64 protein-coding genes and 1 pseudogene (2 of these 65 running past the window's edge) are annotated in these 54,195 nt (G+C 62.9%); 29 read left to right on the forward strand and 36 right to left on the reverse strand.

Annotated elements, in window-relative coordinates:
- Window positions 1-663, forward strand: the 3' portion of a protein-coding gene (locus tag NR193_RS11095) for an inositol monophosphatase family protein (protein ID WP_256750885.1). The gene continues 165 nt to the left of window position 1, outside the view; only the last 663 of its 828 coding nucleotides appear in the window; its start codon lies beyond the left edge, outside the window; it ends in the stop codon at window positions 661-663.
- Between the two features lie 55 nt (window positions 664-718).
- Here NR193_RS11095 and NR193_RS11100 read toward each other — a convergent pair whose 3' ends face one another.
- The 6 genes from NR193_RS11100 to NR193_RS11125 all read right to left on the reverse strand — a co-directional run bounded on the left by NR193_RS11100 (window position 719) and on the right by NR193_RS11125 (window position 7,327).
- Window positions 719-1,987: a multidrug effflux MFS transporter gene (locus NR193_RS11100; protein ID WP_375162698.1), complete on the reverse strand. Its 1,269-nt coding sequence runs from the start codon at window positions 1,985-1,987 to the stop codon at window positions 719-721.
- A gap of 144 nt (window positions 1,988-2,131) precedes the next feature.
- The gene (grxD, locus tag NR193_RS11105; protein WP_013532137.1) at window positions 2,132-2,467 is read right to left on the reverse strand and encodes a Grx4 family monothiol glutaredoxin; all 336 of its coding nucleotides are present in this window, start codon (window positions 2,465-2,467) and stop codon (window positions 2,132-2,134) included.
- Window positions 2,468-2,646: 179 nt separating this feature from the next.
- Window positions 2,647-2,880, reverse strand: a complete 234-nt coding sequence (locus NR193_RS11110; protein WP_010909092.1) for a BolA/IbaG family iron-sulfur metabolism protein — start codon at window positions 2,878-2,880, stop codon at window positions 2,647-2,649.
- A gap of 125 nt (window positions 2,881-3,005) precedes the next feature.
- Window positions 3,006-3,518: a hypothetical protein gene (locus tag NR193_RS11115; RefSeq protein ID WP_256750886.1), complete on the reverse strand. Its 513-nt coding sequence runs from the start codon at window positions 3,516-3,518 to the stop codon at window positions 3,006-3,008.
- Complete coding sequence (purL, locus tag NR193_RS11120) at window positions 3,515-5,746, reverse strand: phosphoribosylformylglycinamidine synthase subunit PurL (protein WP_256750887.1); 2,232 nt, start codon at window positions 5,744-5,746, stop codon at window positions 3,515-3,517. Before purL ends, NR193_RS11115 begins: the two co-directional genes overlap by 4 nt.
- Window positions 5,747-5,908: 162 nt before the next feature.
- The gene (locus NR193_RS11125; protein ID WP_256750888.1) at window positions 5,909-7,327 is read right to left on the reverse strand and encodes a PLP-dependent aminotransferase family protein; all 1,419 of its coding nucleotides are present in this window, start codon (window positions 7,325-7,327) and stop codon (window positions 5,909-5,911) included.
- 92 nt (window positions 7,328-7,419) lie between these two features.
- Here NR193_RS11125 and NR193_RS11130 point away from each other — a divergent pair, with 92 nt between their 5' ends.
- Window positions 7,420-7,671 carry a DUF1127 domain-containing protein gene (locus NR193_RS11130; RefSeq protein ID WP_256750889.1) on the forward strand — a complete coding sequence of 84 codons (252 nt, stop codon included), beginning with the start codon at window positions 7,420-7,422 and terminating at the stop codon, window positions 7,669-7,671.
- A gap of 41 nt (window positions 7,672-7,712) precedes the next feature.
- Here NR193_RS11130 and NR193_RS11135 read toward each other — a convergent pair whose 3' ends face one another.
- The 6 genes from NR193_RS11135 to purC all read right to left on the reverse strand — a co-directional run bounded on the left by NR193_RS11135 (window position 7,713) and on the right by purC (window position 11,268).
- A complete protein-coding gene (locus tag NR193_RS11135) occupies window positions 7,713-8,357 on the reverse strand; it encodes a Pr6Pr family membrane protein (protein ID WP_256750890.1) in 645 nt (214 codons plus the stop codon).
- Window positions 8,358-8,360: 3 nt separating this feature from the next.
- A complete protein-coding gene (locus tag NR193_RS11140; RefSeq protein WP_256750891.1) occupies window positions 8,361-8,768 on the reverse strand; it encodes a hypothetical protein in 408 nt (135 codons plus the stop codon).
- Entirely contained in the window at window positions 8,765-9,430 is a 666-nt protein-coding gene (locus NR193_RS11145) for a glutathione S-transferase family protein (protein ID WP_256750892.1), read from the reverse strand. The genes NR193_RS11140 and NR193_RS11145 overlap by 4 nt, the downstream gene beginning before the upstream one ends.
- Window positions 9,431-9,517: 87 nt before the next feature.
- The gene (gene purQ / locus NR193_RS11150) at window positions 9,518-10,186 is read right to left on the reverse strand and encodes a phosphoribosylformylglycinamidine synthase subunit PurQ (RefSeq protein ID WP_256750893.1); all 669 of its coding nucleotides are present in this window, start codon (window positions 10,184-10,186) and stop codon (window positions 9,518-9,520) included.
- A 1-nt stretch (window position 10,187) separates the two neighbouring features.
- A complete protein-coding gene (gene purS / locus NR193_RS11155; protein ID WP_023810342.1) occupies window positions 10,188-10,430 on the reverse strand; it encodes a phosphoribosylformylglycinamidine synthase subunit PurS in 243 nt (80 codons plus the stop codon).
- A 43-nt stretch (window positions 10,431-10,473) separates the two neighbouring features.
- Complete coding sequence (gene purC / locus NR193_RS11160) at window positions 10,474-11,268, reverse strand: phosphoribosylaminoimidazolesuccinocarboxamide synthase (RefSeq protein ID WP_256750894.1); 795 nt, start codon at window positions 11,266-11,268, stop codon at window positions 10,474-10,476.
- A gap of 274 nt (window positions 11,269-11,542) precedes the next feature.
- Here purC and NR193_RS11165 point away from each other — a divergent pair, with 274 nt between their 5' ends.
- Together NR193_RS11165 and NR193_RS11170 are read left to right on the forward strand one after the other, a co-directional pair.
- Window positions 11,543-11,863 carry a DUF1476 domain-containing protein gene (locus NR193_RS11165; protein WP_027028128.1) on the forward strand — a complete coding sequence of 107 codons (321 nt, stop codon included), beginning with the start codon at window positions 11,543-11,545 and terminating at the stop codon, window positions 11,861-11,863.
- A 109-nt stretch (window positions 11,864-11,972) separates the two neighbouring features.
- A complete protein-coding gene (locus NR193_RS11170; protein WP_256750895.1) occupies window positions 11,973-12,746 on the forward strand; it encodes an HpcH/HpaI aldolase/citrate lyase family protein in 774 nt (257 codons plus the stop codon).
- A gap of 24 nt (window positions 12,747-12,770) precedes the next feature.
- On the opposite strand, the gene NR193_RS11175 is transcribed toward NR193_RS11170, so the two are convergent.
- Entirely contained in the window at window positions 12,771-13,325 is a 555-nt protein-coding gene (locus tag NR193_RS11175; RefSeq protein WP_256751025.1) for an alpha/beta hydrolase, read from the reverse strand.
- A gap of 250 nt (window positions 13,326-13,575) precedes the next feature.
- Here NR193_RS11175 and NR193_RS11180 point away from each other — a divergent pair, with 250 nt between their 5' ends.
- Entirely contained in the window at window positions 13,576-14,388 is an 813-nt protein-coding gene (locus NR193_RS11180; RefSeq protein WP_256750896.1) for a VOC family protein, read from the forward strand.
- 78 nt (window positions 14,389-14,466) lie between these two features.
- Here NR193_RS11180 and purB read toward each other — a convergent pair whose 3' ends face one another.
- Genes purB through NR193_RS11195 form a run of 3 tightly spaced genes read right to left on the reverse strand, consistent with a single transcriptional unit; the run spans window position 14,467 to window position 17,068 of the window.
- A complete protein-coding gene (purB, locus tag NR193_RS11185; RefSeq protein WP_256750897.1) occupies window positions 14,467-15,774 on the reverse strand; it encodes an adenylosuccinate lyase in 1,308 nt (435 codons plus the stop codon).
- A gap of 59 nt (window positions 15,775-15,833) precedes the next feature.
- A complete protein-coding gene (locus NR193_RS11190) occupies window positions 15,834-16,346 on the reverse strand; it encodes a hypothetical protein (protein WP_256750898.1) in 513 nt (170 codons plus the stop codon).
- Entirely contained in the window at window positions 16,343-17,068 is a 726-nt protein-coding gene (locus NR193_RS11195; RefSeq protein WP_256750899.1) for a DUF2259 domain-containing protein, read from the reverse strand. The genes NR193_RS11190 and NR193_RS11195 overlap by 4 nt, the downstream gene beginning before the upstream one ends.
- Window positions 17,069-17,205: 137 nt before the next feature.
- On the opposite strand from NR193_RS11195, the gene NR193_RS11200 reads away from it, so the two are divergent.
- Entirely contained in the window at window positions 17,206-17,460 is a 255-nt protein-coding gene (locus tag NR193_RS11200) for a DUF2171 domain-containing protein (protein ID WP_256750900.1), read from the forward strand.
- A 9-nt stretch (window positions 17,461-17,469) separates the two neighbouring features.
- Here NR193_RS11200 and NR193_RS11205 read toward each other — a convergent pair whose 3' ends face one another.
- Both NR193_RS11205 and NR193_RS11210 read right to left on the reverse strand, forming a co-directional pair.
- Window positions 17,470-18,495, reverse strand: a complete 1,026-nt coding sequence (locus NR193_RS11205) for a P1 family peptidase (RefSeq protein ID WP_256750901.1) — start codon at window positions 18,493-18,495, stop codon at window positions 17,470-17,472.
- A complete protein-coding gene (locus NR193_RS11210; RefSeq protein WP_256750902.1) occupies window positions 18,495-19,568 on the reverse strand; it encodes a branched-chain amino acid ABC transporter substrate-binding protein in 1,074 nt (357 codons plus the stop codon). Before NR193_RS11210 ends, NR193_RS11205 begins: the two co-directional genes overlap by 1 nt.
- A 180-nt stretch (window positions 19,569-19,748) precedes the next feature.
- Here NR193_RS11210 and NR193_RS11215 point away from each other — a divergent pair, with 180 nt between their 5' ends.
- The 7 genes from NR193_RS11215 to NR193_RS11245 are packed head-to-tail and all read left to right on the forward strand — an operon-like array spanning window position 19,749 to window position 26,085.
- Window positions 19,749-20,276 carry a flavin reductase gene (locus tag NR193_RS11215; RefSeq protein ID WP_256750903.1) on the forward strand — a complete coding sequence of 176 codons (528 nt, stop codon included), beginning with the start codon at window positions 19,749-19,751 and terminating at the stop codon, window positions 20,274-20,276.
- A complete protein-coding gene (locus NR193_RS11220; protein ID WP_091578306.1) occupies window positions 20,273-21,202 on the forward strand; it encodes a MoxR family ATPase in 930 nt (309 codons plus the stop codon). The genes NR193_RS11215 and NR193_RS11220 overlap by 4 nt, the downstream gene beginning before the upstream one ends.
- A gap of 9 nt (window positions 21,203-21,211) precedes the next feature.
- Window positions 21,212-22,462, forward strand: a complete 1,251-nt coding sequence (locus NR193_RS11225) for a VWA domain-containing protein (RefSeq protein ID WP_256750904.1) — start codon at window positions 21,212-21,214, stop codon at window positions 22,460-22,462.
- A 45-nt stretch (window positions 22,463-22,507) separates the two neighbouring features.
- Complete coding sequence (locus NR193_RS11230) at window positions 22,508-22,846, forward strand: XdhC family protein (protein WP_091578308.1); 339 nt, start codon at window positions 22,508-22,510, stop codon at window positions 22,844-22,846.
- A gap of 6 nt (window positions 22,847-22,852) precedes the next feature.
- A complete protein-coding gene (locus tag NR193_RS11235) occupies window positions 22,853-23,557 on the forward strand; it encodes an XdhC family protein (protein ID WP_256750905.1) in 705 nt (234 codons plus the stop codon).
- Window positions 23,554-25,164, forward strand: a complete 1,611-nt coding sequence (locus tag NR193_RS11240; RefSeq protein WP_256750906.1) for a molybdopterin-binding/glycosyltransferase family 2 protein — start codon at window positions 23,554-23,556, stop codon at window positions 25,162-25,164. The genes NR193_RS11235 and NR193_RS11240 overlap by 4 nt, the downstream gene beginning before the upstream one ends.
- Window positions 25,165-25,197: 33 nt before the next feature.
- On the forward strand, window positions 25,198-26,085 hold the full coding sequence (locus NR193_RS11245; RefSeq protein ID WP_256750907.1) for a S9 family peptidase: 888 nt from the start codon (window positions 25,198-25,200) through the stop codon (window positions 26,083-26,085).
- Window positions 26,086-26,114: 29 nt separating this feature from the next.
- Here the strand turns inward: NR193_RS11245 and NR193_RS11250 are convergent, their stop codons facing one another.
- Window positions 26,115-27,167 carry a DUF1176 domain-containing protein gene (locus NR193_RS11250; protein ID WP_256750908.1) on the reverse strand — a complete coding sequence of 351 codons (1,053 nt, stop codon included), beginning with the start codon at window positions 27,165-27,167 and terminating at the stop codon, window positions 26,115-26,117.
- Window positions 27,168-27,306: 139 nt separating this feature from the next.
- Between NR193_RS11250 and NR193_RS11255 the strand changes: the two genes are divergently transcribed.
- Window positions 27,307-27,813 (forward strand): DUF1993 family protein, encoded by a 507-nt coding sequence (locus NR193_RS11255; protein ID WP_256750909.1) that lies wholly within the window; start codon window positions 27,307-27,309, stop codon window positions 27,811-27,813.
- A 53-nt stretch (window positions 27,814-27,866) separates the two neighbouring features.
- On the opposite strand, the gene NR193_RS11260 is transcribed toward NR193_RS11255, so the two are convergent.
- Window positions 27,867-28,031 carry a hypothetical protein gene (locus NR193_RS11260; protein ID WP_081294723.1) on the reverse strand — a complete coding sequence of 55 codons (165 nt, stop codon included), beginning with the start codon at window positions 28,029-28,031 and terminating at the stop codon, window positions 27,867-27,869.
- A gap of 398 nt (window positions 28,032-28,429) precedes the next feature.
- Here NR193_RS11260 and NR193_RS11265 point away from each other — a divergent pair, with 398 nt between their 5' ends.
- From NR193_RS11265 to NR193_RS11275, 3 genes are all read left to right on the forward strand, one after another.
- Window positions 28,430-28,903, forward strand: coding sequence for a hypothetical protein (locus NR193_RS11265; protein WP_256750910.1), 474 nt, complete (start codon window positions 28,430-28,432; stop codon window positions 28,901-28,903).
- 118 nt (window positions 28,904-29,021) lie between these two features.
- Window positions 29,022-30,089 (forward strand): aldo/keto reductase, encoded by a 1,068-nt coding sequence (locus NR193_RS11270; RefSeq protein ID WP_256750911.1) that lies wholly within the window; start codon window positions 29,022-29,024, stop codon window positions 30,087-30,089.
- Window positions 30,090-30,136: 47 nt separating this feature from the next.
- Window positions 30,137-31,405: a cysteine desulfurase-like protein gene (locus NR193_RS11275; protein WP_256750912.1), complete on the forward strand. Its 1,269-nt coding sequence runs from the start codon at window positions 30,137-30,139 to the stop codon at window positions 31,403-31,405.
- A gap of 15 nt (window positions 31,406-31,420) precedes the next feature.
- On the opposite strand, the gene NR193_RS11280 is transcribed toward NR193_RS11275, so the two are convergent.
- From NR193_RS11280 to NR193_RS11320, 9 genes are all read right to left on the reverse strand, one after another.
- Entirely contained in the window at window positions 31,421-32,449 is a 1,029-nt protein-coding gene (locus tag NR193_RS11280) for a histone deacetylase family protein (protein WP_256750913.1), read from the reverse strand.
- A complete protein-coding gene (locus tag NR193_RS11285; RefSeq protein WP_256751026.1) occupies window positions 32,446-32,961 on the reverse strand; it encodes a GNAT family N-acetyltransferase in 516 nt (171 codons plus the stop codon). Before NR193_RS11285 ends, NR193_RS11280 begins: the two co-directional genes overlap by 4 nt.
- A 12-nt stretch (window positions 32,962-32,973) precedes the next feature.
- Window positions 32,974-33,903, reverse strand: a complete 930-nt coding sequence (locus NR193_RS11290) for a 3-keto-5-aminohexanoate cleavage protein (RefSeq protein ID WP_256750914.1) — start codon at window positions 33,901-33,903, stop codon at window positions 32,974-32,976.
- A 3-nt stretch (window positions 33,904-33,906) separates the two neighbouring features.
- A complete protein-coding gene (locus NR193_RS11295) occupies window positions 33,907-35,298 on the reverse strand; it encodes an aspartate aminotransferase family protein (protein WP_256750915.1) in 1,392 nt (463 codons plus the stop codon).
- 1 nt (window position 35,299) lies between these two features.
- Window positions 35,300-36,943, reverse strand: a complete 1,644-nt coding sequence (locus NR193_RS11300) for a N,N-dimethylformamidase beta subunit family domain-containing protein (protein ID WP_256750916.1) — start codon at window positions 36,941-36,943, stop codon at window positions 35,300-35,302.
- An 8-nt stretch (window positions 36,944-36,951) separates the two neighbouring features.
- Window positions 36,952-37,716 (reverse strand): amino acid ABC transporter ATP-binding protein, encoded by a 765-nt coding sequence (locus NR193_RS11305; protein ID WP_306280031.1) that lies wholly within the window; start codon window positions 37,714-37,716, stop codon window positions 36,952-36,954.
- Window positions 37,713-38,372: an amino acid ABC transporter permease gene (locus NR193_RS11310; RefSeq protein ID WP_256750917.1), complete on the reverse strand. Its 660-nt coding sequence runs from the start codon at window positions 38,370-38,372 to the stop codon at window positions 37,713-37,715. The genes NR193_RS11305 and NR193_RS11310 overlap by 4 nt, the downstream gene beginning before the upstream one ends.
- 12 nt (window positions 38,373-38,384) lie before the next feature.
- Window positions 38,385-39,032: an amino acid ABC transporter permease gene (locus tag NR193_RS11315; RefSeq protein WP_256751028.1), complete on the reverse strand. Its 648-nt coding sequence runs from the start codon at window positions 39,030-39,032 to the stop codon at window positions 38,385-38,387.
- 61 nt (window positions 39,033-39,093) lie between these two features.
- Window positions 39,094-39,876, reverse strand: a complete 783-nt coding sequence (locus tag NR193_RS11320) for an ABC transporter substrate-binding protein (protein ID WP_091578332.1) — start codon at window positions 39,874-39,876, stop codon at window positions 39,094-39,096.
- Between the two features lie 137 nt (window positions 39,877-40,013).
- On the opposite strand from NR193_RS11320, the gene NR193_RS11325 reads away from it, so the two are divergent.
- A complete protein-coding gene (locus NR193_RS11325) occupies window positions 40,014-40,973 on the forward strand; it encodes a LysR family transcriptional regulator (RefSeq protein ID WP_256750918.1) in 960 nt (319 codons plus the stop codon).
- Here the strand turns inward: NR193_RS11325 and NR193_RS11330 are convergent.
- Window positions 40,961-41,407: a thioesterase family protein gene (locus tag NR193_RS11330; protein ID WP_256750919.1), complete on the reverse strand. Its 447-nt coding sequence runs from the start codon at window positions 41,405-41,407 to the stop codon at window positions 40,961-40,963. The genes NR193_RS11325 and NR193_RS11330 overlap by 13 nt on opposite strands.
- A gap of 178 nt (window positions 41,408-41,585) precedes the next feature.
- On the opposite strand from NR193_RS11330, the gene NR193_RS11335 reads away from it, so the two are divergent.
- Window positions 41,586-41,834 carry a ParB N-terminal domain-containing protein gene (locus tag NR193_RS11335; RefSeq protein WP_008875526.1) on the forward strand — a complete coding sequence of 83 codons (249 nt, stop codon included), beginning with the start codon at window positions 41,586-41,588 and terminating at the stop codon, window positions 41,832-41,834.
- A gap of 4 nt (window positions 41,835-41,838) precedes the next feature.
- A pseudogene (locus NR193_RS11340) lies at window positions 41,839-41,928 on the forward strand (polyketide cyclase); the annotation flags it as partial.
- 33 nt (window positions 41,929-41,961) lie between these two features.
- Here NR193_RS11340 and NR193_RS11345 read toward each other — a convergent pair.
- Window positions 41,962-42,990 (reverse strand): isopenicillin N synthase family oxygenase, encoded by a 1,029-nt coding sequence (locus tag NR193_RS11345; RefSeq protein WP_256750920.1) that lies wholly within the window; start codon window positions 42,988-42,990, stop codon window positions 41,962-41,964.
- 115 nt (window positions 42,991-43,105) lie between these two features.
- Between NR193_RS11345 and NR193_RS11350 the strand changes: the two genes are divergently transcribed.
- The 4 genes from NR193_RS11350 (at window position 43,106) to NR193_RS11365 (ending at window position 45,779) form a co-directional block, all read left to right on the forward strand.
- Complete coding sequence (locus NR193_RS11350; RefSeq protein WP_256750921.1) at window positions 43,106-43,504, forward strand: GFA family protein; 399 nt, start codon at window positions 43,106-43,108, stop codon at window positions 43,502-43,504.
- Between the two features lie 154 nt (window positions 43,505-43,658).
- Window positions 43,659-43,856 (forward strand): hypothetical protein, encoded by a 198-nt coding sequence (locus NR193_RS11355; RefSeq protein WP_256750922.1) that lies wholly within the window; start codon window positions 43,659-43,661, stop codon window positions 43,854-43,856.
- 192 nt (window positions 43,857-44,048) lie between these two features.
- Window positions 44,049-44,921: an undecaprenyl-diphosphatase UppP gene (gene uppP / locus NR193_RS11360; protein ID WP_256750923.1), complete on the forward strand. Its 873-nt coding sequence runs from the start codon at window positions 44,049-44,051 to the stop codon at window positions 44,919-44,921.
- Window positions 44,922-44,990: 69 nt separating this feature from the next.
- A complete protein-coding gene (locus tag NR193_RS11365; protein WP_256750924.1) occupies window positions 44,991-45,779 on the forward strand; it encodes a phosphodiester glycosidase family protein in 789 nt (262 codons plus the stop codon).
- Here the strand turns inward: NR193_RS11365 and NR193_RS11370 are convergent.
- Complete coding sequence (locus tag NR193_RS11370) at window positions 45,776-46,405, reverse strand: DedA family protein (protein WP_256750925.1); 630 nt, start codon at window positions 46,403-46,405, stop codon at window positions 45,776-45,778. The two genes, NR193_RS11365 and NR193_RS11370, sit on opposite strands and share 4 nt — an antisense overlap.
- 346 nt (window positions 46,406-46,751) lie before the next feature.
- Between NR193_RS11370 and NR193_RS11375 the strand changes: the two genes are divergently transcribed.
- Window positions 46,752-47,816, forward strand: coding sequence for a GH25 family lysozyme (locus tag NR193_RS11375; protein WP_256750926.1), 1,065 nt, complete (start codon window positions 46,752-46,754; stop codon window positions 47,814-47,816).
- A 322-nt stretch (window positions 47,817-48,138) separates the two neighbouring features.
- The gene (locus NR193_RS11380) at window positions 48,139-49,113 is read left to right on the forward strand and encodes a DUF3592 domain-containing protein (RefSeq protein ID WP_256750927.1); all 975 of its coding nucleotides are present in this window, start codon (window positions 48,139-48,141) and stop codon (window positions 49,111-49,113) included.
- Window positions 49,114-49,125: 12 nt separating this feature from the next.
- Here the strand turns inward: NR193_RS11380 and NR193_RS11385 are convergent, their stop codons facing one another.
- Entirely contained in the window at window positions 49,126-49,485 is a 360-nt protein-coding gene (locus tag NR193_RS11385) for a hypothetical protein (protein ID WP_256750928.1), read from the reverse strand.
- A gap of 113 nt (window positions 49,486-49,598) precedes the next feature.
- Between NR193_RS11385 and NR193_RS11390 the strand changes: the two genes are divergently transcribed.
- The 3 genes from NR193_RS11390 (at window position 49,599) to NR193_RS11400 (ending at window position 51,130) form a co-directional block, all read left to right on the forward strand.
- A complete protein-coding gene (locus NR193_RS11390) occupies window positions 49,599-49,862 on the forward strand; it encodes a TfoX/Sxy family protein (RefSeq protein WP_256750929.1) in 264 nt (87 codons plus the stop codon).
- 127 nt (window positions 49,863-49,989) lie between these two features.
- A complete protein-coding gene (locus NR193_RS11395) occupies window positions 49,990-50,511 on the forward strand; it encodes a hypothetical protein (RefSeq protein ID WP_256750930.1) in 522 nt (173 codons plus the stop codon).
- Complete coding sequence (locus NR193_RS11400) at window positions 50,504-51,130, forward strand: hypothetical protein (protein WP_256750931.1); 627 nt, start codon at window positions 50,504-50,506, stop codon at window positions 51,128-51,130. The genes NR193_RS11395 and NR193_RS11400 overlap by 8 nt, the downstream gene beginning before the upstream one ends.
- A gap of 83 nt (window positions 51,131-51,213) precedes the next feature.
- Here NR193_RS11400 and NR193_RS11405 read toward each other — a convergent pair whose 3' ends face one another.
- From NR193_RS11405 to NR193_RS11415, 3 genes are all read right to left on the reverse strand, one after another.
- Window positions 51,214-51,651, reverse strand: a complete 438-nt coding sequence (locus NR193_RS11405; protein ID WP_256750932.1) for a hypothetical protein — start codon at window positions 51,649-51,651, stop codon at window positions 51,214-51,216.
- A 60-nt stretch (window positions 51,652-51,711) separates the two neighbouring features.
- Entirely contained in the window at window positions 51,712-51,945 is a 234-nt protein-coding gene (locus tag NR193_RS11410; RefSeq protein WP_256750933.1) for a hypothetical protein, read from the reverse strand.
- A 303-nt stretch (window positions 51,946-52,248) separates the two neighbouring features.
- Window positions 52,249-54,195, reverse strand: partial view of a vitamin B12-dependent ribonucleotide reductase gene (locus tag NR193_RS11415; RefSeq protein WP_256750934.1) — the 3' portion only. 1,848 nt of this gene lie beyond the right edge of the window; 1,947 of the gene's 3,795 nt are visible here — the last part of the coding sequence; its start codon lies beyond the right edge, outside the window; the stop codon is at window positions 52,249-52,251.

Genomic DNA, 54,195 nt, shown 5'->3' on the forward strand with positions numbered 1-54,195 from the left:
ATCACCGCCAGGCTGCGCGAGCGCTATCCCTCGGCGATGGTCGTCGGTGAGGAAGCCTGTTCCGACAATCCGGCGCTGCTCGACGGCCTGGGCGATGCCGATCTGGCTTTCGTCGTTGATCCGGTGGATGGCACCTTCAACTTCGCTTCGGGCGTGCCGCTTTTCGGTGTCATGCTGGCCGTCGTGGTCAAGGGCGAGACCGTTGCCGGCATCATCCATGATCCGGTCGGCAAGGACTGGCTGATCGGTGCCAGGGGCGCCGGCAGCCATATCAGGCATGCGCATGGCAGCCTGGAGAAAGTCCATGTCGCGGCACCCGCACCGATCTATGAAATGACCGGCTCCGTCTCCTGGCAGTACATGCCGGAGCCGGAGCGATCGCGGCTGGCGCGCAACCAGACAAAAATCCTGTCGCAATTCGCCTACCGCTGCGCGGCGCACGAATATCGTTTGCTGGCCAGCGGCCATGCCCACTTCGTCGTCTACAACAAGCTGATGCCGTGGGATCATCTGGCCGGCGTGCTGATCCATGCCGAGGCCGGCGGCTACGCGGCGCGCTTCGACGGCAGCGCCTATCTGCCGTCGCATGTGGGCGGTGGTCTGCTGGTCGCACCCGACAGGCAAAGCTGGCAAGACCTGCGCCGCGAACTCTGGGCGCAGTAGAATCAGTTCCTGCGCCGGCGCTTACATCGCCGGCCGTATGCCGAAAAACAATAATCTAGTGCAGGTCGGTGATGTGCCCTGAAACGGGTGCGTTCTGCGGCTGGAACATCTTGCCCCGCTCGGCGATGAGAATCATCAGCAGTGCCGCGACAGAGACGCTGCAGAAGCCGGCGGCCAGCGGTGTCACCGTGCCGTTGAAGGCCTGGCCGATCAGCGTGCCGAGAATGCCGCCGAGAAAAGTCTGCATGAAACCCAGGATGGACGACGCCGTGCCGGCCAGTTGGCCGAGCGGCTCCATCGCCAGCGCGTTGAAGTTGGCGCCGAGCGCGCCGAACGGAAGCATGGCGCAGGCGAAAAAGGTGACGAAAAGCCAGAGCGGCATCCTCATTTCCAGCGAAACAACCAGCCAGACAAGGCTGATGACCAGAAACAGCAGCAGTGCGCTTTGCGACAGGCGACGCATGCCGATACGGCCGACAAGGCGTGAGTTCAGAAAATTGGAGAAGGCGAGCACGCCGGCGACCCCGGCGAAGATGACCGGAAACATCTCGCCGACATTGAATATGTCGACATAAATCTGCTGCGCCGAGGCGATGAAGCCGAACATGGCGGCGAAAATGAATGTGCTGGCGAAGGCATAGCAGATCGCGATGCGGTTGGTGAGCACGATGCGGAAACCACCGACGATGGCGTTGACAGTCAGCGGCCGGCGATATTCCGGATGCAGCGTTTCCGGCAGGCGCAGCAGCGACCACGCCGAGACGATCAGGGCGCCGACGGCCATGGTGACGAAGATCCAGTGCCAGGTCGCGAACAGCATAATGAACTGGCCAATGCCGGGAGCAATGACCGGGATGGCCATGAACACCATGAAGATCAGCGACATCACCTCGGCCATGCGCCGGCCGTCGAACGTATCGCGCACGATCGAGACGGCGATGACGCGGGTCGCGGCCGCACCCAAGCCTTGCACGGCACGGCACAACAGAAGTGTTTCAAAGCTTGGTGCAATGGCGGCCGCGGCCGCCGCCGCCACGTAGATGATCAGACCGGCGACCAGCGGCGCGCGACGGCCGAAACGGTCCGACACCGGCCCAAAGAACAGCTGGCCGCCGCCGAAACCGAGAATATAGGCGGTGACCACATACTGCCGATGGTTTTCATTCTCGACGCCGAGCGAGGCGCCGATCTGCTGCAGGGCCGGCAGCATGATGTCGATGGCCAGCGAGTTCAGCGCCATCAGCGCCGCGCACAGCGCAATGAACTCCCAGCGCGGAATGGGCAATTTGCTTGCCGACTGCGACGCTGTTGATTGCTGGTCCACGGCAAGTCCGATCTCTAAAAACGAAAACGCGCCGGCGGGCCGGCGCATTGGCTCGTCTTGGTCCCGACGTCAGGGACATAAAATTGCCGGGGTGGGGCTGCCCCGGTGTTCAGTGCATGTCGATAAGGGCATGCACAACCGAAATCAGGCGGCGCCTTTGACGCTGACGCCCTTTTCGACCAGGAATGTCTGCAACTCGCCGGCCTGGAACATTTCGCGGACGATATCGCAGCCGCCGACGAATTCACCCTTGACGTAGAGCTGCGGGATCGTCGGCCAGTTGGAATATTCCTTGATGCCCTGGCGCAGTTCGGCGGAGTCCAGGACGTTCACGCCCTTATAGTCGGCGCCGATATAGTCGAGAATCTGCACGACCTGGCCGGAAAATCCGCACTGCGGGAAACCGGGTGTGCCCTTCATGAAAAGGACGACGTCGTTGCCCTTCACTTCATTGTCGATGTAGTCGTTGATACCGCTCATGGACGATCCTTTCACGCCTGTGGGAGTCAGGCTCGAAGCATGTCCTTCAAATAAACCCATCGATTGCCCGAAACAAGACGTTAGCCGTACCGTGGCTGAAATGGCGCAAAGGATGGGCCGTCTTGGGCCAAGCGGCTTGAGGCGCTTCCTGGCCGCCTCTGCGTGCCGGCTGGAATGCCTTAATCGGGAACGCTGGTCTGGAGCGCCAGTGCGTGCAGCACGCCGCCCATATTGCCCTTCAAAGCGTCATAGACCATCTGGTGCTGCTGGACGCGGCTCTTGCCGCGAAAGCTCTCGGCCACCACCTCGGCAGCGTAGTGGTCGCCGTCACCGGCCAGATCGCGGATCGTCACCTTGGCGTCCGGAATGCCGTCCTTGATCAGTTTTTCGATGTCGTGGGCATCCATTGCCATGGCAAAATCCTGTTTCGAGCGGCCGGCAACCGGCCATGCGATGTGACTCGCCAGAGCCTAGAGCCTTTCCGGTCCGGATTGAAGCTGTTCCGTCCTGCCACGGGCAAGACGGCTTCAGAACGGGCCTAGGCCGGCGGGCTTGCTTCGTCCTCGGCAACATCCTCGCGCGTCGAGAAAGCGCGGCCGAGACTGAAGGCCAGCACATAGAGCGGAACGTTGATGACCAAGCTGACGATGGGGAGATAGCTGGTCATCTGCCAGAGCGGCGAGAAGAACGCCCGGCCATAGCCGTCGCAGACAAGCGAGGAGCCGTACTCCCACAGTCCCCCTATGACCGCCGCAACCGCAAAAAGCTTGATGCAGGTGACAATATGCCTTGCCCGCGCCGGATCTGGTGAAAGGCGGTCCCATAGGACCAGGCACAAGATCGGAACCGCATAGATGACGTTCTGCAAGGCCAACATCGGAATGGTGCCGTTGGCTGCGGCAAGGAACTCCTCACGCGTTTCCAGCCGGGCGCAAACCTCGCTCGAGGTCGTCGACAGCAGGAAAAAGACGAACGGCCCGAGGAACCAGAAGAAGAACAGCGACGGCCAGAAAACGACTGCAAGCAGCGCCCGGGCAGTCAGTCTGGTCAACTGGCCTGATCCATGAAACGGGGGAACCAGCCTTCGTGGACGGCGCTCAGTTCGCTGACCGGGATCGCTCGCGCCTCGCCGAGTTTCAGTGCGTTGCCGCCGGTCGAGCCGATCCACGGCGCGAAAATGCCGAGCTCGCTTTGCTGCTTGCGGATGGCATCCCATTCGTCGCCATGCGGGTCGATCGACAGCGTCAGCAGATAGCGGCCCTGATCCTCGCCGAACCAGACCGGGATCGGATCGGTGCCGACAAGCCCGGGGACAGTCGCGCCGATGCCGGACGCCATCGCCATTTCGGCCAGAGCCACCGCGATGCCGCCGTCGGAAACGTCATGCGCCGACGTGACGATGCCGGACGCAATCAAGGCCCGCACATGGTCGCCGACGCGCTTTTCATGCTCGAGATCGACCGGCGGCGGCGGGCCATCCGTACGGCTGTGGATATCGCGCATATAGACCGACTGGCCGAGATGCGTACCCCATGAGGCGGGAGCGCCGACCAGCAGGATCATCTGCCCTTCGGCGGCGAAGCCGGTGCGCACCATCTTCGACCAGTCGGCGATCAGGCCGACGCCGCCGATCGTCGGTGTCGGCAGGATGCCCTGGCCGTTGGTTTCGTTGTAGAGCGAGACATTGCCGGAAACGATCGGGAAGCCGAGCGCACGGCAGGCGTCGCCAATGCCTTTCACCGCGCCGACCAGTTGACCCATGATCTCGGGCCGTTCCGGATTGCCGAAATTGAGGTTGTCGGTGGCGGCGAGCGGCAAGGCGCCCGTCGCGGTCAGGTTGCGCCAGCATTCGGCCACCGCCTGCTTGCCGCCCTCATAGGGATCGGCTTCGCAGTAGCGCGGCGTCACGTCGGAGGAGAAGGCGAGCGCCTTGGTCGCATGGCCATCGACGCGCACCACGCCGGCGTCACCGCCCGGAAGCTGCAGCGAATTGCCCTGGATCAGCGTATCGTATTGCTCCCACACCCAGCGGCGCGACGACAGATCGGGTCCGCCAAGCAGCTTCAGCAGCGCATCGGCAACATCGGCCTGCGGAATGTCGTTGGCGGCAAGCGGCGCCGGCTTCTTGGGCTCGACCCAGGGCCTGTCGTATTCGGGTGCCTTGTCGCCAAGGTCCTTGATCGGCAGGTTGGCGACCTCGTCGCCCTGGTGCAGAACGCGGAAGCGCAGATCGTCGGTGGTCTTGCCGACGATGGCGAAGTCGAGGCCCCATTTGTGGAAGATCGCCTCGGCTTCCTTTTCCTTCTCGGGGCGCAACACCATCAGCATGCGCTCCTGGCTTTCCGACAGCATCATCTCATAGGCACTCATGCGCTCTTCGCGCACCGGCACCTTGTCGAGATCGAGCTCGATGCCGAGGTCGCCCTTGGCGCCCATTTCGACCGCCGAGCAGGTGAGGCCGGCCGCGCCCATGTCCTGGATGGCGATGACCGCGCCCGAGGCCATCAGTTCGAGGCACGCCTCCAGTAGGCATTTTTCGGTGAAGGGATCGCCGACCTGCACGGTGGGGCGCTTCTCGTCGATCTTGTCGTCGAATTCAGCCGAGGCCATGGTGGCGCCGCCGACGCCGTCGCGGCCGGTCTTGGCGCCGAGATAAACGACCGGCAGACCAACGCCCTTGGCTTCCGACAGGAAGATCGCATCGGTCTTGGCAAGGCCCGCGGCAAAAGCATTGACCAGGATGTTGCCGTTGTAGCGGGCGTCGAAATTGACCTCGCCGCCGACCGTCGGCACGCCGAAGGCGTTGCCGTAGCCGCCGACGCCGGAAACCACGCCTGAGACGAGGTGCCTGGTCTTGGGATGGTCAGGCGCGCCAAAGCGCAGCGCATTCATCGCCGCGATCGGCCGCGCGCCCATGGTAAAGACGTCGCGCAATATGCCGCCGACGCCGGTCGCCGCACCCTGGTAGGGCTCGATGTAGGACGGGTGATTGTGGCTCTCCATCTTGAAGACGACGCAGTCGCCGTCTCCGATGTCGACCACGCCGGCATTCTCGCCCGGACCCTGGATGACCTGTGGGCCTGTGGTCGGCAAGGTACGCAGCCACTTCTTCGAGGATTTGTATGAGCAATGCTCATTCCACATCGCCGAGAAGATGCCGAGTTCGGTGAAGCTCGGCTCGCGGCCGACAAGGTCGAGGATGCGCTGATATTCGTCGGGCTTCAGCCCGTGCGCGGCGATGAGCTCGGGGGTGATCGGCACGGAATTGGAAATGGTCATGGGTGGCGATTTTTATCCGGGGCGTTGGGATTTGAGTCCCGTCTTATCGCAAGCTTTGAGGCCAATACACCCATGGATTGACGAAAAACGCAGGAAAGCCGGACAAAGCCACCGGGCAATCCTCGGCAGCGGCGATCCTGCGCGTGCGAGGCCCCTCGGAGTTCAGGAGAAGCTGTCGTAGCCGGCGCGGCCCTCGTCGAGAAGCCGCCGGATGACAGCAACGCCTTCGGCGATATCCTTGCGTTGTCTTGGCTGCGAAATGCCGAAGCGGACGCCATGGAAAACCTGCTCGGAGCGGCCCGCCCTGAACTCGTCCTCGTCGTCGAGCAGCACGCCGTGTTCGAGGCAGGCGTTCTTGAATGTGCCGGAAAGCCACGGATCAGGCAGGGTGAGCCAGACAAAAGGCACCTTGTCGTGCGCCTTGAACTCAAATCCGGCCAAAGTCTCGCGTACGATCGCGATGCGGGCGCCGATTTCGGCGATGCTGCGCTTGCGTATCTCAGCGGCCTGGCCGGACAGCACCAGCCGGGCATTCACCTCCGCCAGCAGGAAGGGCATGCCGCCCGTCATCATCTTGTGGGCGACGCGGATGCGATGGCGATAAGCTGGTGGGCAAGAGAGCCAACCACCGCGAATGCCGGCCGCCACCGATTTCGACAGGCCGCCGGCGACGATGGTGCGTTCGGGCGCATATTCGGCAAGCAGCGGCGTCGGGTCATCGGTGAGGTCGCCGTAAAGGTCGTCTTCGATGAGGATGACATTGTACTCGCGCGCCACCCGGGCAATGGCCTCGCGGCGCGCGGCCGACAGCGTCACCAGCGTCGGATTCTTGGCCGTCGGCATCAGGAAGATCATTTTGGGATGTTTTTGCGCACAGACGCGCTCGAAATCGGCCGGGTCTAGGCCTTCGTCGTCCGATGCCACCAGCGCGGTGCGCCGGCCGATCAGCCCGGCACTACGCGATATCTGCGAATAGGTGAGGTGCTCGAAAGCAACATAATCGCCGGGTGTGGTCAGCGCTGCGATCGCCGCCATCACAGCGGCATGGGTGCCGAGCGTCGGAACGATGGTGTCGGCGGTTGGGCGGAAGGAGTTTCGCGATAACCAGCGGGCGCCGGCTTCGTACCAGCGGTCTGGAAAATCCCGCGTGTAGCTCGAAATCTCATGCGGATGATCCTGTGCCGTGCGCGACAGGACATCGGCGACATCAGTGCCCTGGCCGATATCTGGCGCTGCCGTGCTGTCGAACCGCAGCTTGTCTCTGGGCGCATCGATGTAACGCGTGCCCTCGGCGTTGACGTCGGGAGCCAGTGAGTCCGGCGTCACACCCCCAGCGCGCTGGCCGAGCACATAGGTCCCACGCCCGACTTCGCCGCTCACCAGTCCGCGCTCGCGCAGCAATTGATAGGCCCGCCCGACCGTGCCGACGGTGGTGCCGATGTCGTAGGCGAGATCGCGCTGCGGCGGCAATTTTGCGCCGGCATCGATAACGCCCCGGTCGATGTCGGTTTCAATGGAATCCGCCAGGCGTTGATACAGCGGGCCGGAGCCAGCGGTGAGATCTGGAAGCCAATTTGTCATGGTGACAATTTTCTATATTGCACCGAAATATGAGTCAATACATATCAGCGGCATGAAAAAAGGGTACAATTAAGAGCTCTGGTGCAAAGAAAATGAATACAATCGCGACAATCCCTCATTCGAGGGCCGAGTTACCATGTCAACCGGCACGCCCGTCGGGCCGTCGCGGCTTTGTCAGCCGTCTGATGCGCTTGGTCGGGTCGCTGGCGAGATGGATCGACAATCTGCTGGAGCGCCGGCGCAGCCGGCTGGCATTGCTAGAAATGACCGACGATCAGCTCAAGGATATCGGCATCTCGCGCTGCGATGCCCATCACGAGGGGCTCAAGCCTTTCTGGGACTAAGCGCGAACGTGTTTCAAAAAGACCATCGCCAAGAGCGAAAACTAACGATTGCTGCCCGGTGCCCGCAGGCGTGAAACGCTGCGGTCCGCGAGGACTGCGATGATGCACAGCACGAGAAAAAGTCCGGTGATGGCAAGCGCCGAGATGGCGACGCTGGCTGGGCCGTTCTTGGCGACATCGAGGAAGGGGTAGGGCACCTCGCCGGCAAGCGGCGCCCGCGCCAGCGCATAGACCAGATAGGCCACGGGATAGAGCATCCACCAGGAGATGTCGCTCCAACGTGTCCTGCCGTCGGCGCCTGATGTCAGCCACCACAGAACGAACAGCACCGGCGTCACATAATGCAGTAGCACATCGCAGAGCAGGAACAGCCCCTGCGGCTGCCAGAGCTGTGCCAGAACCGTCGCATAGACGATGAAGACCAAAGCAATCGAAACCGCGACACCCGCCCGCATGCGTGGCCCGGCGAAGGCCGGCAGCCAGGCATAGCCGGTGGGCGACAACAGCGACGTGTGCACCAGGACCGCGCCGATGTTGGTCAGGATGGTGAAGAAGCTGAACAGGAAGACGATCGAGCCGAGCAGGCTGCGGCCGGCTTCCATCGATGCTGGAATGGTGATGCAGAACTGCAGGACGAGCCCGGCCAGGCCTATGGCCAGACCCGCGATCTGCAGAAAGCGGCCCATCGACTATGCTGTTGCCGCGCAGGCCGGGTTGCCGGCTTGCCAGCGCGCGATGTCCGAGCCGATGCGCGCGCCGAGCGGGTCGTTCATCAGCGGTCCGAACGCGTCGACGCGGCTTGAATTGCCTTGCGCCTGCACGACCAGCAATGGTTTGCCACCATAGTGCTTGGCGGGCACCAGCAGGAAACGCGGCGTGCCGCTGAACGAGTTCAATTCGTTGGCCATCTGGTATTGCTTGAAGGCTGGGTCCTTGCTGGCGATCCAGCATTTATGGGCTGATATCGCCACTTGTTCCATGGCCAGCAACGATGCACTTTTGCCCGAGGGAACAGGCGCGCTTTTTGGGGTCGATTGGCAGGATGCCAGGGCAAAGCCCGCCGCGGCGACGAAGGCGATCGTCTTGCTCTTGATCAAGCGGCACCCATCTCGAGTTCGGACAGAAAGATCTTCAAGCCGTCGGTCATCTCGCCCCACACCTGCGACAATGCCGGGTGTTGCAGGGCGATTTGTTCGTAAGCATCGAATTTGGGATAGGCGTCGAGCAGGTCGTGGCGGCCCGTCATCGCCCGGAAATTGTTGAAGATGAACCGCGTCGGCGTCAGCCAGGCATCGGCGAAGCTGATGTCGTTGCCGAGCGCGAAGGGGCCTTGCGCCATGCGCGTCTCGATCGCCGCCAGCCCGTGGTGCAGGCGGGCGAACTGGGCTTCGATCTCGGTATTGTTTCGCTTCTGCACGAAATGAAGCTCGAAAAGCTTCATCGTCGGGGCCAGCACGTCGAGGTCGGTGATACGGGCAAACATGCGCACCAGCGCGCGATCCTTGGAATCTGGCGGCAGCAGCGCGGGTTCCGGAAACCGCTCCTCGAGATACTCGGCGATGACCACCGATTCGAGGATCGTTTCGCCCGAACCGGTGATCAGCACCGGAATCCGGTTCAGCGGTGAAATGGCGCGAAACTCTTCCGGGATCGGAAAACCGGGCGGCGGCGCGATGATCTTGAGCGGAACGTCCTTGATGTAGGCCAGAGCCCGCACGATCGACGAATAGGGCGACAACGGCCGCGAATAGAGTTTCATGACCGTCTCTCTCCCCAATGAAGCGGACTTGCCCAACAAAATGAGCTGGAATGTCCGGCTGTTTTCAAGGCGTACGCCTCGATGATGTCAGGCGGCAATGCCGAGGGCACTTTCGAACAGCGCGCGGCCGTCGTTGCCGCCATGGGCTGCTTCGATCAGGTTTTCCGGATGCGGCATCAGGCCAAGCACATTGCCGCGCTCGTTGATGATGCCGGCGATGTCGTTGATCGAGCCGTTCGGATTGGTGCCTTCGGCGTAACGGAACACCACTTGGCCTTCGCCTTCGAGACGGGCAAGCGTCTCGGCGTCGGCGAAGTAGTTGCCGTCGTGATGCGCGACCGGCGAGCGGATGATCTGGCCCGGCTGATAGCGGCGGGTGAACATGGTGTTGGCGTTGGCGATCTGCAGCTTGACCTGCCGGCAGACGAATTTCAGTGAAGTGTTGCGCATCAAGGCGCCAGGCAGCAGGCCAGCCTCGACCAGGATCTGGAAGCCGTTGCAGACACCGATGACCATCACGCCCTTGGCCGCCTTTTCGGCAACCGCCCGCATGACCGGCATGCGCGCGGCGATCGCGCCGCAGCGCAGATAATCGCCGAAGGAAAAGCCGCCCGGAATGGTGATCAGGTCGACATCGGGGATTTCGGTGTCGGTCTGCCAGACGGTGACCGGCGGTTTTCCCGAAATCTTGGTCAGCGCCGCGATCATGTCGCGGTCACGGTTGAGGCCAGGAAGAAGGACGACGGCTGATTTCACGTTAGGCAATCTCCACCGCGTAATTCTCAATCACCGTATTCGCCAGGAGCTTGTCGCACATGGCCTTCAGGTCGGCCTCTGCCTTGGCCTTGTCGCTTTCGGCCAGTTCGACGTCGAACACCTTGCCCTGCCGCACCGCGCCGACGCCGCCGAAGCCCAGCCCGGACAGCGCGTGCTCTATCGCCTTGCCTTGCGGGTCGAGAACGCCGTTCTTGAGGGTGACGGTAATGCGGGCCTTGATCACGCTGGACATGCTCCTGTTCTGGGTATCGGGGCGCAAGCCGCTATCAGTGCGGCTTGCCTTTGACGCCTTCGGTCGAGGCGACGAGCACCGGACCCGTGGGGCGCACGGGCTCGTTCTCGTTCATGATTCCAAGGCGACGGGCAACTTCCTGGTAAGCTTCGACCAGGCCGCCCATGTCGCGGCGGAAACGATCCTTGTCGAGCTTGTCATGCGTCGCCACGTCCCACAGGCGGCAGGAGTCCGGCGAGATCTCGTCGGCAACGACGATACGCATCATGTCGCCCTCGAACAGCCGGCCGCACTCGATCTTGAAGTCGACGAGCTGGATGCCGACGCCCATGAACAGGCCGGAGAGGAAGTCGTTGACGCGGATGGCAAGCGCCATGACGTCGTCGATCTCCTGCGGGCTCGCCCAGCCGAACGCGGTTATGTGCTCTTCCGACACCATCGGATCGTCGAGCGCGTCGGCCTTGTAGTAGAATTCGATGATCGAGCGCGGCAAGACGGTGCCTTCCTCGATGCCGAGGCGCTTGGACAGCGAGCCGGCGGCGACATTGCGCACCACCACTTCGAGCGGAATGATCTCGACTTCCTTGATCAACTGCTCGCGCATGTTGAGCCGGCGGATGAAGTGGGTCGGAATGCCCATGCGGTTGAGGTGGTTGAAGATGTGCTCGGAAATACGGTTGTTGAGCACCCCCTTGCCGTCGACGACCTCATGTTTCTTCTTGTTGAACGCGGTTGCGTCGTCCTTGAAGAACTGGATGAGCGTACCCGGCTCGGGTCCCTCATAGAGGATCTTGGCCTTGCCTTCATAAATGCGGCGGCGATTTTTCATCTGATTTTTCTCTGGATTTCCGGACAGGCGGCAAGCGACCATTTCCTGTCCGTCTGCCTGAAATAGTGCGGCTACGGTAGGGTTCAATGCCGGGTCTATCCCAATCACACCATTTGCTCAATCGGCAAATCCTTCCAATCAACCGCTTTCGGGACCGAAATGCCGCAGCGCAGCATGCGACGAAGCGTATTGACCGGCTCGCGACCTTTTGGTTTGTGCTTCGTCAACACATATAGATCATCACCAGCGAATCGATTTCCATCGGAGGGATGCCATGAGCAGCATGAAGGACCGCGAAGAGGGCTTTGAGCGCAAATTCGCATTCGACGAGGAACTTCGGTTCAAGGCCGCGGCGCGCCGCAACAAGGCGCTCGGCCTGTGGGCCGCCGAAAAACTCGGAAAGTCGGGCGCTGATGCCGATGCCTATGCCAAGGAAGTGGTTGTTTCCGACATCGAGGAAGCCGGCGACCACGACGTGTTCCGCAAGATCCGCAAGGATTTCGATGCGGCCGGGGTCGACCAGTCGGACCATCAGATCCGCCGCACCATGGACGAACTGATGGCGCAGGCGATCGAGCAGATCAAGAACACCTGATCCAACCACACGCTGGACCAATCGACCGCCCGGCCTATCCGGGCGGTTTTTCTTTGCCTTTGCAGCGGTTTCCGGCTGAAACTGCCGACGCTAACAAAGGAAAGATTAGATGTCCCTGAAGTCCCGTCTTGCAGCCGACGAAACGCTGTTCACCGCATGGTCCGGCGTGCCGGATGCCTTGACTGTCGAGATCGTCGCCAAGCAGGGTTTTGATGCCGTCACGCTCGACATGCAGCATGGCGGCCACCACGAGGACAGCGTCTTGCGCGGCCTCGTGCCCGTGCTCGCCACAGGCAAACCGGCGCTGGTGCGCATTCCCGTCGGCCGCTTCGATATGGCAAGCCGCGCGCTCGATTTCGGCGCCGAGGCCGTCATTGCGCCGATGGTGAATTCGGTGGCCGATGCGAAGCTGTTCGCCGCCGCCATGAAATATCCGCCGCTCGGCGAGCGCTCTTGGGGGCCGACCTATGCCTTTCCGCGCCATGGCAAAGGCGACCAGGCCGAATGGCTGCGCGACGCCAATCAGCGCACCATGGCCTTCGCCATGGTCGAGACCCGCGCGGCTCTCGACGCGCTCGACGGCATCCTCGACACGCCGGGCATCGACGGAATCTTCCTCGGGCCATCCGATTTCTCGATCGCGTGGAGCAACGGCGCCACGGTCAATTCAACGCTGGAAAGCATGATGGAGACCGTCGCCTCGGTCGCCGAGCGCACTCGCAAGGCCGGCAAGCACGCCGCGATCTATGTTGTCGAGCCGGCGATCGCCGGCCGCGTCGTGTCGATGGGCTACCGGCTGCTGGCCATGGGCTCCGAACACGCTCTGATCGGGCTCGGTGCCAAAACCCTGCTGAACAGCGTCAGGGATTCGATCGGCTCCTGAGCGAGGGAGCCGTGGTCAAGCAACTCAGGCCTTTAGATCCGTCAGGAACTTGGCGAAGGTCATCGAGCCTTCGGGCCACGGCCCGAAGCCCGAATCCGCGTTGAGATGACCGGTCTCGCCGGCGTCGATGAACAGTGAACCCCACGCGCCGGCAATGTCCTCGGCGACATCGAACGCGCAGAACGGGTCGTTGCGGCTGGCGATCACCAGGGAAGGAAACGGCAGCGGCTCGCGCGGGTAAGGGCCGAAGGTCATCAGGTGCCTGGGCCGCATATCGGGATTGGCGACGTCGGGCGGTGCCACGAAAAAGGCTCCTGCAACCGTCTTCTTGAATTGCGGAATGGCTTGCACCGCGGCAGCGACACCGAGCGAGTGAGCGACGATGACAACCGGTCGCTCGGCCTCGTTGACAGCCTTGGCCACGCTCGCCGTCCAGTCGTCGCGCACCGGCTTCGACCACTCCGCCTGTTCGACCCTGCGCGCCGTTGACAATTTCGACTGCCAGCGGCTTTGCCAATGATCGGGGCCGGAGTTGGTATAGCCCGGCACGATGAGAATATCTGCTTCCTTGACCTTCATGGCGCTGAGATAGCGAGCGACGCCGCTTCGTGCAACGGTCATCAGGCTGCGCTCTTGATCACAATGGTGAACACGATGTTCGCTTCTTGCCATCTTGTGTGAACGATGCCGATGGACGATCTGTCGTAAGGAAAAGAAACAGCCGTGTGCGAAAACCCCGATTTTTGGGACCGACACGACGTATGATTTGGCGGCGCGGGGCTCTTGGCCTTGGGAGTTTCACCGCGGACCGGCCGAACGGAGCATTTTGATGAGCGAATTGCCTTTTGCCGCCACCACCCCGGTCAGCGTTGCCCGCGTCGGGTTGAAGGCGCGCGACGCCGAAAGTCTGGCCGCCTATTATCGCAAAGTCGTCGGACTGCAGGAGCTTAGCCGTGCCGACGGCGCTATCACACTGGGCGCCGCCAACCGGCCGTTGCTCGTCCTTGAGCCGGATCCTTCGGCGAAGCCCGACGATCCGCGCAGCGCCGGCCTGTTCCACACCGCATTCCTGCTGCCCAGCCGCGCGGATCTCGGTCGCTGGATCAACCATGCCATCGCCAACAAGATCGCCATCGATGGCGCCTCCGACCATCTGGTCAGCGAAGCGCTGTACATGACAGACCCGGAAGGCAATGGCATCGAGATCTATTCAGATCGCCGCCCGCAGGACTGGAAATGGAATGGCGACAAGGTGGCCATGGCGACGGAGCGGCTGAACATCCCGGCCGTCGTTGCCGAAGTGCCGGCGGGTGACGCCGGTTGGCAAGGGGCGCCGGAAAACAGCATTGTCGGCCATGTCCACCTGCGCGTTGGCAGGCCGGAAGACGCCGAAGCCTGGTGGAACAAGGAATTCGGCTTTGACACGGTGGCGAAATATGGTGGCCAGGCGGTGTTCCTGTCGTCGGGCGGTTATCACCACCACATCGGCGCCAATGCCTGGCAGAGCGCCGGCGCAGGCCGCCGCGACGCCGCTCGCTCGGGCCTTGCCTGGGTCGAGATGCGTTCGGACAATGTAACCGGCGAAACGACCCGCGAGGACCCGTGGGGCACGGTGATCAGGACTGTTCCCGGCAAGGCCTGAGCAGGCACCGGCAACGCCAAGCGAAAGAGGCCCGCCGGCCAGTGGCCGGGGCGGGCCTCTTTTTTATGTTGGGGTGGCTCAAGCTTCCCCAAACACCCGCTTGAAGATCGTGCCGACATGCTTGGTGTGGTAGCCCAAGTCGAATTTCTCGCGGATCTCGGCTTCTGGCAAGGCAGCGGTTACTTCCTTGTCGGCCAGCAGTTCTTCAAGAAAATCAGCGCCTTGCTCCCACACCTTCATGGCGTTGCGCTGCACCAGCCGGTAGGAGTCTTCCCGCGACAGGCCGGCCTGCGTCAGCGCCAGCATCACGCGCTGCGAATGCACCAGGCCGCGGAACTTGTTCATGTTCTTCAGCATGTTCTCGGGATAGACGAGCAGCTTGTCGACGACACTGGTCAGCCGTGACAAAGCGAAATCGAGCGTCACGGTGGCGTCCGGTCCGATCATGCGCTCGACCGAGGAGTGCGAAATATCGCGCTCGTGCCAGAGCGCCACATTCTCCATCGCCGGCAGCGCCATGGACCGCACCATGCGGGCAAGGCCGGTGAGGTTTTCCGTCAGCACCGGGTTGCGCTTGTGCGGCATCGCCGACGAGCCTTTTTGGCCCGGCGAGAAATACTCTTCCGCCTCGAGCACTTCGGTGCGCTGCAGGTGGCGGATTTCGATCGCCAGCCGCTCGATCGACGAGGCGATGACGCCGAGCGTGGCGAAGAACATGGCATGGCGGTCGCGCGGGATCACCTGCGTCGACACCGGCTCCGGTTTGAGCCCGAGCTTTGCCGCGACGTGTTCCTCGACATAGGGTTCGATGTTGGCGAAGGTGCCGACCGCGCCGGAAATCGCGCAGGTGGCAATGTCCTCACGCGCATGCACCAGCCGTTCGCGGCAGCGCGAGAATTCGGCATAGGCTTGCGCCAGCTTGATGCCGAAGGTCGTCGGCTCGGCGTGGATGCCGTGGCTGCGGCCGATGGTGACGGTGTCCTTGTGCTCGAAGGCTCGGCGCTTGAGCGCAGCAAGCAGGCCATCGATGTCGGCGAGCAGGATGTCGCTGGCCCGGGTGAGCTGCACGGCAAAGCAGGTGTCGAGAACGTCCGACGAGGTCATGCCCTGGTGGATGAAGCGGGCGTCCGGTCCGACGAATTCGGCAAGGTGGGTGAGGAAGGCGATGACGTCATGCTTGGTAACGCGTTCGATCTCGTCGATGGCCGCGACGTCGAACTTTGCCGCGCCGCCTTTTTCCCAGATGGTTTTCGCGGCCTCTTTCGGAATGACACCGAGCTCGGCCAGCGCGTCGCAGGCATGGGCCTCGATCTCGAACCAGATGCGGAACCGGGTTTCCGGCGACCAGATGGCGACCATTTCCGGTCTGGAATAGCGTGGGATCATCGGTCAGTCCTGACGTGTCGAGGGGTTTGCCCGCGTCCTAACAGAGGCAGACAAAATGCTCAACGCTGCTGCCGCGCAAACCAGACGCTCGCGGCAAACAAGGCGACGAAACCAATCGGAAAAAACAGCCGGATGCCCAGCACCACGAACTGGTAGAGCGCCACCAGCGTCGTGAAGACGAACTGGATGGCCCAGGTGAGGGTGAAAGCGGGCTCATGCCATTCGGCATAGTAGGAGCGGTATTGCAGGGCAAACAGTCCGCCAGTCAGGCCGATGGTCGCCGCGGCAAGGCACACGAATGCCGCCGCGAAGGCGACCTCCCAGTGCTTTCCGAGCGAGACCAGCCGTGCCGCGAGCAGGCCAACCGGAAAGGCGAGGGCTCCGCCACCTGCAAACAGCAACGACACGGTGCGGATTTTCTCCGGCGTCTCCCAGGCGTCCAGGTTGACGAGCACGCTGGCGCCCATCGTCATGGCCCACAACAAGGCGCCGCAAAGCGCTGTGCGCCACCCTGGCAAGGCGCGGCGGATGTAGTTCGGGGCGCGACTGGGGATGGCGGCGTGCGGTGTCACAGGCGGCCAGTCACCGCGATCCAGCGAAAGTCCGGCCCCTCGAAGCCATATTGGCGCACCGCGATCAGCACCGCATAAGCGCTGAGATTGTCCATTGAAAACGTCTGCACCGCGCCGATCCGGTAGCCGTTCGGGCATCCCCGGCTCTTGGGGATCGACTTGTCCTCGTGCAGCAGCTTGGTCGCGCCGCCATCCTGCGCCACGGTGCGCAGCAGCCGGAAGCCATTGATCTCGCCCTGGCTCTCACAGCCTTCAGTGTTGTTCATGCCGATCTCGTCGAGCCGAAACTCGAGTGGTGGGTCGACCGGCGAAAAGATCGGGCGTGGATTGACTGCCATCCGGTGCGGATCGGCCGAAAGCTCGGTCACCGGGTTGAAACCTGCGGTGATGCCCCTGTTGGCGGTCAACTCCGCCTCGCTGACAATGGCCTCGCCTTTCTGCCGTGCCTGAAGGCGCGCCGCGTCGAGCTTGGCATTCTCGTCGTCGAGCCGGACCCGGATCGGGGTGCCCTTGAGAAAACTGTCGGTGCTGGTGTCGATGTAGTAGCGGTTGGCGTAGGGGAAGCCAGACCCGTCCTGCACGCCGTATTCCTCGAAGGCGAACACGCCCCCATCCCTGGTGAAACCGAGGATCTCCAGCTCGGCGACGTCGCCGGCATGGGCGGCGATCGACATCGCAAACTGCGCAAGCAGGAAAACGGCAAACGGAAAAAGCATTCGCATCGGTTCGTCACTCCGGCAGCCGATGATCGTTGCAATCCCCCTACCACGACGGAATCAAAACGTCGTGCGGTCTGAAAGCAGATGCATCCAATCGGCCCGTCATTTGTTATTGTCGGCAGTCCCAATGGAGAACCACCATGACCGACACCAGCAAAATTCGTGAGCATATGGAAGTCGTCGGCGCCGATGGCGTGCATGTCGGCACCGTCGACAAGGTCGACGGCAAGCGCATCAAACTGACCAAGGTCGACAGCGGCGAGGGCGCCCACAGGGGCCATCACCACTACATTCCCCTCAGCCTCGTTGCCGAGGTCGATGGCAAGAAGGTGTGGTTGTCCGCGAATTCGGATGTCGCGGTGACGTTCGAGGAAGAAAAGTCCGATCCGGTCTGATCGACCACTTCACCCCAGGCGCGACGCCCAGACGGGAAAAAGGTCGCCGTCGGCTGGCCTCGCCGCGTGGACGCCGCGGCTGATGGCGCGCGCCATCGTCGCTCCGGCCGCGGCATAGAGATCGATTGCCGCGTCCGCGGTGAGTTCTATGCCACTCTGGCCGGTTGCCAGCGCGAACACGAGGTCGCCATCGGCTGGCGTATGTGTCGGCCAGATGGCGCGCACGAAGCCGTCATGCGCTGATATCGCCAGGCGTTTCGCGGCGGCCTTGGTGAGAACCGCGTCCGTGGCAATGACGGCGACGGTGGTGCTGCCGCCAGTGTCCATCTGTCTTGCGACATCCTTGTCGCGGAATTTCAGCAGGATCTTTTTGGCGTCATCCGGCATTGGCGAGGGGTAGCCAAGTCCGCCGAATTCGTCACCGATTTCGAACGGAGCCGCCCAGAAATAACGGGTTCGGCCGACGGTCACCGAGCCGGTCGGATTGACGGCCGCCAGTGCCCCGACCGTGACGCCGCTTTCCAGCAGCGTCGAGGCCGAGCCGAGGCCACCCTTCAGTCCCGCGGTCAATGCGCCGGTGCCGGCGCCGATCGTGCCGAACTGGAAATCGGCGGTGGCGGTTTGTGCTGCTTCATAGCCGAGGTCGCGATAGGGTGGATAGCGGCCCCAATCCTTGTCGCCGCCATTGCGCAGGTCGAACAGGATCGCCGCCGGCACGATCGGCACGCGGAAGCCGCCCACCTCGAAACCGATGCCGCGTTCACGCAGAGCCGCCTGCACGCCGGACGCCGCGTCGAGGCCGAAAGCCGAACCGCCCGAAAGCACCACGGCATGGACCGCCTCGACCGAATTGTGCGGTTCCAGCAGATCGGTTTCGCGGGTGCCCGGCGCGCCGCCCAGGATTTGCACCCCGGCCACTGCCGGTTCATCGCAAAGGATGGTCGTGACGCCGGATTTCAGCCTCGCATCGGAAGCATTGCCGACGCGCAGGCCGGCAACGTCCGTGATCAGATTGCGCGGACCGGTGCGAAACATCAGTTGCTTTCCAAGGGTACGAAACGCGTGCCATCGAAGCGGAAGACGCGATAAGGGCTCTTGCTGAGGTCGCCTTTCGCGTCGAAGCGGACCGGCCCGATCGCAGTGGTGAAATCCTGTCCGGTCAGGGCTTCGGTCAGCGGCTTGCCCGAGGTTTCGGACAAGCTTGATGCCGCCTTGGCGATCTCGATCGCCGCATAGGCCGGCAGCGTGTAGCCGTCCGGCACGATTTTTCGCCCAGAGAAGCTTTCCAGCACTTTTGGATCGGCGACATCGGCCCATTCAGGCGGGGCGATCATCAGCGTGCCGGTGGCATATGGAACGTCGCCGGGTGGAGTGCGCAGATTCTCGCCGCCGGCAAAGACGATGCCGGCAGAGAGTTGCGCGGCATCGCGGCCCATGATGGCGATGTCCTCGCCGTCGCCGCCGGCGAAGACATGCGTCGCGCCGGCCTTCTTCAGCCGGCCAACCATCCCGATCTGGTTGTCGAGCTGTGGCCGGAACGTGTCGACGAACACCGGCTTCAGCGCCGCCTGCTCGGCCGCCGCCCGCAGCGTCTCGGCGATCTCGCGACCATAGATGGTGCCGTCGTCGATGACGGCGAACAACTCGTTCTGCCATAGACGGGTGAGGGCCGAGGCGACGGCGTTGCGCTCATCGTCGCCGCGTGGCCCGAGGCGATAGACCGGCCAGCCGGTCTTGGCGCGGCGGTCGGTCAGGCTTTCGGTTCGCACGCCAACCGTAATGACCGGAATGTTGGCATCCTTCAGGATTGGCATCGCCGCCTCGATCGCATCGGTGCAGAGAAAGCCGACCACGACATTGACCTTGGCCGCCGCGAATTCCTTCGCCGCGGCGCTGCCGCCATCGGCGGTACAGGCATCATCCGTGATCTTGAGCTCGACGCCATTCGCTTCGGCCGCCAGGCCGGTGCCGGCCTCGATCTGCTTGCCGAGGATCGCCGATGGTCCGGACAAGGGTGCGGCGACGCCGACCAGCAGCGTCTGGGCGCTGGCGGCGCTGGCCAGGAACAGCCAGACCAGTGCGGCAGATATCGTTGCCCCGGATCGCATCCTGTTGAAGAGTTCCTCCCAGCTGGCGACATTTCGCCGGCGCCAATTCCCGCCAAGACCTAAAGGCTGGCTGGCCTTGGTGCAACACGCGAATTTCAGTAGATGGGCCAAGCACTTCGCTTGTGGCATGTCGTATGTCGCCATATATAGCGGTAGGGTTCTGGCTGTGGAAAATTTCCGGTGCTGAAGAAGAACGACATTGGGCCGCAGGCCTATCGCGACGCGATGAGCCATTTTGCCGGCCACGTCCATGTGGTTACCACGGACGGGCCAGCCGGCAAGCGTGGTACGACGGTCATCGCGGCCTGTTCGGTGTCGGACACGCCGCCGACCATTCTGGTCTGTCTCAACCGCGAAAATGCCAAGAATGAGCTGTTCGTGAAGAACGGCAGATTTGCCTTGAACACGCTGGCGTCGCACCAGGAGCCACTGTCGGTTGGCTTTTCGGGTATCACCGGACTGTCGGTGGAGGAGCGTTTTGCGCTCGGCGAATGGGACGTGATCTCGACCGGCGCGCCAACGCTGAAGGGTGCGCTCGCCGTTTTCGACTGCGAACTGATCGACACCAAGGATCTGGCCACCCATCGTGTGCTTTTTGGCAAGGTGACAGGTCTGCGTATGGGCGATAATTTGCGGCCGCTGATCTACCACGCCCGCGGCTACCACGTTCTGGAAAGCGGAGCGGCGGCGTTCACGGAGAAAGAATGAGCGAGCTGAAACCGCGCGCCGCGCCGCGGACGATCGACGAGACACTCGATCTCCTGACCGGTGCGGACTATGTGGCGGACCGGTCGCTGGCGACCGTGCTTTTCCTGTCGCTGCGCATGAAACGGCCGCTGTTCCTCGAGGGCGAGGCCGGCGTCGGCAAGACCGAAATCGCCAAGGTGCTGGCGCAGGCGCTTGGCCGCCGGCTGATCCGCCTGCAGTGCTATGAAGGCCTCGATGTCTCGTCCGCCGTCTACGAGTGGAATTACGCCGCGCAAATGATCGAAATCCGCATGGAGGAGGCGGCGGGCAAGGTCGATCGCTCCGACATGGAGCGCAACGTCTTCTCCGAAAAATACCTGATCCGTCGTCCGGTGCTCGATGCGCTGACCGGCAAGGCTGGTGCTGCTCCGGTCTTCCTGATCGATGAGCTGGATCGTACCGACGAGGCCTTCGAAGCCTTCCTGCTGGAAATCCTGTCCGACTTCCAGGTAACGGTGCCCGAACTCGGCACCATCAAGGCGGAAGAGCCGCCGATCGTCATCATCACCACCAACCGCACCCGCGAGATCCACGACGCGCTGAAACGGCGCTGTCTCTATCACTGGGTCGACTATCCCAACGCCGAGCGCGAACTGGAGATCGTGCGCCGAAAGGTGCCGCAAGCCAACCAGCGGCTTTCGGCCGAGGTGGTTTCCTTCATCCAGAAGCTGCGTCAGATCGAGCTGTTCAAGGTACCGGGTGTCGCCGAGACAATCGACTGGGCCGGCGCACTGACCGAACTCGACAAGGTGGCGCTCGATCCGGAAACCGTGTCCGACACGATCGGCGTGCTGTTGAAATACCAGGACGACATTGCCCGTATCGAACAGGGCGAAGGCCGGCGCATCCTCAACGAGGTGAAGGCCGAGCTTTCGGCGGCGGAGTAGGGAAGGGCCATGCCGGTGTCTCGCCCCGAACCCAAGGAAGCCCGGCCGGACGGACGTATCGCCGACAACATCGTCTATTTCGCCCGCACCTTGCGCAAGGCCGGCATGCGGGTCGGACCGGCTTCGGTCAAGGACGCCATCGAGGCGGTGCTGGTTGCCGGCATCGGCTCACGCGACGATTTCTACTGGACGCTGCACGCCGTGCTTGTTTCGCGGCACGAGGATCACGCCATTTTCGATGAGGCCTTCCGGCTGTTCTGGAAGTCGCGCGAACTGATCGAAAAGATGCTGGCGATGTTTTCGCCGGTGGCGCCTGACGTCAGGGAGAAGCAGAAACCGCGCGCCGCCGAGAATCGCGTCAGCCAGGCGATGTTCGAGGGCCATCAGAAGAACCAGCCGGCCCAGGAAATCCCGGAGATCGAGGTTGATGCCCGCTTCACCTTCTCCGGCAACGAAGTGCTGCGCGGCAAGGATTTTGCCCAGATGAACGCCGCCGAGATGGCGGATGCCAGGAAGGCGATCGCCCGGTTGCGTTTGCCCTTCGACATGGTGAGGACCCGGCGTTTCAAGGCCGACGCGCATGGCCGCCGCATCGACCCGCGCGCCATGATGCGCTCGGCGGCGCGAACCGGCGGCGACTTGATCCTGCCGAAATACCGCTCACCGCGCGAAGTTCACCCGCCGCTGGTGGTGCTGGCCGACATTTCCGGCTCGATGAGCCAATACACGCGCATCTTCCTGCATTTCCTGCATGCGCTGACCGAAAAGCGCCGGCGCGTGCACACGTTCGTCTTCGGCACCAGGCTGACCAACCTGACCCGGCAGATGCGTCACCGTGATCCCGATGCAGCACTTGCCGATTGCTCGGCAGCGGTGAAGGATTGGTCGGGCGGCACGCGCATCGGTGACACGCTGGCCGAGTTCAACCGGCTATGGTCGCGGCGCGTGCTGGGGCAGGGCGCGGTGGTGCTTCTGATCACCGACGGGCTGGAGCGCGACGATGTCGCCGGTCTGTCGGAGGAAATGGAGCGCCTGCACAAATCCTGCCGGCGGCTGATCTGGCTGAACCCGCTGCTGCGCTTTGACGGTTTCCAGGCACGTGCCCGCGGCGTCAAGGCGATGCTGCCGCATGTCGATGAATTCCGCTCGGTGCACAACCTCGACGCGCTGGCCGATCTCTGCGCATCGCTAGACAAGAAGTCGGTGCTTTCAGTCGATCCGCGTCGATGGATGGAAGCTGGCGCGAGGCACGCCGCGTAGCCATATCTTTCCTTACCCGAAAAACAGACTCTTAGAGAAACGGTCATGGAAAACAGCATCTATCTCGATGAAGCCCGCGACCCACTTGTCATAGCCGAGGGCTGGATGAAGGACGGCAAGGACGTGGCCATCGCCACGGTGGTCGAGACCTGGGGGTCGGCGCCTCGCCCTGTGGGCAGCCATCTGGTCATCGACGCCGACGGTAATTTCCACGGCTCTGTTTCGGGCGGTTGCGTCGAAGGCGCGGTGGTGACCGAAGCGATCGACGTGATCGACAGCGGCAAGGCCAGGATGCTGGAATTTGGTGTTGCCGATGAAACCGCCTGGCAGGTCGGCCTGTCCTGTGGCGGCCGCATCAAGGTGTACGTGGAAAGACTGGGCTGATCTGCGATGGATCCCTATGCGCTGAAAACCCTCAACGCCGAACGACGCGCCCGCCGCGCGGCGATCCTTGTCACCGACCTTGGTGATGGACGCGACCGCATCGTGCGCGAAGGCGATCAGGTCGCCGGCGATCTCGGCGCCGCGATCGCCAAGGCGTTCCGCACCGGTAATTCCGGTTCGGTCGAGGCCGAAGGGCGGACCTTCTTTCTCAATGCGCATCTGCCGCGGCCGCGCCTGGTGGTGATCGGCGCGGTTCATATCAGCCAGGCGCTGGCGCCGATGGCGAAAATCGCCGGCTACCCTGTCGAGATCATCGATCCGCGCACGGCCTTCGCCACGCCCGAGCGCTTTCCCGATATCGCCTTGCACGCCGAATGGCCGGAGGATGTGCTGAAGCGCCAGCCGCTCGACAGTTACACGGCACTTGCCGCCGTCACCCACGATCCGAAGATCGACGATTTCGCGCTGAAGGCGGCGCTTGACGCCAACTGTTTCTATGTCGGGGCGCTTGGCAGCCGCAAGACGCACGCCAAGCGCGTCGAACGCTTGCTGGCTCTGGGCGCGACCGCCGACCAGATAGCCCGTCTTCACGCGCCGATCGGGCTCGACATTGGTGCCGCCAGCCCGGCCGAGATCGCTGTCGCCGTTCTCGCCCAGACCATTCATGCTTTCCGCTCGCGCGGCCTCGATGCCAAGGGTGCGGCGGCGTGAAATTCGGTCCGATACCGATCGAGGCGGCTGAGGGGGCGGTGCTGGCTCATGCCACCACCGCGGGAGAACGGCGCTTCCGCAAGGCGCACCGTCTGAGCGCGGACGATTTGTCGGAGCTGAAAGCCGCCGGGATTACCGAAGTCGTCGGGGCCGTGCTTGCCCCTGATGATCTCGGCGAGGATGCGGCAGCTGAAAAGATCGCCGCCAGCATGCGCCATCGCAATGTCGAGGCAAAGCCTGCGGCCACCGGCCGCGTCAACCTCCACGCCGAAGCGGCCGGCATCTTCACCGTCGACGCGGCGATGATCGACGCCATCAACGCCGTCGATCCGACCATCACCATCGCAACGCTGGCTCGGCATGCGCCGGTCGAAAAAGGCCAGATGGTCGCGACTGTGAAGATCATTCCCTTCGCCGTCGCCTCTGCCCTGGTCGATGCGGTCAGAAGAATCTGTGCCGGCGGCGAGATCTTTGCCGTCAACGCCTATCAACCAGTGCGCGTCGGCGTCATCCAGACGGTGCTGCCAGGGATCAAGCCGAGTGTGCTCGACAAGACGCTTCGCGTCACCGAAGCACGGCTGGCGCGCTCCGGCGGCAGGTTGACGGCGGAGCGCCGCACGCCGCATGAGATCGCGCCGGTGGCGGAGGCCGCGGCCTCGCTGGCGCGCGACAACGACCTTGTGGTGATTTTCGGCGCCTCGGCGATGAGCGATTTCTCCGACGTCGTTCCGGCGGCGATTGAGAAGGCGGGTGGTACTGTTATCCGCGCGGGCATGCCGGTCGATCCCGGCAATCTGCTGGTGCTCGGCACGCTCGGCGGCAAGCGCGTCATCGGCGCGCCCGGTTGCGCCCGCAGCCCGAAGGAGAACGGCTTCGACTGGGTGCTCGACCGGTTGGTTGCCGGCCTCGACGTCACCGCGAGCGACATCGCCGGCATGGGGGTCGGCGGGTTGTTGATGGAAATCCCGACCCGGCCGCAGCCGCGCGAACCGCTGCCGCCCAAAAGCCAGCTCAAGGTCGGAATCGTGCTTCTGGCGGCGGGGCGGTCGAGCCGCATGGGCGGGCCGAACAAGCTGCTGGCGCTGTTCGACGGCAAGCCGCTGGTGCGCCGCACCGCCGAGCGCACACTCGGCTCGAAGGCTTCGGGCACGATCGTCGTCACCGGCCATCAGCGCGAGCGGGTGCGCGCGGCGCTGGCGGGGCTGGATGTGACCTTCGCCGACAATCCCGATTTCGCCGACGGCCTGTCCACATCGCTGAAAGCCGGCATTGCCTATCTGCCTGAAGACTCCGCCGGCGTGATGATCGTTCTCGGTGACATGCCGGGTGTCTCGTCTGATGACCTCGACAGGTTGGTCGATGCGTTCCGCAAGGCCGGAGGCAATTCGGTGGTCCGCGCCTCGCACCAGGGCAAGCGCGGCAACCCGGTGCTGTTGCCACGCTCGCTGTTTCCGGCGATTGCCCATCTCGAAGGTGATACCGGCGCGCGGCATCTGGTCGAGGCCGAGGGGCTCGATGTCATCGATGTCGAGATCGGCGAAGCGGCATCCGTCGACGTCGATACCCGCGAAGCGCTCGAGGGTGCCGGCGGCGTGCTGCAGGATTGACAAACCCAAGCCGAATTACGCATGCCTGCTGGCATGTCTTTCCGTTTCCGATTTTTCTGTGTCCTTGCAACCGCGGCAGCATTGGTGTCGGCCGCCCAAGGTCAGACGCTGTCGCTGAAACCCTTCAAGGACGATCTCTTCGCCTATCCGGCCACGCTCTCGTCCGACACCAACGGCGCCTACACGGTCATCGACTATCGCGAGATGCGCGACATCAACCAGCGCGACGAGGTGCCCGAGCGCCGCGTGCACCCCCAATACACTGACACCGGCGTGCGCAAGGTGCAGCAGGATCTGCTGCTGAAGACCGATGCCGGCGATGTCAGACATGTTGCCGTCGGCAAGACCAAGGGTGCCGGCATCATCGTGCTTTATCTGCATGGGCAGGGTGGCAGCCGCAAGCAAGGCGTCGACGACTTCACCTTCGGCGGCAATTTCAATCGCCTCAAGAACCTGATGGCCGAAAATGGCGGCCTCTATCTGTCGCCTGACTTTCCCGATTTCGGCGATACGGGAGCGGCGCAGGTGGCGGCGCTGATCGATCACTACGCCGAACAGTCGCCGGGCGCGAAAATCTTCGTCGCCTGCGGCTCGATGGGCGGCGCGCTGTGCTGGAAGCTCGCCGTCCGCAAGGACACCGGTGGCCGTATCAACGGCTTACTGTTGCTCGGCTCGCTATGGGACGAGAGTTTTTTCGCCAGTCCCGCCTTCAAGCGCCGCGTACCGGTGTTCTTCGGCCAGGGCAGCCATGATGTGGTTTTTCCCGTGGCAAACCAGGAAGCATTCTTTCGCTCGATACTGGCCAAAACAAAGAGCTACCCGACCCGCTTCGTCCGCTTCGAGACGGGCACGCACGGCACGCCGATCCGCATGACCGACTGGCGCGGCACATTGAACTGGATGCTGTCGAAGGCACCCTGACCAACGCTGCCCGGAAGCCCGTCCGACCTTCAGGGCGCGGTGTTGTAGTCGACGACCGTCTGCGGGTTCTCCTCGCCGTCATAGGATGCGTCGACATCGTACTGAACCAGCGAAAAATCGCCGTTGCGGAACAGATAGGTGCCCGATGACGAAGCATCTCCGACGCCGCGCCATTTGTTGAAAGTGGTGATCGTGTGGGCATCCTGGTCATAGTCCGAGTTGGTCGCCCAGCCAGTCGTCTGGAAGCCGACGATATGCATGGATTCGACCTTGCCTTCGCTGTCGTTGTTCACATAGCGGATATCCATCTCCGGTTCGGTGAACTGCAACTGCCTTACGCCGGATACATCGTCGCTTATGTAGTAGATGGAGCTTTCATTGTAGGCGGCGGCCGAACAGGAGAAATGGAAAAGCCGCGTTTCCCTTTCGGGGTCGCTGGCAGCCGCATCCTTGTCCTTGTACTTGATCGAGAAAGTATCCGGCTCATTGGCGAGAAGGTTCTTGTCGCACTGGGCTCCATAGGTCGCCAGAAAGGCCCTCTTGGCCTGCTCCAGCGCCGCGTCCTTCTTCGGTGGCGGCGGCCCGTCGCCGCAGCTTGATGGCAGAGCTGCCTCGAAATCGGCAGTGGAGGGTTTCAGCGCACCTTTTTCGATGTGGATCGGATCGAAGGGCGGGGCCGCCTGGATCTGCGCATTCACCTGGCGCAGCGTATAGCAACCGGCAAAGACCTTTTCGCCGCCGGTCTTGTCCGTGGCACGGATGGCGACAGGCACGTTGTAGAAAATACTGCCGGCCGCACCTTCGTCGGAGACGCTGCCGGTCTCGACCTCGACCTTTTCGGTGCCGTCATAGCCCTTGACGAAACTGTCGAAATCCTTCGCCGGCTTGGTCTCGCCGAAATAACCCCAGGCGCGAGCGAATTCATGCCGGTTGATGGCGCTGTAGAGCGACCGGATGACGGCGTCGGCGCTCGACCGATCGTCGACATAGGGTGCTTCGGGGGCATCGTCGGCGGCCAGTGCCGTCTGGCCAGTCGGGGCAAGGGAGAGAAAGGCAGTCGCTGCGAAAAGGGCGCGTCTCATCGGGAATCTCCGCTCGATAGGGAGATTCTACTATGGCGATTGCGGCAGCGTGGTGACGTGGTGTCAGGGTGCTTGAAGAATCGTGCACGAAGGCGCTAGGTCCCTTCCTCCGGCGTTCCGGCCTGACAGGAGATTTCACATGACAATATCGATGTACGAGGCCTCCGTGCCCGTGTTTTCGGCAAGACTGAAAGCGCTTTCCAGCGTGCTGGCGGCAGCCGAGCAGAATGCGCATGACCGCAAGATCGACCCGCAGGTGTTTCTGACGGCGCGGCTCGCGCCCGACATGTTCGCCCTGACCAGGCAGGTGCAGATCGCCACCGACCATGCCAAGGGGGCACCGTCGCGGCTGGCCGGCCGCGAAGTGCCGAAGTACGAGGACAATGAAGCGAGCTTCGCCGATCTGGAGGCGAGGATCGCCAAGACGATCGCGCATCTGGCGACTTTTTCGGCCGCCGACATCGACGGCTCCGATAACAAGGTGATCGAGTTGAAGCTTGGCGGACGCGAAACCTCGATGGCTGGCATGCAGTATCTGCTGCATGTGGCCATGCCCAACTTCTATTTCCACCTCACCACCGCTTACGACATCCTTCGCCACAATGGCGTACCGCTGGGCAAGGCGACATTCCTGGGAACGCGCTGACGATTGCGGACGTCGAGGTTTCCCGGCTGTTGCCGGGAAACCCTGGCAAGCGTCTAGCGAATGGACATTTCGCGTGCGATGCGCGGAAAATCGGCGGGTTTGATGCCGATGTCGGCACGGTCCGCATTGCTCATCGAATGAAGCAACGCAAGTGCCGCGCGGTACCTAAGATGTTCCTGCGGGCGCGGCCGGGCGAACATTTCAGTGAAGAAACCCATGATTCAGGCTCCTGATTGGTCCTCCACGCCTGCCAATATAGGTGAATCGTGACAATTGTGCAGTGCAGCATTTGCATGCCTGCCATGTGTTGGTGATTTTTTTGGCCGTATTTGCGCGACCGAGTGAAACTTTTGCCCGGCACGGACCGTAAGCTTGAACGCTGGCACATGGCCGGCTTTTCCTCGCCACTCCTGGCGAATTCCGGACTGCATGAAAATGCAGTCCGGCTTTTTTGTCAGTGGGCGGCAACTGCCCGAGCAGCGGTCCGGGGAACGGCTAAATTCGTCAAGATCGATGGCATGCATTTTTAACGAGCCGGTTCTATGCTCTGAAGCTCGCATGGTCGGACAAGAGGGAGGCTGACATCGCTACCAGCGCCAAGCGCGATTTCGCTTCGTTGCTCGACGACCTCTTCGTCGCCTCCGACAAGAGCGACGGGATTGAGGGCGACGAGGCCGGCGCCCGTCCGTCCATCCCGTTCGATTATCTCTCCGTTGCCGACGAACTCCATTCCGGCCGCATCAAGGTTTCGGGCAGCGGCTTTACCACCGAATATCGCGAGGCTGGCGCCGATCTGGCGACGGAATTCGCCGCCTTGCTCGACCACGCCAAGCTGGCTCTCGCAGGCGAAGAATCAAAGCCCGAGGAAAAATTGCCGCCGATCGATCCGGAATCGATCGCCGTCGAACTCGGCCTTGATCAGCCGAAACAGCTCGCCGATATCGGCCGCATGCGCCGCAGCTTTGCCTTCGCCAACCACCCCGATCGTGTCGCCCCGCATCTGCGCCAGCGCGCCATGATCCGGATGCAGGTGGCTAACATGCTGATCGACGAGGCCAAGCGCCGCGCGCTGGCCGGCGCCCGCCGCTAAACGCTTCGGTTCACGCAAAAGTCGGCCTGCCAAGGCTTGGAGAGCGCCTCAGCTTTCCCTATAAATGCGAATTCCTCCCCGCGCAGCCGCGCCAGCTTTCCCTCCGGAGCAGAATTCCATGCACAAACGCCGTCTCGGTCGGACCGATCTTCTTGTTACCCAGATCTGCCTGGGTTCGATGACCTGGGGCCAGCAGAACACCGAGGCCGAGGGCCACGCCCAGATGGATCTGGCCTTTTCGCGCGGCGTCAACTTCATCGACACGGCCGAACTTTACCCGATCCCGCCCAAGGCGGAGACGCAAGGACGGACCGAAAAGATCATCGGCAGCTGGATGAAGGCCAACGGCAATCGAGACAAGGTGATCATCGCCTCCAAGGTCGTCGGCCGCACGGCCAACAGCTGGTTTCGGGGCGACCGACCCTCGCAATTGGTGCGTGCGGATATTTTTGACGCCATCGACAAGTCGCTGACCAGGCTCGGCACCGACTATCTTGACCTCTACCAGATCCACTGGCCGGAACGGGATATTCCCTGGGGCGCCAATCCGACGCGTGTCGGGGCGGTGGCTCGGCGCGCCGATGCCGACGGCGCCCCGACCAACGAAACGCCGATCGCCGAGACGCTTGCCGTCTTCGATGAATTGGTGAAGGCGGGAAAAATCCGTCATTTCGGCCTGTCGAACGAGAGCTCCTGGGGCGTGATGCGGTTCCTTGCCGAGGCCGACAAAGGGATCGGCCCGCGGGTCGCGTCGATTCAGAACGCCTACAATCTCGTCAACCGAACCTTCGAGGTGAACCTCGCCGAGGTCTGCGAGCGCGAAGATGTATCGTTGCTCGCCTATTCGCCGCTGGCGCAGGGCTACCTGACCGGCAAATACGACCATGGCGCGCGCCCGCAGGGCTCGCGTTCGCAGCTGTTCAACCGCGGCCAGCGCTATGAGAAGCCAAATGCCGCCGAAGCGCTGCTTGAATACAATGAACTGGCGCGCTCCTTTGGCCTGGAGCCGGCGCTGTTTGCCAATGCCTACGTGTCGAGCAGGCCCTTCGTCACGTCGAACATTGTCGGAGCCACCAGTGTCGAGCAGCTCGATATGGCGCTGTCTTCCGTGGACGTCGCCTGGACCGAAGAGATGCAGAAGGCGGTGGATGCCATTCACCAGCGGGTCGGCAATCCCTGTCCTTGATCGGACCGAGTGCAGAATTGACGAGGAATAACAAAGGGGTGGAGATGATGGTGGACTTTCCTATCGAGGCAGTGCGTGGAAAGTTTCCCGCTCTCTCCCTGAACGACAAGGGCCGCCGGCGCATCTACCTCGACAACCCCGCCGGCACGCAGGTGCCGCAGAGCGTCGCCGATGCGGTGTCGCGTTGTCTGCTCACCACCAATGCCAATCTCGGCGGCTATTTCGAAACGACGATCGCCGCTCAAGCTGTCGTCGACGAGGCGCATCAGGCGATGGCCGATTTCCTCGGTGCGGCGAGCCCAGAGGAAATCATCATCGGCGCCAACATGACGACGCTGACCTACCACATGTCGCGTACGCTCGGCCGGTCGATGAGGCCGGGCGACGAGATCATCCTCACCCGTATGGACCATGAGGGCAATGTGTCGCCCTGGCTGCAACTGGCAGAGGACCTCGGTCTCGTCGTGCGCTGGCTGCCGTTCGACGAAAGGAGCTGGCAGGTCGAGGAGGCGGCGCTGGTCGGGCTGCTGTCGCAGAAGACGCGCCTGGTCGCGTTGAACTATGCCAGCAACCTGACCGGCTCGATCAATCGCGTGAGGGCTTTGACAGCCATTGCCAAGAATTCCGGCGCTCTGGTCTATGTCGATGCCGTGCAGTTCGCGCCGCATGGCCTGATCGACGTGCAGGACCTTGGCTGTGACTTCCTGATCTGCTCGGCCTACAAATTCTTCGGTCCGCACATGGGCATTTTGTGGGGCCGGCGTGACGTCATCGATGGTCTGAAGCCCTACAAATGCCGCTGCTCGTCGAACGGCCTGCCCGAGCGTTTCGAACTCGGAACACCGCAGATCGAACTGATGGCTGGCCTCTCGGCCGCGGTCGACTATTTCTCCGAACTGGGCGCGGCGGCAGGCGAGAAGGGATCGCGAAGGCAGAAGATTGCCAAGGCGTTCGCAGTGTCGATCGCCTACGAGAACCCGCTGGCGCAAAGGCTGATCGATGGTCTGTCCGATATTTCAGGCCTCACCATCCATGGTATCACCGATCCGAAGCGGCTCAGTGATCGCGTACCGACCGTTTCCTTCACCGTCGACGGCATCGTGCCGGAGACGATCGTCCGGCAGATGAACGCCGAAAACATCTTCCTGTGGTCCGGGCATAACTACGCCTGGGAGATCGTCCACCAGCTCGGCATCCCGGCCGAGCACGGCGTCGTGCGCATAGGCATCGCCCACTACAACACATATGGCGAAATCGACGAGACACTGGAGAGCGTGCACCGGGTGATCGCCATGCTCAGGCAGCAGCGCTCCTGAGACCAGCTTGGACCTTCACCGCGCCTTGCCGCCGAAGCCGGTGAGGAATGCGGTGAGATTGTCACCGAGTTCGTCGCAGAGATAGCCACCTTCCTGCACGATGACCGTCGGCAGGCCGAGCTTGGCGATGGCCTCGCCGATGCGCGAGAAGCCTGGCGTGGTTACGGAAAGCCCGCCGAACGGGTCACCCTCGAACGCGTCGAGACCGAGCGCCACGACCAGCGCGTCTGGCGAGAAGGCACGGATGCGCTGGAACGCAACCTCAAGCGCCCCGAGAAACGCGGCGTCGGCGGATTTGCGCGGCAGGGGCAGGTTGAAATTATAGCCGAGGCCGGGCCCTTCGCCGCGTTCGTCGGCGTGACCCCAGAAGAACGGGTAGAAGCGCACCGGATCGGCGTGCAGCGAGACGGTGAGCACGTCGGGCCGTGCATAAAAGATGCCTTGCGTGCCGTTGCCGTGATGCAGGTCGACATCGAGGATGGCCACGCGCGATGCCGTCTTGCGCAGAACCTGGGCGGCAACTGCCGAATTGTTGATGAAACAGAAGCCGCCGGCGACATCGGCAAAGGCATGGTGTCCGGGCGGACGGCACAGCGCATAGGCCGCCGACGAACCTGCCATCACCGCTTCGGCGGCTTCGACCGCGCTCCAGGCACTCCACAGCGCGCTTTGCCAGGTTTCGCCCGAGATCGGGCAGGCTGTGTCGGCCATGTGGTAGCCGGCCTGGCCGACCGCCGAGGCCGGATAGGAGCCGTTGCGCGCGATCGGATGGATGTTGGGGATCACTTCCGCCGACGCGCCCTCGATGCGCTGCCAGCGCGCATAAATGTGTTCGAGGAAATCGAGATACTCCGGCGTGTGCACCGCCGCGACCGGACCGAGCCCGTGATTGCGCGGCCGCTCGATCGTGCAGCCAGCGGATTTTGCGCCGGCTAACAATCTTTCGACGCGCTCCGGTTTTTCCGGATTGGGCTGCGCGGCACCGCTCGAAAGGAACGCCTTGGGGTCATGGCGCTTCTGTTCCTCGGCATAGAAGGCTTTCATTCCTGCTCCCCATTCTCTGGCGCGTCAGCGAAGGCAAAAAAGGCCTCGCCGATGATCTTCTGCGTCTGCTCATAGCTCGACCAGGCGATGCCCAGCCTTTCGTAAAAGGCCTTGGCGCCCTCATTGTCGCTGTCGACGGACAGTCGGAGATAAACGCCGCCTTCCTTCCGGCACTGCGCCGCAACGCACCGCAACAGGCGCTCGCCGATCTTGCGGCCGCGAAACCGGTCCTCGACATAGAGATCTTGCACATAGACGCCAGGCCGTCCCATCCAGGTCGAAAAGATCGGGAAATAGAGGCACAGGCCAGCGAATTCGCCACCGACTTCGGCAATCAGGGTCGAGAAGGCCGGTTTTTCACCAAAGCCGTAGGTTCTGAGATCGTCCGCTGTCGAGATGATCTCCTCGGGCGCGCCGATGTGCGTGCCGAGTTTCAGGATCGCCGCGTGGATCGTTTCGACATCGTCGATCCGGCCGGGGCGGATGAGGACGTCATTGGATGTTGGTTTGATCACGGTCTTATCTCAGAACGCCACCCGGTCGCCACCCTTGAGCGCCAGCATGTCGCGCGCTTCCGTGGGCGTCGCAACCTCCAGCGACAGTCCATCGAGAATGCCACGGATGCGGCGCACCTGGTCGGCATTGGATTTCGCCAGCTGGCGGCCGTCATAGAGACTGTCCTCCAGCCCGACACGGACATTGCCGCCCATTGCCGCGGCGATCGAGATCAACGGCATCTGATTGCGGCCGGCGGCCAGCACCGAGAACTGGTAGCTGTCGCCGAACAATTTGTCGGCGATCCGCTTCATGTGGACGAGATTGTCCGGATCGGCGCCGATGCCGCCCAGAATGCCCAACACGAACTGGATGAACAGCGGTCCCGTCACCAGCCCCCGGTCGCGGAAATGCGCCAGCGAATAGAGGTGGCCTACATCGTAGCACTCGAATTCGAAGCGCGTGCCGCAGCCCTTGCCCAGCCGCTCGAGAACGCCCTCCATGTCGGCGAACGTGTTCTTGAAGATGGTGTCGCGCGTGGCTTCCAGCAGCTTCGGCTCCCACTCGTGCTGCCACTCCCTTGGCTTGTCGAGCATCGGAAACAGCGCGAAGTTCATCGAGCCCATGTTGAGCGAGCACATTTCGGGCTCGGCCCGCAGCGGCGCCGCCAGCCGCTGGTCCAACGTCATCAGCGAGGAGCCGCCAGTGGTGATGTTGATCACCGCGTCGGTAGCCTGCTTGATGCGCGGCAGGAACTGCATGAACACGTCCGGATCGGCGGTCGGCCGCCCATCCCTGGGGTCGCGGGCATGAAGGTGCAGGATGGAGGCGCCGGCCTCGGCGGCGGCGATCGCCTCAGTGGCGATCTGGTCCGGCGTCACCGGCAGATAGGGTGACATCGACGGTGTATGCACCGAGCCGGTAACGGCGCAGGTGATGATGACTTTACGTGGCGCCATTTTTTACCCCTGGCCTGCGACCGGCAGGTCGAGTTCGGTGGCCAGAACTTCCAGCGAGTCACCGATGATGGAGACGATCTCGCCGACCTGCTCCCTGGTGACGATCATCGGCGGCGCGACCATGAAATTGTCGCCGTCGACGCCGCCCTTGACCCTGCGGCCGTAGATGATCAGTCCGCGCTCATAGGCGAGGTCGAGCAGCCGCTGCGTGGCTTTCCTGTTCTGGTCGATGGGTCTCAGGGTCTCGGGATCGGCAACCATCTCGGCGCCCGTGAGCAGGCCCTTGCCGCGCACGTCGGCGATGAACGGAAACCGCTTCGCCAGTCCCTTCAGCCCGTCCATCAGCACGTCGCCCATGGCAGCCGCATTGGCGATCAGGTCGAGCCGATCCATTTCGCCGAGCACGGCAAGCCCGGCGGCGCAGGCCAGCGGGTTGCCGGCATAGGTGTGGCCGTGCTGGAATCCGCCCGAGGCGAGCAGCGGCTGCACCAGCCGCATCGGTGCGGCGAGCGCGCCAAGCGGCGCGTAGCCCGAGCCCAGCCCCTTCGACAGTGCGACGATGTCGGGTCTGCAGTTCCAGTGGTCGCCGCCGAGGAATTTTCCGGTGCGGCCGGCGCCGCACATCACTTCGTCGTGAATCAGCAGGATGCCGTAGCGGTCGCAGATCTCACGAATGCGCGGATAGTAGCTGTCCGGCGCCACCAGCGCCGCGGTGGCCGCACCGCCGATCGGTTCCATGATGAAGGCAACCACGCTGTCTGGACCCTCGGCCAGGATCTTCTCCTCCAGCATGTCGGCATAGCGGATGCCGCGCTGTTCCATCGAAAGATTGTCGCGGTCGCGCCATGCGGTCGGCGCCGGCACGGTCGGCATCACGCGCATCATCGGCGTGAAGGTCTCGGCCAACGCATCGTCGCCGGTAATGGAGAGCGAACCCAAGGTGCCGCCATGATAGGAGGGGAAGCGCGTGATCACTTTCCAGCGGCTTGCCTGGCCGGTAGCGACCGCCCATTGCCGCGCCAGCTTGATGCAGGACTCCGTCGCTTCCGAGCCACCCGAGACGAAGAAGATGCGGTCCATGCCTTCCGGCAGCTTGCTGGCCAGTTCCCGCGCCAACTCCTCCGCCGGCTCATTTTCGAAATGCAGCCGATAGGCGAAGGTGGCACGATCCATCTGCCGTTTCATCGCGTCGAGCACGTTGCGGTTGGAATGGCCGATATTGGCGACCATCGGGCCGCTCGAGCCGTCGATGAAGCGGCGGCCGTCCTGCGTCCACATATAGATGCCTTCGGCGCGATCGATCAGCGGCCGGCGCAGGCTGGACAGGTAGAACAGATGCGATGGTGGCCGGGCGTCAGTGTTGGCAGCGGCGGTCTGAGGAAGGGCTTTCGACATGTCAGGACTTTCTGAGGTAACGATCGAGGACATTCTGGGTGACGCGTTCGACCATCGGGTCTTGTCTTAGCAGGCCGGCCACCCATTCGCAGCTTCCGGCGTGGAACACCTCGCCCTTGCCGCGCGGGAAATTGACGATCATGCCATTGCCGCGTTTGACTTTTTCCAGGTTGGCGTCGCTCGCCTCGCCGAACAGCGTTTCGGCGGTGAAGCGGCCATCCTCGTCGGTGAGGAACTGGTCCTCGATCGGGATATCGGCGCTTTCCTCCACCTGGCTGGCCATGCCGACGGCAAGAACCTGCAGGCCATCCGGAGCACCGCTGGTGGCGGTGGGGTAGGGCAGGCCGCCGCGTATCTCGAAGTCGAGCCCGTCGACCTCATAGCCATAGACATGGCTGTCGGAGCCGAGCAGGTCGCCATAATAGATGCCGGTGCCGGCGAAGGCCCAATGCTCCGGCCTGTAGACCGGAAAGCCGCGCACGCCGCGCGGCGCACAGCCGCCCCAGCCGGTATAGACGCCGCGCGTCGCGTTGAGCCCGAAGGTCGCCGAACCAGGCCGGCCGATTTCCGGCGCCTCCCAGGAGTTGGTGGCGCGGGTGACGTCGCCGCCTTGGAGATAGGCCGGGTCCTCGGTACGGGCGCGGTATTTGAAGCAGACCTGCCGGTGGCCCTGCTCCTCCAGCCGCGTCTGCCACATGAAATTGCCGGCAAAGCGTGCCGCATGGCCGCCGCGTTCGACATAATGGTCGACGGCATCACGCATCTCCCATGTCCAGTATTCGTCGTGGCCGACGAAAACCGCACAGTCGTAGCCGTCGAGAATACCAGGCGAGAAATGCAGATCGTGCTGGCTGACGAGATCGACGGCATAGCCGGCCCGTTCGGCGAAGCGGAAGAAGTGGCTGTCGTAGCTGGCCCAGCCCGACGAGGCGTATTTCTTCGAATGACCGGTTGCGAGCGCCCACTCCATATGCGGATAGCGCGGTATCGTCTTGGGCGGCACGGCGACTTCCAGCGGCACGCGCGGTGCGTCTTTCGGCAGCACGACGAAGCCACGGCACCAGGGGCGTTGTGTCGACACGATGGGCGAATACTGGTTGCGATCCGGTCCGGTAATGCCCTGGTAGTGGTTGGAGCCGCCCCAGGTGTTGTAGGCAAGCCAGGTTCCTGTCGCCGCCACTTGCAGCACACGGCCGGGTTTCTTGCCGGGCAGGGGAGCAACGATGAAAACATGGTGGCATTGGATCGGCTTGCCGTCCCGGCCATCGGCGGTCAGCGTCACCCGGTAGGCGCCGGACGGCCAATCGCTCCCGACGGGAAATTCGAACGAAGCTTCCCAGCCGCAACCCTCGGCCGAGCAATGGTCGGGCGTGTCCTGCCAGCGTGCCGCGATGCCCGATTTCTCGAACACCCTGGTTTCGCTGCCGCCGTCGCGGGTGATCGTCATGCTGAATGCGGGTGCCGTTGAACTGACATGCAACGCCACCGTTTCGCCAGCGCGATAGGAAAAGCGGTCGCTGTAGCACCAGATCTCGCCGCGCTCGCCATCCATGCCCGGCCATTCATAATAGTGGCCGCGTACCGCGTGCCGGCGCTGTTCCGGCGTCAGTCCGAAATCGGGAAATTCCGTGATCAATCTGGTCATCATCGTACTCAGGCGGAAAGGTATTTCTTGAGGAAGGCGCGGGTGCGTTCTTTCTGCGGCGCGCGGAAGATATCGGCCGGCGGGCCTTCTTCCACCACCACGCCGCCATCCATGAACAGCACTCTGTCCGCCACTTCGCCGGCAAAGCGCATCTCATGCGTTACGATGAGCATGGTCATGTGTTCGGCGGCAAGCTGTTTCATCACCGCGTTGACTTCGTCGACGAGTTCGGGATCGAGCGCCGAGGTGGCTTCGTCGAACAGCATCACCTTGGGCTGCATCGCCAGCGCGCGGGCAATCGCCACACGCTGCTTCTGTCCGCCCGAAAGCCGCGAGGGATAGGCGTCGATCTTGTCGGCGAGCCCGACCTTGGACAAGAGAGCAAGCGCCAGCGCACGGGCTTCGGCTTTCGGCATGCCTTTCAGGATCACTGGCCCCATCGTGATGTTCTCGATCACGGTCAGATGCGGGAACAGGTTGAAGTGCTGAAATACCATGCCCATCTGCTGGCGCACCTTGTTGATGTGCCGTTCGAAAGCCTGGCCATGCAGCGGCTGGTTGACCTGCACGCCGTCGAGCCAGACTTCGCCGCCGTTGAGCGATTCCAGATGGTTGATGGAGCGCAGCAGCGTGCTCTTGCCGGAGCCGCTCGGCCCGATGATCGCCACGATCTGCCCACGCTCGACCGACAGGTCGATGCCTTTGAGGACTTCGACGGCGCCGAACGATTTGCGCGCGCCGCGAACCTCGACCATTGGCTGGCGCAAGCTCATCGGGAAACCTCCACGTTCCGTTCGAACCGACGCAGACCTGCTTCGAGCACGAGATTGAGAATATAGTAGAGCGCCGCCGCCGTGATGTAGAATTCGAACGGCCGGAACGTTTCGCTGATCGCCTGCTGGGCCGAATGAACCAGCTCGGCGATGCCGATGACCGAGACGATGGAGGATTCTTTCAGCAGCGCGATCAGGTTGCTTCCGATTGGCGGGGCCGTGTTGCGGATAGCCTGCGGTATCACGACGTAGCGCAGCGTCTGCCATTTGCCGAAGCCAATGCTGCGTGCGCCTTCCGTCTGGCCGACATCGACGGCGACGATGCCCGCGCGGATGACGTCTGCATTGTAGACGGCAAAATGCAGGCCAAGCCCGACGATGCCGGCTGCAAGGGCAGGAATGTCGATACCGATCTGCACCAGGCCGAAATAGATCAGGAAGAGCTGCAGCAGCAGCGGCGTGCCCATGAACACCCAGATGAAGACACGCACGGGATAGGCGACGATCAACGGCGCGTACAGCACTGTCACCGCGAACAGAATACCGAAGACGAAGCTGAGCGCTCCTGCCGAGACCGTGAGCAGCGCGGTCCACCAGGCGCCAGTCAACAAGAGGTCCCAGTAGGGCGCGACGACGGTGAAATCGAGACCTTGCATCGCGCTCTCCGATCAGACGATTGCGAAGCGCTTGTCGAGCAAATCGACGATGCGGGCGACGGCGTAGACCATGATCATGTAGAGCAGGGCGGCAACGCCGAAGATCTCGAACGGCTTATAGGTGGAACCGATAAAGCGCTGGGCCGTGTAGGTGAGTTCCACGACCGAAATTGTCGACACCAGTGCTGATCCCTTCAACAGAGCGACCGTATTGACGCCGAGCGGCCGTATCATCAGCCGCGCGGCCTGCGGCAGCACGACCTTGCGCAACGTCTGGAAACGGCTGAATCCGATTGTGCGCGCAGCTTCGATCTGGCCTCTGTCGACAGCGACCAGCGCGCCGCGGATCGATTCCGCCATATAGGCGCCGATGTTGAGGCCGAGGCCGATGACGCCTGCCGCGAACGGATCCAGATTGATGCCGATTTGCGGGCCGCCGAAATAGAGCACGAAGAGCTGGATCAGGCAGGGCGTACCGCGAAACAGGCTGACATAGAGTGTGCCGATGGCCCGCGGGATCGCGGACCTCGACATCTTGGCGGCCGCGGCCAGTGCAGCGGCCGCGAGGCCCAGGATCAGGGCCAGCACTGTGATCTCGATCGTCACCAACGCGGCTTCCACGAAGAACGGGAAGACGCGCTGCATCAAGGAGAAATCCATGGAATAGCCCGGCAAGAGGAGTGCTCCAGGCGGCTTTGGGGCCGCCGGGAGCCCATAGGGATCAGCGGATGTCGCTGCCGACCCATTGCGTGGATATCTTCTTGTAGGTGCCGTCGGCCATCATGTCGTCCAGCGCCTTCTGCATGGCGGCCTTCAGTTGCGGATTGTCCTTGCGGATGGCGATGCCGATGGCGACGCTGCCGCCTTCAATGTTCGGCGTGTCGAGCTTGCGGACCTTCTCGCCCGTCTCCTTGACGGCGACCATGACCGGAATGTTGTCGACGACGATGGCGTCGACGCGACCGGCCTTCAATTCGAGCAGAAGTTCCGGCAGGCCCTTGTAGGTGCGGATGTCCCAACCGCCCTGTTCGCGGGCCCATTTCTCATGCGTCTCGCCCAGCGTGACGCCAAGGGTCTTGCCCTTGAGATCGTCGAGGCTCTGCACCTTGGAATCCTCGTTCACGAAAACGGCGCGGCCAGCGTGATAGTACGGGCCGACGAAATCGACCACCTTCTCGCGCTCTGGCGTGATCGTCATCGAGCCGACGACGGTGTCGTACTTGTTGGCAAGCAACCCGGCGATGATGCCGTCCCACGCCGTGGTGATAATGGTGCCCTTGACGCCGATGCGCTCGGCGATGGCCTTGCCGATATCCGCGTCGAAGCCCACGACCTCATTCTGGTCGTTGACGAAGTTGAACGGCGGATACTGCCCGCTCATGGAAATCTTCAGCTCGCCCGCCGCCTTGATCTTCTCGAGGTCGTCGGCCCTGGCCGACACGGTTGTGAAGGTCGACGCAAGCAGCAGTGCCGCAACCGCGATGCCGGAAAATACTCTGTTCATCTGGTGTCCTTGTCCTCTGGATGGAGCGCGAAGTCTTGTTCTTGGGAGGCGCGGGGACGCTTTCCTGACTTCAATGATTGCCTTTGCGCATGCATTGCGCAAATAGATAATGGGAATAGAGAGCATAGATATCAGGAATGGCTTTGCCTCGCCCCGAACGGCTGGTCTGGGATCTGGACTGGAACCTTCTGCGGACATTCGTTGTCATCGCCGAGGTAAAGAGCATCACGCGCGCCGCCGAGCGGCTGAACCTCAAGCAGCCAAGCGTCAGCAATGCGCTACGGCGGCTGGAAGACCGGGTTGGCCGGCGGCTGGTCGAGCGCGATGCGACACGCTTCGAACTCACCGAGGTCGGGCGGCTTCTCTATGAGCAGAGCGTCGAGGTGTTCGGCACCATATCGCAGCTGCCGCTGCTGATGCGGGGCATCAGCGACGACGTCACCGGCCACGTCATGATCGCCACCGCCAGCCATGTCGTCTCGCCACTGTTCGACCAGGCGCTTTCGGAGTTTCACCGCAACTACCCGCGCGCCAGCATCACCATCTCGGTCGCGGCAAGCACCGAAGTGGCCAAGCAGGTGAGGGAGCGCCGCGCCTCCTTCGGCATCTGCCTGGTCAGCCAGCGCGATCCGGCGCTGGAATACGCGATGGTCTATCGCGAGTTCTTCGGCTTCTTCTGCGGTCCCCAGCACAGGCTCTACGGGCAGACCGGACTGACGCTGGCGGATCTGCGGGGCGAGCCCTCGGTATCGTTCCAGACCGACCATATTTCGGACGCGCTGCGGCCGGTCGCGCTGCTGCGCAGCGAGGCCCGGCTGAACGCCGATGTCGTCGGCGTCTCCTCCAGCCTGGAGGAGGTACGGCGCATGATCGTCGCCGGGCTCGGCATCGGTCCGCTGCCGTTGCATGTCGCGCGGCGCGACGTGGCCGACGGGACGCTATGGCGGCTGCCGCCCTACGACGCGCCACCAGCCATCGACATCTTCCTGCTGGTCAATCCCGACAAGGCGATGAATCGCGCCGAGAAGGCGCTGCTGTCAGGACTGCAAGCACTGATCGCCGAGACGCCGCTCGGCGACCGCATCTACAACGGCTGACCGGCCGAGGCTTCTGGCTGTTCAATCAGGAAGGCCGCCGCGCGGCTCCGCATCGGCTCGTCCAGCGCGACCGAGGCGCGCGCCGTAAGGTCGAAGCGCACGCAGGTCGTCCGGCTCGACGCATGGACAATGCCGTCGAGCGATCCCGACATCACCTGTTCGAAGGTGACGGACGTACGGCCGATCTTGACGACATGCGAACGGATGGTGATGAGCGAGCCGGCCTTCGTTTCGTGCCGGTAGTCGATCTCGGTGCGCACATCGGCCCATCCGGTCTGCGACGGCTGGTTGCCGTCCTGTCCGGCGATATGGCCGAGAAGCTGGAAGCTGGCATCGTCGAACATCGCCGCGTAATGGCGCACATTCATGTGCCCCATCACGTCGCACATCCAGGGATGAGCGACGCCGACAAAGGTGACGAGAGATTTGCTCATGGGGATTGCTCCGTGGCCCTGCAGGACCCTGCCGTCCGCGATTGCGCACACGCAATATCGAAATGCGCGACGACAGGCAAACCGGCTATTTGGGCCCGGTATTCGTTAGCCGCGCCCTTGGCCGGCTCCAGCAAACGGACTATCTCAGGGGGCGGTGTTTTCCGCCACGGGGACAAGCATGCTCAGAGTCCAGAAGGTCAAGGTCGACGATATATACGTGCCGACAGCGCGCAAGAAGACGCTGCACCCGGAGACGGTTCGGCATCTGGCCGAGGATATACTGGAGAATGGCATGAAGACGCCGATCCAGGTCCGCCATGACGGCAAGCGCCATATCCTCGTCGAAGGCCTGCATCGTCTGGAAGCGGCCAAGTGGCTCGGCGAGACCGAGATCGACGCTTACCTGGTGCAAGCCAAGCGCCACTGACGCTTCCGACCGCGAACAGCACGAGAAGATGGGTTTCCACGTGGGCTGGGGCCAGTGCACCGACCAGTTCGAAGAGCTCGCCAGAACGCTTTGATACAGGACTGCCCCGACGACGACCGCGCCCGGCTCAGGAAGCCTTGGCGCGGCGCGGTTGCCTGAGATGCTTGATGCCACTCATCTCGACGAAATTCGTCGCCGAGTCCCAGAGATAGTCGCCATAGAGGAACGGTTCGAAGGGCTGCGTGTCGCTCAGCGGCAACGGCGCGATCTCGGCGTCGACGCGCGGTTCGTAGAAGAACGGGATCGAGAACCGAGCCGTCTTCGGCGCAATCACCCGGTGCCGCGTCGCCCGGACACGCCCGCCGGTCCAGCGCTCCAGCAACTGTCCGAAATTGACCGCCAGCGTGCCGTCGGCCGGCGGCACGTCGATCCATTCGCCGGCCAGGTTCTTTGCCTGCAACCCCTCGACGCCGTCCTGCGCCAGCAACGTGACGAAGCCGGAATCGGCATGCTCGCGGCCGATGATGGTGCGCGTCTCGCCCTTGTGGACCACCGAAAATTCCGGCCCGCTGGTATCGACGCCCGCATTGGCGTCACGCAGGGGATAGCGGATCAGGCGCAGCGTCGAGATGCCGTTCTCGAAATAGCCATCGAAGATCGTTTCCGGCAGGCCGAGCCCGCGGGCGATCGAGCGCATCAGCGCGTTGCCGACCGCTTCCATCGCACGATAGTAATTGGCTGCCGCCGTGCGCCAGCCGGGCAGGGCCTCCTCGGCCGGCAAGGGCGTCGGCTCGAGGAGCGGATCGTCGGACGCCAGGATATCGCTGGCATGGGCAAGATCCGGCCCCATGTCGATGCCTTCCTTGTAGGAAACGGCTGTCGGCTGCAGCGGGAACCAGCCACGATAGACGTTCTTCTTCGTGTGGTCGAAATTCCAACGCAGCAATTTCTGCTTCTCTGTGTCGGGAAGCGCGAAGATGCGCAGCAATTGTGCTCGTTTGTCCGGCGTCAGCCAGTCATCGCCGGGAAAGTTCCGGACCGCCATGAAGCCGATGCCAGCGGCGGCAGCCATGATCCTGGCGTCGGTGTGGTCGCGGGCGGACGAGGGCGGCCCGAACAGGGCCGCGATGTCCAAGGTTTCGATGTCTGGCTTCATGGCTTCAGGTCCCCCGCATCACGATAATCGATGACGTTGTATCAAAGCTTTTCAATTGACCCAATCGGCCCCGCCGTTACCTTGCCGCTCTTCACTCCAGCAACGGATCCGGGCGATGGCAAGATATGAGGGCGGATGCCTGTGCAAGGCGGTGCGCTATCGCGCGGACGCCGACCCCATCAACGAACGCATCTGCCACTGCCGGCTGTGCCAGAAGGCGATCGGCGCCACTTTCAACGCCCGCGTGCTGTTTCGCATCGACGATGTGACGATCGAGGGGCCACTGGCGACGATAAACACGTCGCCGGACCTCAAGCGGGGCTTTTGTCCAAGCTGCGGGACGACGATGTTTTCCCGGCGCGATTCCGCCGGCATCATCGGCATCACCACCGGTTCGCTCGATGATCCCACGGCCTTCAAGCCGCAAATGCATATTTTCACGGCCTCGAAGCAGCCCTGGGTGATGCTCGATGACGGCCTGCCGCAATATGACGGCGCACCGCCGCCGAACTAGGTTGTTGCGTTCTCTCGCGAGGTGAGAAGGGAGCGCGCAAGTCTGACCAAAATTTATTCCAAAGAGACACGAGATAGCCGGCAAAGCGTCATTGGCGGGCCATCATTGTCTCCCTATCTAGGAGGTGCGGGCCCGGCATTCGAGGAGACGACGGATGAACGACAGCATCAGCACCCTGGACGAGCTTTTGAGCGATCCGATGGTCCTGCTTGTGATGGAGCGCGACCGTGTGCGCCCGGAACAGGTGCGCTTGCTGCTCGAACGGGTTCGCCGGCCTTCCGTCGATGAGCCTGTTGTGCCGCCGGCGCATGTGATCGCCAGGGCCTGCCAGAAACTCTGGCTGTGCCCGTAATCGCGTTGCGATTGTCCCCTATGAAAACACAGACCGGCCCGTTGGCGTTCGCTGTGGAATGACGCGTATTTCGGCGCGGCGGCGCCAAGCTTACAAATCCGTAAATTGATTCTCCGCCACATGAGGGTAAGGCTCCCGCGGGGCTGACCTGCACCGGTTGGTCCTGCGCAAGTCTCTCGCATGGAATTCGACATGGCCGGAATGTGTACTCAAGGCGTGGACACCGGCTTCGTCGGTTTGGGATTCGCCAAGGTGGCGATTCTCGGCGTGGTGCAAGGCATCACCGAATTGCTGCCGATTTCGTCGACCGCCCATATGCGAATCGTGCCGGCCGTGCTCGGTTGGCAGGATCCGGGTTCCGCATTCTCCGCCGCCATGCAGCTTGCGGCCCTTGCCGCGGTGGTCAGCTATTTCTGGAGCGATGTCAGGGACATCCTGTTTGGTTCGCTCAACGCTCTGACGCGACGCGATTTCGCCAACCAGCATTTCAGGCTGGCGCTGTGGATCGTGCTGGCAACCATCCCGATCGTCGTCGCCGGGGTGGCGCTGTCGGGCGTGCTCAACGCCTGCAATTCGCCGCTGCGCAGCCTGACGGTCATCGGCTGGGCCTGCATCGCGATGGCGATCCTGCTGGCGCTGGCCGAGATTTTCGCCCGTCACCGGCGCACCATCGGCGAAGCGTCGCTGACCGACGCGCTGCTCGTCGGCGTCGCCCAGATCGGTGCGCTGATTCCCGGCGTCTCGCGCTCGGGCTCGACCCTGACGGCAGCACTGGGGCTCGGCTTCAAGCGGGCCGAGGCGGCGCGTTTCTCGTTCCTGCTCGGGTTGCCCGCCATTGCACTGGCCGGTCTCAAGGAGCTTTGGGAACTGCACAAGGTCCATCTCGACTCTCACGGCTGGTCGGTGCTGGCGGTGGGGTTGGTCGTCGCCTCGGTTTCCGCCTTCTTCGCCATTTGGGGCCTGATGCGCGTGCTGGAGCGCTTTTCGGCCTGGCCGTTCGTCATCTATCGCGGCGTGCTCGGCGTCGTCCTGCTGTTGAGCGTCGCCATGGGGTGGCTCGTCTAGGGCTTCCACAGTATCGCTTGAAACGGGCTATACCCGTACCGGGCCCCGAAGTTCGATTCCGGTACGCGCATGGATCTCTTGACCCTCCTCCAATCGGTGCCGCTGCTGCTGGCGCTGGCCAAGGGCGCGCTGCCGTCGGTGGCGGCACTCGGCATGGGATTTGGCCAATGGGTCACCTCGCTGCCGCCATGCCGGGACTTGGCCTTCGAGGCGACCAGCTATCTTGTTTGCGAGGTCGACCCGAAACGCTATGCGATCGAACTGTTCTGGAAGGATCCGGCGGGCAAGCCCTTTCAGTCGCTGCACAATCTCCATGCCTCGCAACAGGCGGCCGGACGCACGATGCTGTTTGCCATCAATGCCGGCATGTATCACCCGAACCTCGATCCGGTTGGTCTCTATGTCGAGCATGGCCAGGAAGTCACATCCGCGAAGGTCGGTTCGGGAAGCGGCAATTTTTCCATGCAGCCGAACGGCATTTTCTACATGAGCGGCGGCAAGGCCGCGGTCCGTTCGACCAGGGATTTCCTGAGAGCACGGCCACCTGTCGACTACGCGACGCAATCCGGGCCGATGCTGGTGATCGATGGCCGGCTGCATCCGAAATTCCTTGCCGACAGCACTTCGCGCAAGACCCGCGACGGTGTCGGGGTGCGCAAGGATGGTGTCGCCGTCTTCGCGATTTCGAACGGCACGGTGACCTTCCACGCGTTCGCCCGCCTGTTTCGCGATGCACTCGGCTGCGACAACGCGCTGTTCCTCGACGGCACGATATCGAGCCTGCTTGCCCCGGCGATCGGCCGCAATGACGACTACTGGAACCTGGGGCCGATGATCGGTGTCTTCAGGAAGGGCTAGTGGCGAGCGTCGCGCCGGCCGCGGAGCTTGACTATGGCCACGGCGACGATGATCACCGTCACGGCCGCGATCGCCGCCATGCCGTACAGGCTGGTCGCACCGGGCTCCGCGAAACTGCCGGCGCCCTTGGCCACCAGCCATCCGGGCGACAGCACGACCGGCGCCCAGATGATCGCCGACCCGATGTTGGCGATCTGGAACAGGCGACGGTTCATGCCCATCATGCCCGCGACCAGCGGCACGGTGGCGCGCACCGGACCGAAGAAGCGCCCGGCGAAGATCGCGGCGAAGCCATAGCGCCGGAAGAACAGCCGTGCCCTGGCGATCTCGCGGCGGTAGCGGTTGAGCGGCCATTCATGGACGACACCGCGTCCCAGCCATCTGCCGAGAAAATAGGAGACGGTGTCGCCAAGCGCCGCCCCGATCATCGCGGCGAGCAGAACGGGCAGCGGCTCGACGATGCCCGCGCCAACCAGGCCGCCGACGATCACCAGCACAGCGGTGCCAGGCAAAAGGATGCCGATCAGGATCAGCGATTCACCGAAAGCCAGCAGACCGACGATGACACCGGCCCAGGCCTGGTGCGTCTCGATGAAGGAAACACATTGATCGATGAAGGATTGCACGCCAGCTCCGTGATAAAACGCTACTCAGAGGCCACTATCGAGCGGGCTCCTGCAGGGGATGGCGAGCAGGAGGGCAGGAGCAGTCGCTGCAATGCAATCATCGGATGCCTTTGCGGGGATTGTGCCAGCGGCAAGCGCGGGAGGTGCGTATCGTCTCAACAGGGACATCGTGGCGCTGTCAAGGCTGGCCTGGCCGTTGGTGCCGAAGGCCGGATTTCGCCGCCCGGCATGCACGGAAAAAACTTGATTCAAACTTTATTGGTAATTTCTCGTTCATAACTCGATCTGGTTTGTCCGTCGGCTGCCGTTTTGCCCTCGGTCTGTTGTGTTTTGAGTACAGGTCCAGATGCGGATACCGGGCGTCATCAGTTTCTTGATCGCATCGCTTTGCCTTGCCGGTTGCTCGTCGACGGCCGGCATCGATGCGCTGGATTTGCAGAAACCGTCGAGCGAGACCACCAGTTCCGTGGTGCGCCCGCCGGCACCGGTGACGGCAGTCCCGGCGGCGATGGCCAGCAGGGCGCCGAGGGCCGAAAGGGCGCCGGTAGACGACAATGCCCGGCCTTTCGGCCTGGCGGAGGAAGAGACGGTGGCGTTTCCGGCGCCTGAAGTGCCGGATGTCGGCGGGCTGCCGGTCGAGCCGGCCGCGCTGGTATCGAAGCCAAGGCTGTTGAGCCGCGCCGCCCCGCCGATGCTTGCCGGGCCGCTCACCCGCTACGGCTTTCGCGACGCCAAGCCGATCAATTTCGGCAAGGCTTCGCCCCGGCACCTTGCCGTTCATGGCGTCGACGTCTCGCGCTGGCAAGGCAACGTCAACTGGGAAAAGCTGCGCGCGCAAGGCGCCAACTTCGCCTACATCAAGGCGACCGATGGCGGCGACCATCTCGATCCGATGTTCATGAAAAACTGGCGCAACGCCGACGCCGCCGGCTTGAAGCGCGGCGCCTATCACTTCTTCTACTGGTGCCGCACGGCGGGCGAGCAGGCCGACTGGTTCATCCGCAACGTGCCGAAGATGGATGGTGCGCTGCCACCGGTGATCGACGTCGAGTGGAACGGCGAATCCAGCTGCAAGCGGCGGCCATCGCGCGAAAAGGTGCTGGAGAAGATGCAGGTGTTCATGGACAAGCTGGAGCGCCACTACGGCCAGCGGCCGATCATCTACACCTCGCCCGATTTCTATCGCGACAACCTCAGGGGCGAATTCCTCGATTACCCGTTCTGGCTGCGCGCGGTGGCGGCGCACCCGTCAAAGGTCTATCCCGGCCGCAAATGGCTGTTCTGGCAGTATTCCGGCTCGGGCCTCTCGCATGGCGTCACCGGCCGCATCGACCTCAACGTCTTCCAGGGCGATGAACGGCAGTGGCGGGCTTTCGCCGGAGGGCAAACGACCGTCGCCGACGCCGACTGAAACAGCGCAATCCGCTGATTGGCAGCGCCGCCAGCGCCACGGCCTGATCTTATCTTGGTTGCCGGCGGCGCGACTCTTCGATGGTGGCATAGGCCAGGACACCGGAAAAGGTCCCGAAATAGAGCAGGACCATGGTGGTAACCATCAGGCTGTAAGTCGACACGTTGTTCTCCCCTTCGATGATCATCGAGGAGACAGGACGAACGCTCGATGCGCGTTGACCTGGATCAACCGAAGATTGCGGCTTTGCGAATGGACAAGACATTGCCGCCGCCTTGATGTCTATGTGCGGGTTCCCGCACTCTGTGGCATTGGAGACGAGGTGGAGCTCAAGTTCCTGTTGGTCGGCTTTGCCTGCGCGGTCGCCGGCGGGCTGTCGATCGTCACCTTCCTGAAATGGCGAGAGGTGAAGGCGGTCAGCCGCTGGCTGCCGGTGCCGGGAAAGATCATCTCCTCGCGTGTCGAGGCGCGCGAGGTCCGAAGCTCGGGCACCGGCTCGGAGAGCAGCGATGCCACCGAGATCAGGAATTTTCCGGCGATCACCTACGAATACAAGGTGGGCGGCAGGACATTCCAGAGTTCGCACTACAGCGTGCAGGAAAACCTCGGCAATTTCGAAGTCGCCGAGACCCTGGCGCGGTTTCCGCGCGGCGCCAAGGTGACCGTCTTCTACAACCCGTCCAATCCGGCCAAGGCCGTGATCGAGCGCACCATGCCGGACGGCGCCTTCAGATTCATGGTCCAGCTTTCGGCGGGGCTGGTGATCGGCGCGCTGGTGCTGGTGCTCTCCGTCGGCGGCGTGCTGGAGGCAATCGGCCCGCATTTGCCAAAGCCGCAAAACCTCGGCGCGGCAGCGCTGCTGCTGTTCATGGGCCTGTTTGTGCTGCGCATGGCCTTCGTCCAGAAAGCGATGGCCGAGCAGGCGGCGAAATGGCCGGTCGCCGCCGGCCGCATCGATGCGTCAGGCCTGCAGGCAATCAAGACTCGTGACCGGTTCGAGTTCTCTCGGCCCTGGCGCACTGTTTTCAAGTCCCGCATCGTCTACAGCTATGGCGTCGCCGGCCAGCGCTACAGCGCCGATCGCGTCGCCTTCGGCGCCACGGTGACGGCTTCGCTGCCTGGCCTCGTCGGCGGCCAGGCGGCGCGCTATGTCGAGGGCGGCAAGGTCGACGTGCATTATGATCCCGCCAATCCCGCCTCGGCGGTGCTCGAATGCCGCGTGCGCGGGCTCTGGGTGCTGTGGGCCTGTTCCCTTGGCTTTCTCGGCGGCGCTGCGTTGCTGGTCGGACTGGTCTGAGGCTGGCTTCCTTCAGCAGCGGGCAAGAGGCCCGCTGTCGAAGCCAGGCCAGGTGAACCGCATCTTGGCCCCGTGCCTGACCATATGGACGACGCGGGAAAACGGCTCCGCGAGCGACGGGTCCGCGCCGTAGCACTGGCTCGCATGCACCACCCAGCCGCTGGCGGATTTGTGAAATGTCGCGTGCTCGCAGCCGAATTCGGGAAGCGACAGGGCCGACTGATCCACGGTGAAGACAGTCTGGCGCTGCACATCCGCGGCCGCGCGGCAGTTCAGGCGTTCGCTGGACCATGTCCCGACATAGGGTGGCGCCGCCAGTGCCGTGCCGCCCGCAAGTGCGGACATTGCCATCGTCATTGCCAAACGCCGCATCACCAGTCTATCTCCTTCGATTGGTGCGCTCGACCATACAGGCTGTTGAAGTTGCGAGGCGGCAATTCCCATAAGGACTATACTATGCGCTTTGAACGCGCCAAGACCCTGCGATGAGCACTCGCATCGAAGACATGAGAAACCTCGGACCAGCCATGGCGCGGATGCTGGCGGAAATTGATATTTTCAGTGAAGAGGATTTGCGCAGTTTCGGTGCGATTGAAGCTTACCACCGATTGAGGTTCCGGTTCGGTCGGCATGTGACGATCCTCGCGCTCTATGCGATGGAGGCGGCAATTCGCGGTTGCGACTGGCGGGCGCTTGATGCTGAAACCAAGGAGCATCTGCGCGGGCAGGCGGGACAGAACAGGCGTTAGGTACCGACAAACTGCAGCTTGTCATATTGCGAGCAGCTCTTGTTCAGACCCAATCCTGATGATCCAACTGTGCGGGCCGGTACTCACCCAGGCTTTGGCTTTCACAACGCTTTCCCAGAGACGTTTGATGATCATTCGCAAACTGGCCTTCGTTTTCCTGGGGTTGCTCGATCCGATGCAGGCGGCGAGCGCCGGGGAATGTCTGCTGAGCCACGCCACCTACCGCGAGCCCCGCTCGGGCGCGGTGATGCAGTTTCGGCCGATCGACAACGAGCCGGCGGCGGCGACGACCGAGGTGTTTTCGCTGACCGTGCCGCATACCGACATCAGGCTGCCGGCCGACATCACCTGGACCAATGGCAAGAATTTGTTTCCGCTCGGCACCATCCGCCACCGCTGCACCGACGAGGATCGAGAAGCGGGGCTGCAGGACGGCAGCGGACTGTGCAGGATATGGGATGGGCAGGTCTATGCCTTGACCGGCGGCGGCGCCGAGCAGTTGAATTCCCGCGAAGCGACACCGGCGCCGAAAGGGTTGCTGCTGCCCGATTTCGGCGCGACTTTCACCGAAGGGGCCGATTTCGCCAAAGCCAATCCAGAGGGCTGGGCGTGGGATGCCTTCACCTTGACAGGATGCAGCGATGAATAGCGCCATGAGATCGATCGTCTGGATCAGCGCCCTGTTGGCGTACCTGACGATATCCGCCGTGGCACGTGCGGACGAGCCGGCGCCGTTGCGCCCGCCGGTCGACAAATGCGCCTGGGAAAGGCTCGCCGACAAGACGATCGGTCTTGCCGCCTGGGTGCAGCGCTGCGACTTCGGCTTCCGCCAGATCCATTTCGAGTTCGCCGGCAACGCGCTCGCCATTAAATACAGCGACGGCGGCGCGGCCGACCCTCTTGTCGAGCTGTTCGACATCGAGCCCGGCGAAACCGCCGAGGCTGCGTTGCAGCGCCTGTTCCTGGAAAAGACCGACAAGGCCGTCAGCGCGCGCTGCGTGCTGGCGCCCTACACCGAGGGAACCGTGCCCAGCGGCGTCAAACGCTACACTTTCAGCCCCGACGCCGCCTACGCGAAAGAGCTGAAGGCGCTTGCCGATCCCAACGAGGTTCCCGACCCGCCCTGCGGCGACTGGGGCGAAATGCCGGATGGCATCCAATATTTCGAGGTGCCGGCGGGCGAAGTGCACAAGGTGCTGTTCGTCCGCATCGGCCAGGATGAGCCATTGTTTGATGAGCAGACGTTGCGGGTGTTGCCGAAGGGGTGAGGGCCGAGATCAGAGTCTTCGGCAAAGCTTCGCTCAGCCACCCTCCCCCAGATCCAAGGGAGAAGGTGGAGATAATTAGCAGATTATCTAAGCCCTTTCTGACGGGCCGCTTCATCGGCAACTAGCCTTGCCCGAATCGACTGCCAGCGGTCAGCAATCTCTTGGCACGAGGCCGCCAGCAGTTTTCTGCGTTGGCTGAAGTTGCCAGGCGCAGCGAAAATCTTCTGAGCAAACACATCAACGACAAAACAAAATTCTGCACGTGGTTCTCCAGCACCTTTGAAGCATTCTTCCGCGTACCAGTGGAGAAGGGCCCCATGTAGCGACGAAGTTTCTGTCGTTAGTGGCAGCGTCTTGCAGAGGTAAGGCTTGATCAAGCCAAGGCCCAATTCCTTCTTTCCTATCTGTGCCAGCTTCACTGAGTTTGTCGGTCGGACGCTAACAGAGACACCGCCAAGAGAGAATTTTGGCTGACTATCTGAAATACCGATTAATTTCGCAGTAGCAGGCAGTTTAGCCAAGCTCATAGTTCGACAGAGTTCGATTGCATCGTGGGCCGTAAGAAGCCTCTGTTCGTCGTGCTAAGTGGCAGGTTGGCGAGACAACAAGACCCCGTCGAGCTGAGATAGTCGGCTGTCATCACGACCATGAGTTTCTATGAAATGCATCATCGCGCGCTCAATCTCGTTGTAGCGCGTGTCGAGGAGGAAGTTCTTGGGTCTGATGGTATCTTCGATGATCGCAGTCCGGCGGGTCGATCGAGCGAAGCAATATTCGATCAATTTATTGGCGCTAATTTGTGGTTCGGTTTTCATAGCGAGAGGGCCTTTCTTGAGCCGTTAAAGTCACACTAGCTACCGATGCCTTCTCGACTCCTAGATCAGAATCTCCATATAATAACCTTGCAACAGGAGATGGGATTCTGATCTCGTCGCCCCGCGTGGCTTCGGCCTATTCGCGGTACCAAAGGCCGACCCGGAAGGGGCGGCCTTTGGTGTTTTCAGGGGATGTCACATAAAGACATCCTTATGCGTCGTACCCTATTTGTTCCTTTTACTATTTCGGCCCGATCTTGCGACCGGGCCGATGATCTTGCGTTTTAGTGCCTCAGATTTTTCTCAGCTGCACCCGCTCGTCGCGCCGCAAGTATCGCACTTCTCGCAAGTCCCGTTGCGCACCATCGTAAAGTTCTGGCACTCGGAGCAGGAATTGCCGGTGTAGCCTTGCAGCAGCGACTTGGCGCGGCGGTCGGCGGCGAGTTTCTTCGCTTCGGCCGCTTCGTTGGCCGCGGCGTCGGTGAACAGCGCCGCCGTGGCGTCCGAGGCCTCGGAAGCAGCGCCCGCCGCTCCCTCGAAGGCGATCTCCTCGGCCAGTTCTTTTGCCCGCTCCTCATAGTCGCGCTTGTAGGCGACCGCCTCGTCGCTGGCCGGCTTCAGCGCCAGCACGTTGGAGCCCGAGAAGGCGGTGGGTGCCGAGCGGGCAGGGGCGCCGGAGGGCGCCGAACCGGCAAACCCCTTCGGCTCGTTGCCGCTGACGCGCGACACCAGCTTCACCGGCGAACCACGGGTCAGGCCCTTGGAGACGGCGTCGGTCTTGCCTTCGCTGATGTTGCGGCCAAGCGCGGTGTTGGAGAAGTCCGACTGGTCGACATGGGCGAGGTCGTTGCGGCCGAGATAGGAGATGGCAAGCTCGCGGAACACGTAGTCGAGGATCGACGTCGCGCTCTTGATGGCGTCGTTGCCCTGCACCATGCCGGCCGGCTCGAACTTGGTGAAGGTGAAGGCGTGCACATATTCGTCGAGCGGCACGCCATATTGCAGGCCGAGCGAGATGGCGATGGCGAAGTTGTTGAGAAGGCCACGCAGGGTCGCGCCTTCCTTGTTCATGTCGATGAAGATCTCGCCGAGGCGGCCGTCGTCATATTCGCCGGTGCGCAGGAAGATGGTGTTGCCACCGATCTTGGCCTTCTGGGTGTAGCCCTTGCGGCGGCCGGGCAGCTTTTCCTGCTCGCGCGACACGCGCTCGATGATGCGCTCGACGATCCGTTCGGTGATCTGCACCGCACGCTGCGCGGCGGGCGCGGCGATCAGCTGCTCGACGGCTTCGTCCTCGTCGTCCTCGCCATCGGCGAGCAACGAGGAATTCAGCGGCTGCGACAGCTTCGAGCCGTCGCGATAGAGCGCGTTGGCCTTCAGCGCCAGCTTCCACGACAGCATGTAGGCGCCCTTGGCGTCTTCCACCGTCGCATCGTTCGGCATGTTGATGGTCTTGGAGATGGCGCCGGAGATGAAGGGCTGCGCCGCAGCCATCATCTGGATGTGGCTGTTGATCGACAGCGAACGCTTGCCGATCTTGCCGCACGGGCTGGCGCAGTCGAACACGGCGAGGTGTTCGGCCTTGAGGAAGGGCGCGCCTTCCAGCGTCATGGCGCCGCAGACATGGATGTTCGCGGCCTCGATGTCCTTCTTGGCGAAGCCGAGCGCCGGCAGCATCTCGAACGAGAAGTCGTTGAGCTGCTCGTCGGTGAACCCGAATGTCTCCTTCACCCAGTCGGCGCCCAGCGTCCACTGGTTGAAGACGAACTTGATGTCGAAGGCCGACTTCAGCGCCGCGTTGAGCGCCGCGATCTTGTCGTCGGTGAAGCCCTTGGCCTTGAGCGAGCCGGGATTGACGCCGGGTGCCTGGTTGAGATTGCCGTGGCCGACCGCATAGGCCTCCATCTCGGCGATCTGGGCTTCCGAATAGCCGAGCGTGCGCAGCGCTTCCGGCACGGCGCGGTTGATGATCTTGAAGTAGCCGCCGCCGGCCAGCTTCTTGAACTTCACCAGCGCGAAGTCGGGCTCGATGCCGGTTGTGTCGCAATCCATGACCAGGCCGATCGTGCCGGTCGGCGCGATCACGGTCGCCTGCGCATTGCGGTAGCCATGTTCCTCGCCGAGCTCGATGGCGCGGTCCCAGGCGGCTTTCGCATGTTCTGCAAGCGCCTGCTGCTTGAGGTCGGAAGCGACCAGCGGCACCGGGTTGACGGCCAGCTTCTCGTAGCCGTCCTTGTCGCCATAGGCGGC

Source organism: Mesorhizobium sp. Mes31 (assembly GCF_024519675.1).
Classification (GTDB): Bacteria; Pseudomonadota; Alphaproteobacteria; order Rhizobiales; family Rhizobiaceae; genus Mesorhizobium.

Excerpts from the sequence above, each read along its gene's own strand:
- grxD (WP_013532137.1), bottom strand. The coding sequence starts at position 2,467 with ATGAGCGGTATCAACGACTACATCGACAATGAAGTGAAGGGCAACGAC.
- NR193_RS11110 (WP_010909092.1), bottom strand. The coding sequence starts at position 2,880 with ATGGCAATGGATGCCCACGACATCGAAAAACTGATCAAGGACGGCATT.
- purL (WP_256750887.1), bottom strand. The coding sequence starts at position 5,746 with ATGACCATTTCCAATTCCGTGCCGATCACCCCCGAGCTCATCGCCGCG.
- NR193_RS11125 (WP_256750888.1), bottom strand. The coding sequence starts at position 7,327 with ATGACAAATTGGCTTCCAGATCTCACCGCTGGCTCCGGCCCGCTGTAT.
- NR193_RS11130 (WP_256750889.1), top strand. The coding sequence starts at position 7,420 with ATGAATACAATCGCGACAATCCCTCATTCGAGGGCCGAGTTACCATGT.
- NR193_RS11135 (WP_256750890.1), bottom strand. The coding sequence starts at position 8,357 with ATGGGCCGCTTTCTGCAGATCGCGGGTCTGGCCATAGGCCTGGCCGGG.
- NR193_RS11145 (WP_256750892.1), bottom strand. The coding sequence starts at position 9,430 with ATGAAACTCTATTCGCGGCCGTTGTCGCCCTATTCGTCGATCGTGCGG.
- purC (WP_256750894.1), bottom strand. The coding sequence starts at position 11,268 with ATGAAAAATCGCCGCCGCATTTATGAAGGCAAGGCCAAGATCCTCTAT.
- NR193_RS11165 (WP_027028128.1), top strand. The coding sequence starts at position 11,543 with ATGAGCAGCATGAAGGACCGCGAAGAGGGCTTTGAGCGCAAATTCGCA.
- NR193_RS11170 (WP_256750895.1), top strand. The coding sequence starts at position 11,973 with ATGTCCCTGAAGTCCCGTCTTGCAGCCGACGAAACGCTGTTCACCGCA.
- NR193_RS11175 (WP_256751025.1), bottom strand. The coding sequence starts at position 13,325 with ATGAAGGTCAAGGAAGCAGATATTCTCATCGTGCCGGGCTATACCAAC.
- NR193_RS11180 (WP_256750896.1), top strand. The coding sequence starts at position 13,576 with ATGAGCGAATTGCCTTTTGCCGCCACCACCCCGGTCAGCGTTGCCCGC.
- purB (WP_256750897.1), bottom strand. The coding sequence starts at position 15,774 with ATGATCCCACGCTATTCCAGACCGGAAATGGTCGCCATCTGGTCGCCG.
- NR193_RS11195 (WP_256750899.1), bottom strand. The coding sequence starts at position 17,068 with ATGCGAATGCTTTTTCCGTTTGCCGTTTTCCTGCTTGCGCAGTTTGCG.
- NR193_RS11200 (WP_256750900.1), top strand. The coding sequence starts at position 17,206 with ATGACCGACACCAGCAAAATTCGTGAGCATATGGAAGTCGTCGGCGCC.
- NR193_RS11205 (WP_256750901.1), bottom strand. The coding sequence starts at position 18,495 with ATGTTTCGCACCGGTCCGCGCAATCTGATCACGGACGTTGCCGGCCTG.
- NR193_RS11210 (WP_256750902.1), bottom strand. The coding sequence starts at position 19,568 with ATGCGATCCGGGGCAACGATATCTGCCGCACTGGTCTGGCTGTTCCTG.
- NR193_RS11220 (WP_091578306.1), top strand. The coding sequence starts at position 20,273 with ATGAGCGAGCTGAAACCGCGCGCCGCGCCGCGGACGATCGACGAGACA.
- NR193_RS11225 (WP_256750904.1), top strand. The coding sequence starts at position 21,212 with ATGCCGGTGTCTCGCCCCGAACCCAAGGAAGCCCGGCCGGACGGACGT.
- NR193_RS11230 (WP_091578308.1), top strand. The coding sequence starts at position 22,508 with ATGGAAAACAGCATCTATCTCGATGAAGCCCGCGACCCACTTGTCATA.
- NR193_RS11235 (WP_256750905.1), top strand. The coding sequence starts at position 22,853 with ATGGATCCCTATGCGCTGAAAACCCTCAACGCCGAACGACGCGCCCGC.
- NR193_RS11245 (WP_256750907.1), top strand. The coding sequence starts at position 25,198 with ATGTCTTTCCGTTTCCGATTTTTCTGTGTCCTTGCAACCGCGGCAGCA.
- NR193_RS11250 (WP_256750908.1), bottom strand. The coding sequence starts at position 27,167 with ATGAGACGCGCCCTTTTCGCAGCGACTGCCTTTCTCTCCCTTGCCCCG.
- NR193_RS11255 (WP_256750909.1), top strand. The coding sequence starts at position 27,307 with ATGACAATATCGATGTACGAGGCCTCCGTGCCCGTGTTTTCGGCAAGA.
- NR193_RS11260 (WP_081294723.1), bottom strand. The coding sequence starts at position 28,031 with ATGGGTTTCTTCACTGAAATGTTCGCCCGGCCGCGCCCGCAGGAACAT.
- NR193_RS11270 (WP_256750911.1), top strand. The coding sequence starts at position 29,022 with ATGCACAAACGCCGTCTCGGTCGGACCGATCTTCTTGTTACCCAGATC.
- NR193_RS11275 (WP_256750912.1), top strand. The coding sequence starts at position 30,137 with ATGGTGGACTTTCCTATCGAGGCAGTGCGTGGAAAGTTTCCCGCTCTC.
- NR193_RS11280 (WP_256750913.1), bottom strand. The coding sequence starts at position 32,449 with ATGAAAGCCTTCTATGCCGAGGAACAGAAGCGCCATGACCCCAAGGCG.
- NR193_RS11290 (WP_256750914.1), bottom strand. The coding sequence starts at position 33,903 with ATGGCGCCACGTAAAGTCATCATCACCTGCGCCGTTACCGGCTCGGTG.
- NR193_RS11295 (WP_256750915.1), bottom strand. The coding sequence starts at position 35,298 with ATGTCGAAAGCCCTTCCTCAGACCGCCGCTGCCAACACTGACGCCCGG.
- NR193_RS11300 (WP_256750916.1), bottom strand. The coding sequence starts at position 36,943 with ATGACCAGATTGATCACGGAATTTCCCGATTTCGGACTGACGCCGGAA.
- NR193_RS11305 (WP_306280031.1), bottom strand. The coding sequence starts at position 37,716 with ATGAGCTTGCGCCAGCCAATGGTCGAGGTTCGCGGCGCGCGCAAATCG.
- NR193_RS11310 (WP_256750917.1), bottom strand. The coding sequence starts at position 38,372 with ATGCAAGGTCTCGATTTCACCGTCGTCGCGCCCTACTGGGACCTCTTG.
- NR193_RS11315 (WP_256751028.1), bottom strand. The coding sequence starts at position 39,032 with ATGGATTTCTCCTTGATGCAGCGCGTCTTCCCGTTCTTCGTGGAAGCC.
- NR193_RS11320 (WP_091578332.1), bottom strand. The coding sequence starts at position 39,876 with ATGAACAGAGTATTTTCCGGCATCGCGGTTGCGGCACTGCTGCTTGCG.
- NR193_RS11325 (WP_256750918.1), top strand. The coding sequence starts at position 40,014 with ATGGCTTTGCCTCGCCCCGAACGGCTGGTCTGGGATCTGGACTGGAAC.
- NR193_RS11330 (WP_256750919.1), bottom strand. The coding sequence starts at position 41,407 with ATGAGCAAATCTCTCGTCACCTTTGTCGGCGTCGCTCATCCCTGGATG.
- NR193_RS11335 (WP_008875526.1), top strand. The coding sequence starts at position 41,586 with ATGCTCAGAGTCCAGAAGGTCAAGGTCGACGATATATACGTGCCGACA.
- NR193_RS11345 (WP_256750920.1), bottom strand. The coding sequence starts at position 42,990 with ATGAAGCCAGACATCGAAACCTTGGACATCGCGGCCCTGTTCGGGCCG.
- NR193_RS11350 (WP_256750921.1), top strand. The coding sequence starts at position 43,106 with ATGGCAAGATATGAGGGCGGATGCCTGTGCAAGGCGGTGCGCTATCGC.
- NR193_RS11355 (WP_256750922.1), top strand. The coding sequence starts at position 43,659 with ATGAACGACAGCATCAGCACCCTGGACGAGCTTTTGAGCGATCCGATG.
- uppP (WP_256750923.1), top strand. The coding sequence starts at position 44,049 with ATGGCCGGAATGTGTACTCAAGGCGTGGACACCGGCTTCGTCGGTTTG.
- NR193_RS11365 (WP_256750924.1), top strand. The coding sequence starts at position 44,991 with ATGGATCTCTTGACCCTCCTCCAATCGGTGCCGCTGCTGCTGGCGCTG.
- NR193_RS11375 (WP_256750926.1), top strand. The coding sequence starts at position 46,752 with ATGCGGATACCGGGCGTCATCAGTTTCTTGATCGCATCGCTTTGCCTT.
- NR193_RS11385 (WP_256750928.1), bottom strand. The coding sequence starts at position 49,485 with ATGCGGCGTTTGGCAATGACGATGGCAATGTCCGCACTTGCGGGCGGC.
- NR193_RS11390 (WP_256750929.1), top strand. The coding sequence starts at position 49,599 with ATGAGCACTCGCATCGAAGACATGAGAAACCTCGGACCAGCCATGGCG.
- NR193_RS11395 (WP_256750930.1), top strand. The coding sequence starts at position 49,990 with ATGATCATTCGCAAACTGGCCTTCGTTTTCCTGGGGTTGCTCGATCCG.
- NR193_RS11400 (WP_256750931.1), top strand. The coding sequence starts at position 50,504 with ATGAATAGCGCCATGAGATCGATCGTCTGGATCAGCGCCCTGTTGGCG.
- NR193_RS11410 (WP_256750933.1), bottom strand. The coding sequence starts at position 51,945 with ATGAAAACCGAACCACAAATTAGCGCCAATAAATTGATCGAATATTGC.